This window comes from Stenomitos frigidus ULC18 (assembly GCF_003003795.1).
Taxonomy (GTDB): Bacteria; Cyanobacteriota; Cyanobacteriia; order Leptolyngbyales; family Leptolyngbyaceae; genus Stenomitos; species Stenomitos frigidus_A.
In genome coordinates this window covers 1-57,671 of record NZ_PVWK01000099.1, presented here as the reverse complement: position 1 = coordinate 57,671, position 57,671 = coordinate 1, and the positions used below count along the sequence as shown (strand labels likewise).

General features: G+C 50.5%; 49 protein-coding genes and 1 pseudogene. 20 read left to right on the top strand and 30 right to left on the bottom strand.

The window, feature by feature from the left end:
- Positions 1–299: 299 nt before the first annotated feature.
- The 3 genes from C7B82_RS18460 to C7B82_RS18450 all read left to right on the top strand — a co-directional run bounded on the left by C7B82_RS18460 (position 300) and on the right by C7B82_RS18450 (position 4,388).
- The gene (locus C7B82_RS18460; RefSeq protein WP_106257808.1) at positions 300–1,340 is read left to right on the top strand and encodes an aspartate-semialdehyde dehydrogenase; all 1,041 of its coding nucleotides are present in this window, start codon (positions 300–302) and stop codon (positions 1,338–1,340) included.
- Between the two features lie 112 nt (positions 1,341–1,452).
- On the top strand, positions 1,453–2,337 hold the full coding sequence (gene dapA / locus C7B82_RS18455; protein ID WP_106257744.1) for a 4-hydroxy-tetrahydrodipicolinate synthase: 885 nt from the start codon (positions 1,453–1,455) through the stop codon (positions 2,335–2,337).
- 287 nt (positions 2,338–2,624) lie between these two features.
- A complete protein-coding gene (locus C7B82_RS18450) occupies positions 2,625–4,388 on the top strand; it encodes a ribonuclease J (protein WP_106257807.1) in 1,764 nt (587 codons plus the stop codon).
- A 66-nt stretch (positions 4,389–4,454) separates the two neighbouring features.
- Here the strand turns inward: C7B82_RS18450 and C7B82_RS18445 are convergent, their stop codons facing one another.
- Complete coding sequence (locus C7B82_RS18445; RefSeq protein WP_106257743.1) at positions 4,455–4,685, bottom strand: hypothetical protein; 231 nt, start codon at positions 4,683–4,685, stop codon at positions 4,455–4,457.
- A 225-nt stretch (positions 4,686–4,910) separates the two neighbouring features.
- Positions 4,911–5,597, bottom strand: coding sequence for a 5'/3'-nucleotidase SurE (gene surE / locus C7B82_RS18440; protein WP_106257742.1), 687 nt, complete (start codon positions 5,595–5,597; stop codon positions 4,911–4,913).
- A 119-nt stretch (positions 5,598–5,716) separates the two neighbouring features.
- Here surE and era point away from each other — a divergent pair, with 119 nt between their 5' ends.
- Positions 5,717–6,802 (top strand): GTPase Era, encoded by a 1,086-nt coding sequence (era, locus tag C7B82_RS18435; RefSeq protein ID WP_106257741.1) that lies wholly within the window; start codon positions 5,717–5,719, stop codon positions 6,800–6,802.
- A gap of 83 nt (positions 6,803–6,885) precedes the next feature.
- Here the strand turns inward: era and C7B82_RS18430 are convergent, their stop codons facing one another.
- Positions 6,886–8,010, bottom strand: coding sequence for a THUMP domain-containing class I SAM-dependent RNA methyltransferase (locus C7B82_RS18430; RefSeq protein ID WP_106257740.1), 1,125 nt, complete (start codon positions 8,008–8,010; stop codon positions 6,886–6,888).
- A gap of 494 nt (positions 8,011–8,504) precedes the next feature.
- Entirely contained in the window at positions 8,505–9,620 is a 1,116-nt protein-coding gene (gene aroB / locus C7B82_RS18425; RefSeq protein WP_106257739.1) for a 3-dehydroquinate synthase, read from the bottom strand.
- 274 nt (positions 9,621–9,894) lie between these two features.
- On the opposite strand from aroB, the gene petL reads away from it, so the two are divergent.
- A complete protein-coding gene (gene petL, locus C7B82_RS35350; protein ID WP_106257738.1) occupies positions 9,895–9,987 on the top strand; it encodes a cytochrome b6-f complex subunit PetL in 93 nt (30 codons plus the stop codon).
- A 111-nt stretch (positions 9,988–10,098) separates the two neighbouring features.
- Here the strand turns inward: petL and C7B82_RS18415 are convergent, their stop codons facing one another.
- Positions 10,099–11,694 carry a B12-binding domain-containing radical SAM protein gene (locus C7B82_RS18415; RefSeq protein WP_106257737.1) on the bottom strand — a complete coding sequence of 532 codons (1,596 nt, stop codon included), beginning with the start codon at positions 11,692–11,694 and terminating at the stop codon, positions 10,099–10,101.
- Positions 11,695–11,934: 240 nt separating this feature from the next.
- Here C7B82_RS18415 and C7B82_RS18410 point away from each other — a divergent pair, with 240 nt between their 5' ends.
- The 3 genes and pseudogenes from C7B82_RS18410 (at position 11,935) to C7B82_RS18400 (ending at position 14,177) form a co-directional block, all read left to right on the top strand.
- A complete protein-coding gene (locus C7B82_RS18410) occupies positions 11,935–12,285 on the top strand; it encodes a histidine triad nucleotide-binding protein (RefSeq protein ID WP_106257736.1) in 351 nt (116 codons plus the stop codon).
- A gap of 218 nt (positions 12,286–12,503) precedes the next feature.
- Positions 12,504–13,085 (top strand): annotated as a pseudogene (recR, locus tag C7B82_RS18405) (recombination mediator RecR); the annotation flags it as partial.
- Between the two features lie 159 nt (positions 13,086–13,244).
- On the top strand, positions 13,245–14,177 hold the full coding sequence (locus C7B82_RS18400) for a lysylphosphatidylglycerol synthase domain-containing protein (protein ID WP_106257734.1): 933 nt from the start codon (positions 13,245–13,247) through the stop codon (positions 14,175–14,177).
- A gap of 75 nt (positions 14,178–14,252) precedes the next feature.
- Here the strand turns inward: C7B82_RS18400 and C7B82_RS18395 are convergent, their stop codons facing one another.
- The 3 genes from C7B82_RS18395 to recQ form a co-directional block, all read right to left on the bottom strand.
- The gene (locus C7B82_RS18395; RefSeq protein ID WP_146141190.1) at positions 14,253–14,597 is read right to left on the bottom strand and encodes a hypothetical protein; all 345 of its coding nucleotides are present in this window, start codon (positions 14,595–14,597) and stop codon (positions 14,253–14,255) included.
- 368 nt (positions 14,598–14,965) lie between these two features.
- Positions 14,966–16,369, bottom strand: coding sequence for a hypothetical protein (locus tag C7B82_RS18390; protein ID WP_245939981.1), 1,404 nt, complete (start codon positions 16,367–16,369; stop codon positions 14,966–14,968).
- Positions 16,370–17,060: 691 nt separating this feature from the next.
- Positions 17,061–19,313 carry a DNA helicase RecQ gene (recQ, locus tag C7B82_RS18385; protein WP_106257731.1) on the bottom strand — a complete coding sequence of 751 codons (2,253 nt, stop codon included), beginning with the start codon at positions 19,311–19,313 and terminating at the stop codon, positions 17,061–17,063.
- Between the two features lie 218 nt (positions 19,314–19,531).
- On the opposite strand from recQ, the gene C7B82_RS18380 reads away from it, so the two are divergent.
- The 3 genes from C7B82_RS18380 (at position 19,532) to C7B82_RS18370 (ending at position 22,075) form a co-directional block, all read left to right on the top strand.
- The gene (locus C7B82_RS18380; protein WP_106257730.1) at positions 19,532–19,816 is read left to right on the top strand and encodes a type II toxin-antitoxin system RelE/ParE family toxin; all 285 of its coding nucleotides are present in this window, start codon (positions 19,532–19,534) and stop codon (positions 19,814–19,816) included.
- Positions 19,817–19,828: 12 nt separating this feature from the next.
- A complete protein-coding gene (locus C7B82_RS18375; protein ID WP_106257729.1) occupies positions 19,829–20,143 on the top strand; it encodes a HigA family addiction module antitoxin in 315 nt (104 codons plus the stop codon).
- A gap of 303 nt (positions 20,144–20,446) precedes the next feature.
- Positions 20,447–22,075 (top strand): DUF3352 domain-containing protein, encoded by a 1,629-nt coding sequence (locus tag C7B82_RS18370; protein ID WP_106257728.1) that lies wholly within the window; start codon positions 20,447–20,449, stop codon positions 22,073–22,075.
- Positions 22,076–22,133: 58 nt separating this feature from the next.
- Here C7B82_RS18370 and C7B82_RS18365 read toward each other — a convergent pair whose 3' ends face one another.
- The 9 genes from C7B82_RS18365 to C7B82_RS18330 all read right to left on the bottom strand — a co-directional run bounded on the left by C7B82_RS18365 (position 22,134) and on the right by C7B82_RS18330 (position 26,577).
- On the bottom strand, positions 22,134–22,562 hold the full coding sequence (locus C7B82_RS18365) for an HNH endonuclease (RefSeq protein ID WP_106257727.1): 429 nt from the start codon (positions 22,560–22,562) through the stop codon (positions 22,134–22,136).
- Positions 22,559–22,948 carry a hypothetical protein gene (locus C7B82_RS18360; RefSeq protein WP_106257726.1) on the bottom strand — a complete coding sequence of 130 codons (390 nt, stop codon included), beginning with the start codon at positions 22,946–22,948 and terminating at the stop codon, positions 22,559–22,561. The genes C7B82_RS18365 and C7B82_RS18360 overlap by 4 nt, the downstream gene beginning before the upstream one ends.
- A 155-nt stretch (positions 22,949–23,103) precedes the next feature.
- Positions 23,104–23,736, bottom strand: a complete 633-nt coding sequence (locus C7B82_RS18355; RefSeq protein ID WP_106257725.1) for an SH3 domain-containing protein — start codon at positions 23,734–23,736, stop codon at positions 23,104–23,106.
- 247 nt (positions 23,737–23,983) lie between these two features.
- Complete coding sequence (locus C7B82_RS18350) at positions 23,984–24,253, bottom strand: DUF5615 family PIN-like protein (RefSeq protein ID WP_245939980.1); 270 nt, start codon at positions 24,251–24,253, stop codon at positions 23,984–23,986.
- The gene (locus C7B82_RS18345) at positions 24,250–24,624 is read right to left on the bottom strand and encodes a DUF433 domain-containing protein (RefSeq protein WP_106257724.1); all 375 of its coding nucleotides are present in this window, start codon (positions 24,622–24,624) and stop codon (positions 24,250–24,252) included. Before C7B82_RS18345 ends, C7B82_RS18350 begins: the two co-directional genes overlap by 4 nt.
- Before the next feature lie 52 nt (positions 24,625–24,676).
- Entirely contained in the window at positions 24,677–25,411 is a 735-nt protein-coding gene (locus tag C7B82_RS18340; RefSeq protein WP_181357555.1) for a hypothetical protein, read from the bottom strand.
- Between the two features lie 413 nt (positions 25,412–25,824).
- Positions 25,825–26,031 (bottom strand): hypothetical protein, encoded by a 207-nt coding sequence (locus tag C7B82_RS31540; RefSeq protein WP_146141188.1) that lies wholly within the window; start codon positions 26,029–26,031, stop codon positions 25,825–25,827.
- Positions 26,018–26,350: a DUF5615 family PIN-like protein gene (locus tag C7B82_RS18335; RefSeq protein WP_106257722.1), complete on the bottom strand. Its 333-nt coding sequence runs from the start codon at positions 26,348–26,350 to the stop codon at positions 26,018–26,020. Before C7B82_RS18335 ends, C7B82_RS31540 begins: the two co-directional genes overlap by 14 nt.
- Positions 26,347–26,577, bottom strand: a complete 231-nt coding sequence (locus C7B82_RS18330) for a DUF433 domain-containing protein (RefSeq protein ID WP_106257721.1) — start codon at positions 26,575–26,577, stop codon at positions 26,347–26,349. Before C7B82_RS18330 ends, C7B82_RS18335 begins: the two co-directional genes overlap by 4 nt.
- Positions 26,578–26,640: 63 nt before the next feature.
- On the opposite strand from C7B82_RS18330, the gene C7B82_RS35210 reads away from it, so the two are divergent.
- Positions 26,641–26,880, top strand: a complete 240-nt coding sequence (locus tag C7B82_RS35210; RefSeq protein WP_339375259.1) for a hypothetical protein — start codon at positions 26,641–26,643, stop codon at positions 26,878–26,880.
- On the opposite strand, the gene C7B82_RS18325 is transcribed toward C7B82_RS35210, so the two are convergent.
- The 7 genes from C7B82_RS18325 to C7B82_RS18295 all read right to left on the bottom strand — a co-directional run bounded on the left by C7B82_RS18325 (position 26,834) and on the right by C7B82_RS18295 (position 38,221).
- Complete coding sequence (locus tag C7B82_RS18325) at positions 26,834–27,109, bottom strand: hypothetical protein (RefSeq protein WP_339375258.1); 276 nt, start codon at positions 27,107–27,109, stop codon at positions 26,834–26,836. The two genes, C7B82_RS35210 and C7B82_RS18325, sit on opposite strands and share 47 nt — an antisense overlap.
- A complete protein-coding gene (locus C7B82_RS18320) occupies positions 27,106–27,405 on the bottom strand; it encodes a hypothetical protein (RefSeq protein WP_106257720.1) in 300 nt (99 codons plus the stop codon). The genes C7B82_RS18325 and C7B82_RS18320 overlap by 4 nt, the downstream gene beginning before the upstream one ends.
- 147 nt (positions 27,406–27,552) lie before the next feature.
- Positions 27,553–30,123 carry a glycosyltransferase family 2 protein gene (locus C7B82_RS18315; protein WP_106257719.1) on the bottom strand — a complete coding sequence of 857 codons (2,571 nt, stop codon included), beginning with the start codon at positions 30,121–30,123 and terminating at the stop codon, positions 27,553–27,555.
- Entirely contained in the window at positions 30,120–32,621 is a 2,502-nt protein-coding gene (locus tag C7B82_RS18310; RefSeq protein WP_219904572.1) for a cellulose biosynthesis cyclic di-GMP-binding regulatory protein BcsB, read from the bottom strand. The genes C7B82_RS18315 and C7B82_RS18310 overlap by 4 nt, the downstream gene beginning before the upstream one ends.
- Complete coding sequence (locus C7B82_RS18305) at positions 32,618–33,919, bottom strand: family 8 glycosyl hydrolase (RefSeq protein ID WP_106257718.1); 1,302 nt, start codon at positions 33,917–33,919, stop codon at positions 32,618–32,620. The genes C7B82_RS18310 and C7B82_RS18305 overlap by 4 nt, the downstream gene beginning before the upstream one ends.
- Positions 33,920–34,019: 100 nt before the next feature.
- Positions 34,020–36,341, bottom strand: a complete 2,322-nt coding sequence (locus tag C7B82_RS18300; protein ID WP_106257717.1) for a tetratricopeptide repeat protein — start codon at positions 36,339–36,341, stop codon at positions 34,020–34,022.
- Positions 36,342–36,499: 158 nt separating this feature from the next.
- Positions 36,500–38,221, bottom strand: coding sequence for a carbohydrate porin (locus C7B82_RS18295; RefSeq protein WP_219904571.1), 1,722 nt, complete (start codon positions 38,219–38,221; stop codon positions 36,500–36,502).
- Between the two features lie 497 nt (positions 38,222–38,718).
- Between C7B82_RS18295 and C7B82_RS18290 the strand changes: the two genes are divergently transcribed.
- The gene (locus C7B82_RS18290) at positions 38,719–39,474 is read left to right on the top strand and encodes a hypothetical protein (RefSeq protein WP_146141187.1); all 756 of its coding nucleotides are present in this window, start codon (positions 38,719–38,721) and stop codon (positions 39,472–39,474) included.
- Positions 39,475–39,921: 447 nt separating this feature from the next.
- Here C7B82_RS18290 and C7B82_RS18285 read toward each other — a convergent pair whose 3' ends face one another.
- Both C7B82_RS18285 and C7B82_RS18280 read right to left on the bottom strand, forming a co-directional pair.
- Positions 39,922–40,761 (bottom strand): hypothetical protein, encoded by an 840-nt coding sequence (locus C7B82_RS18285; protein WP_106257715.1) that lies wholly within the window; start codon positions 40,759–40,761, stop codon positions 39,922–39,924.
- A 779-nt stretch (positions 40,762–41,540) separates the two neighbouring features.
- A complete protein-coding gene (locus C7B82_RS18280) occupies positions 41,541–41,711 on the bottom strand; it encodes a DNA-binding protein (RefSeq protein ID WP_106257714.1) in 171 nt (56 codons plus the stop codon).
- Positions 41,712–41,967: 256 nt separating this feature from the next.
- On the opposite strand from C7B82_RS18280, the gene C7B82_RS18275 reads away from it, so the two are divergent.
- The 5 genes from C7B82_RS18275 to C7B82_RS18255 all read left to right on the top strand — a co-directional run bounded on the left by C7B82_RS18275 (position 41,968) and on the right by C7B82_RS18255 (position 51,280).
- Positions 41,968–45,309 carry a DEAD/DEAH box helicase gene (locus tag C7B82_RS18275; RefSeq protein ID WP_106257713.1) on the top strand — a complete coding sequence of 1,114 codons (3,342 nt, stop codon included), beginning with the start codon at positions 41,968–41,970 and terminating at the stop codon, positions 45,307–45,309.
- 90 nt (positions 45,310–45,399) lie between these two features.
- Positions 45,400–46,023: a Uma2 family endonuclease gene (locus C7B82_RS18270; RefSeq protein ID WP_106257712.1), complete on the top strand. Its 624-nt coding sequence runs from the start codon at positions 45,400–45,402 to the stop codon at positions 46,021–46,023.
- Between the two features lie 43 nt (positions 46,024–46,066).
- The gene (locus C7B82_RS18265; RefSeq protein ID WP_106257804.1) at positions 46,067–46,900 is read left to right on the top strand and encodes an SWIM zinc finger family protein; all 834 of its coding nucleotides are present in this window, start codon (positions 46,067–46,069) and stop codon (positions 46,898–46,900) included.
- 228 nt (positions 46,901–47,128) lie between these two features.
- The gene (locus C7B82_RS35205; protein WP_281259008.1) at positions 47,129–49,351 is read left to right on the top strand and encodes a GspE/PulE family protein; all 2,223 of its coding nucleotides are present in this window, start codon (positions 47,129–47,131) and stop codon (positions 49,349–49,351) included.
- A gap of 342 nt (positions 49,352–49,693) precedes the next feature.
- Positions 49,694–51,280, top strand: coding sequence for a nucleoside hydrolase (locus tag C7B82_RS18255; protein ID WP_106257711.1), 1,587 nt, complete (start codon positions 49,694–49,696; stop codon positions 51,278–51,280).
- Positions 51,281–51,384: 104 nt separating this feature from the next.
- Here C7B82_RS18255 and pgsA read toward each other — a convergent pair whose 3' ends face one another.
- From pgsA to C7B82_RS18235, 4 genes are all read right to left on the bottom strand, one after another.
- Entirely contained in the window at positions 51,385–51,942 is a 558-nt protein-coding gene (gene pgsA / locus C7B82_RS18250; RefSeq protein ID WP_106257710.1) for a CDP-diacylglycerol--glycerol-3-phosphate 3-phosphatidyltransferase, read from the bottom strand.
- Between the two features lie 269 nt (positions 51,943–52,211).
- Positions 52,212–52,928, bottom strand: coding sequence for a sugar transferase (locus C7B82_RS18245; RefSeq protein WP_245939979.1), 717 nt, complete (start codon positions 52,926–52,928; stop codon positions 52,212–52,214).
- A 208-nt stretch (positions 52,929–53,136) separates the two neighbouring features.
- Positions 53,137–54,381, bottom strand: coding sequence for a hypothetical protein (locus C7B82_RS18240; protein ID WP_106257709.1), 1,245 nt, complete (start codon positions 54,379–54,381; stop codon positions 53,137–53,139).
- A gap of 180 nt (positions 54,382–54,561) precedes the next feature.
- Positions 54,562–55,023, bottom strand: a complete 462-nt coding sequence (locus C7B82_RS18235) for a hypothetical protein (RefSeq protein ID WP_106257708.1) — start codon at positions 55,021–55,023, stop codon at positions 54,562–54,564.
- 413 nt (positions 55,024–55,436) lie between these two features.
- Between C7B82_RS18235 and C7B82_RS18230 the strand changes: the two genes are divergently transcribed.
- Together C7B82_RS18230 and nadA are read left to right on the top strand one after the other, a co-directional pair.
- On the top strand, positions 55,437–56,468 hold the full coding sequence (locus C7B82_RS18230; RefSeq protein WP_106257707.1) for an aromatic ring-hydroxylating dioxygenase subunit alpha: 1,032 nt from the start codon (positions 55,437–55,439) through the stop codon (positions 56,466–56,468).
- Between the two features lie 145 nt (positions 56,469–56,613).
- Complete coding sequence (nadA, locus tag C7B82_RS18225; RefSeq protein ID WP_106257706.1) at positions 56,614–57,576, top strand: quinolinate synthase NadA; 963 nt, start codon at positions 56,614–56,616, stop codon at positions 57,574–57,576.
- Positions 57,577–57,671: the final 95 nt, after the last annotated feature.

Here is a 57,671-nt window from a genome sequence, read left to right as displayed (position 1 = left end):
TGAAGGGTGGCTCATTTGTTTCAGTGAATCTTTAAAATCGGTCTATGGAATCGTGCTGTCACCTGGCTCCATGAAAAATCTTGCTGGGTTTACGAAAGATTTCGCTAAAATTTGGGAATCGCTATCAGTCGTATGCTGATTTTTAGGGTTTGGTCATCTTACCGACCGACTAGATGTGCGGGTTAAAAATCTGAGCTATAGAAAAGTCAGACTATTTTTATTGCTAGAGATTAATTATTTCAATCTAAAACGCTTTAAGTTGAATGTTTATTAAATGTTTATTAACGGAGGAAATTAAATTGGTTCATCCCTATCGGGTCGCTATTTTAGGAGCGACGGGTGCAGTCGGGACAGAATTGTTGGAGTTGCTTGAACAGCGGGATTTTCCACTGGTAAGCCTAAAGCTTTTGGCGTCGGCGCGATCGGCAGGGCAGACGCTCTCGTTTAAAGGCGACCACTTGCCGGTCGAAGCCGTTGATGAGAAAAGCTTCAAAAATATCGATCTGGTGCTGGCTTCTGCGGGTGGATCGGTGTCAAAGACCTGGGCTCCTACTGCGATCGCCTCTGGTGCTGTGGTCATTGATAACTCCAGCGCCTTTCGGATGGACCCAACCGTACCGCTGGTGGTGCCAGAAGTGAATCCTCAAGCGGCCGCCGCACATCGAGGACTCATTGCAAACCCTAACTGTACGACGATTTTGATGGCGGTCGCGGTTTATCCACTGCATCAGGTGCAGCCGATTCGACGGATCGTTGCGGCCACCTATCAGTCTGCCAGCGGTGCTGGAGCACGGGCAATGGAAGAGGTTAAAACGCAAGCGCAAGCCATCTTGCAGGGGCAAACACCTGTAGCCGAACTTTTTCCCTATCCGCTGGCATTTAATCTGTTTCCGCACAACTCCGCGCTGAATGAGCAGGGGTATTGTGAAGAGGAGATGAAGATGATCAATGAAACGCGCAAAATCTTCGAGGCGCCCACTTTGCGTGTAACCGCTACCTGTGTTCGGGTTCCCGTACTGCGGGCACACTCTGAAGCGATTAACCTGGAGTTTGATCAACCGTTTGATGTGGCGCAAGCCCGTAGCATCTTAAACAACGCTCCTGGAGTGACCCTGGTGGAAGATTGGCAGGCAAACTACTTTCCCATGCCGATCGACGCTAGTGGGAAGGATGACGTGCTAGTCGGGCGTATCCGACAGGATCTTTCTCATCCAACAGGGCTAGAACTTTGGTTATGCGGTGACCAAATCCGTAAGGGTGCAGCATTGAATGCGGTGCAGATTGCCGAACTCTTAGCGCAACAGAATCTCATCCAGCCGTCGATCGCTCTTGCAAATTAGAGCCGTTAGCGGTTAGCTATTAGCTATTGACTTCTGTCTGTAAAGGCCTATCCGCGTTAGCCTTTTGACTGAACGTTGCGCTTCTCTAATAACAACTAACAACTGAAACAGTGTGGTGAATTTTGGACGTGTTTTAACTGCAATGGTCACGCCATTCAAGGACGATGGCAGCGTCGATTTTGCGATCGCTGAGAAATTGGCGTTCTACTTGGTAGAGCATGGCACTGATACGCTTGTTGTCTGCGGCACAACGGGAGAATCGCCGACTTTGACGTGGGCTGAAGAGTACGAGCTGTTTCAGGTTGTGCAGAAGGCGGTAGCGGGCAAAGCGAAGGTTATAGCAGGCACGGGCTCAAATTCGACACAAGAAGCGATCGCAGCAACCCAAAAAGCAGCTAAACTAGGGTTAGATGGTTCTTTGCAAGTCGTCCCGTACTACAACAAGCCTCCCCAAGAAGGGCTTTATCAGCATTTCAAGGCGATCGCGGAAGCTGCGCCCCATCTGCCGATGATGCTTTACAATGTACCTGGGCGCACGGGGCAGAACATGCAGGCTGAAACAGTCGGTCGCCTTGCAACAATCGAAAATATTGTTGCGATCAAAGAATCAACGGGGAATCTTGATCAAGCTAGTGAGATTCAACGTTTGACACCACCCGAATTTGCACTCTACTCTGGAGATGACTCGATTACTTTGCCACTGTTAGCGCTCGGTGGTAAAGGTGTCGTTAGTGTTGCCAGTCATCTGGTTGGCTTGCAGCTCCAACAGATGATTCAGGCCTTTGAAGCGGGTCAGCATCAAGTGGCTACCAAAACTCATCTTGAGCTTTTGCCATTGTTCAAAGCCTTGTTCGTCACAGCCAATCCTATTCCTGTCAAGGCCGCTCTAAGGCTACAAGGTTGGTCAGTGGGTTCTACCCGTCCACCATTGGCTGATAGCTCGACTGATTTAACGAAAATATTAACGTCAGTGATGACACAGCTATCCCTACTCTAGGCATTAATAGCGCCACAAAAGTTTCTCTACAACTGAATAAGTCTTTACTTGCTCTAACGGTTGCTGTCAAACACGTTTAAGCAATTGGCAAGCGGCAGTTCTTACTGATCAAGGTATTCCATGCACTGAATCACCCTTGAAAGGCCATACCCTGCCTCTGTTGCCCTAACTGCATTAAACATTTTGTCCAACCGCCCTCTCATAGGCCTGAAGCGACGGGTGTATGTCTTTACAACCAAGCTCAACCAACCAGTTTTTTATTCTCTACACGTTCGATAAGGATGCCAATGACTCAAAATAACTCTTCACCCGCGCTGAAAATCATCCCCCTTGGTGGGCTGCATGAAATCGGCAAAAACACCTGCGTCTTTGAAATTAATGACGAAATCATCTTGCTTGATGCAGGTCTTGCATTCCCGACAGACGGCATGCATGGGGTGAATATCGTCCTGCCGGATATGACCTATCTGCGGGAAAATCGCCATAAAATCAAGGGTATGATCGTTACACATGGCCACGAAGACCATATTGGCGGTATTGCGTTTCACCTCAAACAATTCGAAATTCCCATCATTTATGGCCCTCGCTTGGCGATGGCACTCCTCAAAGACAAATTGAGCGAAGCTGGCGTCACCAAGCGAACCGAACTGCGCACTGTGGGGCCGCGTGAAACGGTGCGCCTCGGTAAATCGTTTTTCGTAGAATTTATCCGTAACACCCACTCGATGGCGGATAGCTTTACCGTTGCCATTCGTACCCCAGTGGGTGTGGTTATTCATACGGGCGATTTCAAAGTTGATCATACGCCTGTTGATGGCGAATACTTTGACTTTCAACGCCTGGCAGAATACGGCGAAAAAGGCGTGCAATGCCTGATCAGCGACTCAACCAACTCTGAGCTTCCGGGAAGCACACCCTCCGAGCGAGCGGTGTTTCCTAACCTGGATCGCATTTTTGCTCAGGCAAAAGGTCGCTTGCTGGTGACAACGTTTGCATCATCAGTCCACCGCATCAATATGATTCTGGAACTCGCGAAGAAAAATGGACGTGTGGTATCGGTAGTGGGGCGATCGATGCTCAACCTCATTGCTCATGCTCGTACCCTGGGCTACATCAAGTGTGAAGAAAGCTTGTTTCAGCCACTGCAGGTGCTCCAAAAACTATCGGATGAGCATGTTTTGATTCTCACCACGGGCTCGCAGGGTGAACCCATGTCGGCGATGACTCGCATTGCGAATGGCGAACATCGTCAGGTGAAAGTCCGTGAGGGCGATACCGTTGTCTTTTCGGCGAACCCGATTCCGGGTAACACGATCGCGGTTGTAAACACGATCGACAAGCTGATGATGAAAGGCGCCAAGGTGATTTACGGCAAGGAGCATGGCATTCATGTTTCTGGTCATGGCTGTCAGGAAGACCAAAAGCTGATGCTTGGCTTGACCCGGCCCAAATTTTTCTTGCCTGTTCATGGTGAGCACCGGATGCTGGTGAAGCATTCTCAGACGGCTCAAAGCGTGGGTGTGCCTGCCGAAAATATGGTGATTATTGACAACGGCGATGTGGTCGAGTTGACTGCAACCTCAATGCGTATTGCAGGTAAAGTGCCGTCTGGTATTGAGCTGGTTGACACTTCTCGCTCTGGTGTGGTCAACAGTAAAGTGTTGAAAGAACGCCAGCAGTTGGCAGGAGATGGCATTGTGACGGTAGCAGCGGCGATCGGCTGGACAGGGGCGCTGATAGCGAAGCCTCAAATTCATTTAAGCGGTGTGGTCACCTCGCTGGAGCGATCGAAACTACAAGCTTCGATCGAAACCGCCATTGGTACGATCTTGCGCGATCGCTGGAACGAATTCGCCCGTCCCGTAGGTAAGGATGCACAGCTTGAAATTGACTGGGTAGGGCTGCAGACGCAGATTGAACGCGAAATTCAACGGACGCTGCGACGCGACTTGCAAAGCAATCCAATGCTAGTATTTTTGATGCAAAATCCTGAAGAACCGTCTGTGCGGGAAGTCAGCCGCGAACGACGCACTCCTGCGATCGCATCGTAGTAGGCTAGCCGTCTACTGTCGCAAAAGACATATGAACCAGGACATAACTATGAATGTCCTGGTTTGTCATTCTTGCCTTGACACGAGCATCGACGCCATCACGTGATCGTTCTTGGCTCGATCGCGTGATTCTTGCCGGATGGAGCCCGACATTGCTGCCTGCTGTAGCAACATGAAGGCATTCAAATCGTTAACATCATATTTGGTGCGCAGGAGCTGACGCAGTTGGTTCTCGGCGTCAATGGTTAGGTAACCAGTGATAAGCGCTTGTTGGACGATTTCACGGATCAGAATCATGGTAGAACCCTAAACTTTACCGGACGCAGTGAGCCAAGCTTGAGCCCGATCGGGCGGTTTGACCCTGCATGAGGTTGTTTGGTCGCGGACGAGTCTCAAACGATGCTTTGCTAGCAAAGGGTGGCTTTGTTAACGTAAGGTTACTAGATAAAGCCTTTCTAAAAAGTTCCTGTTCAACAGGTAACAAAAGGGTATCCCAGTCCACCACCATTGTTTGCCTGAACGCTAAAGCCTGATCTGCGTGATGGCGATGCGTCCAGAGAAGCACATGTCGACATCACTGTCGATATCTCGTCGTCTCCCAGCATACTCCCCTGCATAATAGAAGTAATCACCATCAACTCGGTAATTTCCGGGTAATGGCTGCGTACATGGCTGACAAAAAACGATATCTGGTGTGGGTGCGTCCGTATCCAGATGAGGTAGGTTGACGTTCCAATAGGTTCCAGGTTCCCAAACACGATCAAAAAGAGTGAGTAAAACGCGAGTCGTTAGCTCGGTAGCGATCGCCCAATCGATCGCATGTCCACTCCGTCGATATTGGGAAAGAGCAACACCGGGAATCCGGTAAAGCGCGGCTTCACGCACGGCGGCTACGGTTCCGGAGACATAAACATCCGACCCTAAGTTGCCACCAGCATTGATGCCAGAGAGCACCCAGGCGGTCTTAGGTGCCAGGTGGTTCAGAGCAATGCGTACACAGTCTGCTGGCGTACCACCGATCGCATATTCGATGGTCGATCGCTGCTGTACATGAATCGGTTTCGTTGTTGTTACCTGATGGCCACAGCCAGAATGAGGCGCTTGAGGGGCCACAATGATCGCTTTGCGGTCAAACTGACTCACGGCTTGCAGCAGCGATTGGATTCCAGGTGCATCGATGCCATCATCATTAGTCAAAATTAAAGTCATGGGGTAAGTAAGAAACGGTTTGAGTGTTGGGCGTTGCGGATGGGCGTTAGTGCGTACACTAAAATGACTGACGGATGGACGATCGCGCTTCTAGTAACAAGGTACAGGTTAGGGACTGCATGAGTGAGCTTAACGACTACGATCAAACGGGACTGTCTGGACTCATTCCTGCCTCGCCACCTGGGTTTCGATCGGGCTTCGTGGGTATTATTGGTCGCCCGAATGTCGGCAAATCGACCCTGATGAATTATCTGGTCGGGCAAAAAATTGCCATTACTTCACCCATCGCGCAGACCACACGCAACCGTCTGCGGGGCATTCTGACCACCCCAACGGCTCAACTTATTTTTGTCGATACTCCCGGCATTCACAAGCCGCACCATCAACTTGGCAAAGTGCTGGTCAAAAATGCCCAAGTTGCCATTCAATCGGTAGACGTTTTGCTGTTTGTCGTCGATGGGTCTGTAGAAGCGGGCGGCGGCGATCGCTTTATTGCCAACTGGCTAACCAAATGCCAAATGCCAATCATCCTGGGCATTAACAAGGCCGATCAGCAGCCAGGGCAGGAGGGTGTGCAAGAGCAGGAGAGCGAGGGAGTAGGGGAAGCAGAGGGAGATCTAGAAGCAGACGATCAAGGCTTACAAGCCGATCCAGCAGAATTTACTCAAACCGCTTCCCCTCCCTCCTTACCCCTCTCTCCTCATCCCTTCGATCGCAGCTACCAGGAACTCGCAGCCAGCCAACAGTGGGAAATTGCTAAGTTTTCGGCGCTCACTGGAGAAGGGGTAGAGGCATTACAGCAACAGCTCATTCAGCATCTAGAACCGGGGCCTTACTACTATCCGCCTGATTTGGTCACGGATCAGCCAGAGCGCTTCATTATGGGCGAGTTGATTCGAGAGCAGGTGTTATTGCTGACGCGGGAAGAAGTGCCTCATTCAACGGCGATCGGCATCGATCGCGTGGAGGAAGAACCGACCATTACTCGCATTCTGGCAACGATTTATATCGAGCGTCCGTCCCAAAAAGGGATTTTGATTGGTCGGCGGGGCGAGATGCTCAAGGCGATCGGCTCTGCGGCGCGGCAGCAAATTCAAAAATTAGTTGCGGGTAAAGTTTATTTGGAACTGTTTGTCAAAGTGCAACCCAAATGGCGGCAATCGAGCGCTCGACTTGCTGAGCTAGGCTATCGCGTGGAACAGTAGATTCGGCACATCGCAGGATGAATCTATTGAGGGTGTGCTTTTTCTGAAGGGCGAGTGCAATTGGTGGCAAAGAGCCATTTGATTCAGTACAGTTCATACTTCATCAACTGACAGGGCAACGTGCCATTGTAAACCGCAAACCGCTGGGATGATTTCAGCCCGATTGACTGCGAGAGTTCCTTATTGCCACTCAGCACAAACGCCGTCCAGCCTTTGAAGCGTTGTTTCAGCACATCGCCTAACTGTTTGTAGAAAGCACCCAAATCACTATCGCGTCCCAACCGTTCGCCGTAGGGTGGATTGCAAAATAAGACACCGTTATCGGCAGGGGCAGCAACGTCTTCAAGGTCAATTGCAGCGAAATAAACGTGGTTGAGGACACCGCAGTTAGTGGCATTGACGATCGCTTGATCAATTACCGCTTCATCGCGATCGCTACCCCAAATTGGTGCAGGAAGACTATCTCGTTGGCTGGCTTCCGCCTCCTGAATCAGTTGCTCCAGAAGCGACAGGTCAGCGTCTAACCAGGTTTCAAACCCGAAATGCTCTCGAAACAGCCCTGGTGCAATGTTGAGCGCCTTCAGGCTGGCTTCCAACGGTAACGTACCAGAGCCACACAGCGGATCGTAAAACATTTGCTCTGGCTGCCAGCCCGACAGTTGAATGAGCGCCGCTGCCAGTGATTCTTTCAGCGGTGCAGAACCAACGGCCGGACGATACCCCCGACGGTGCAAACTCTTGCCAGAACTATCAAGGCTGACAGTACAGACATCGCGATCGATATGGATGCTGATCTGTAGGTCCGGCGATTGCAGCTCTACATCGGAGCGATCGCCCACCGTTTCTTGCTGCTGCTCGACGATCGCTGTTTTGACCTGGAGTGCAGTGAAATGGGTATGGTTAAGCTGTTCACTTTTCCCCGTCGCGTTCACTGCCAGCGTCAGATCGGGGGTAAGGTAAATCGACCAATCAATCGTCTGAATGCCGTGATAGAGCTCCTCCGCATCCTTACAAGGAAACTCATGTAGCTTCATTAAGATGCGGAACGGCAAACGTGCCCAGAGGTTGACGCGATAAAGTAGAGTGCGATCGCCCGCAAAGGCAACCCCACAAAACCCTGGTTCTACAGCATGGGCTCCCAATTGCTCTAGCTCTTTAGCTGCAAGCGGTTCCAGCCCCCGTGCCACTGTTGCAAAATACTGATTCATGCGTGAGGCTCATAACTGATAAGGCATCGCGAAGCCGCTTTCCTTTGATCAATTATATCGGCCTGGAGAAAACCTTCTGTGACTGGTTAAACGATGCTTGACTGGTTGAAGCCGCAGAGGCACGCTAACTCAGCGCCCAATACAGGTTAACTGCTGTCGAACGACACTGTGTAAGACCAATTTCGTATGACTCTGCATCGAACTGTAGGTTGAGTTGAGTCTGACGAAACCCAACCTAATGCTGGCGTAAAGCCTTTGGCATAGTTGCGCTAGGAGTTTCACGTTGTTCAACCCAACCGACAATGCATGGTTTTATGCCTCTTCAAAAAGAATTGGTATTACGATGCTGATTTGAAAATCAAAATCAGTTTCTGAGTGCGTTGATCTTTCTTCACCGGAAGTCAGTCAACACGGTAAAGATTGGCGTCTGAACGCAGTGAGAGTAAGATCAATTCGCTACTTTTCAACAGTACTGACTTCAAAAGTGACTGCCTTTAAACAGCCTGCATGTGCTCTAAAACCTGTTGGATGACCGTTGTGCTTACTTGGTTGGTGACGATCGCTGCTCCAATTTGAGTTGGCAGCACAAACCGTACCTGTCCGGCTTCGACTTTCTTGTCTACTTGTAGGGATGTCAAAATTGCATCCAGATCAATTCCGCTGGGCAAACGGGTTGGCAAGTGAGCGTTGTGTAAAAGCTTGAGCTGGCGTTGGGCATCCGTGCCCTGCCAGAGCTGGAGGGCTACCGCGATTTGTGCTGCAGCAACCATGCCGATCGCCACTGCTTCGCCATGATTTACAACTTGATAACCCGTTAAGCTTTCGACCGCATGCCCGATCGTGTGCCCATAGTTGAGAATTGCCCGTAGTCCGGCTTCTTTTTCATCCTTGCTGACCACATGCGCTTTCGCCTGACAGGAATGGGTCAACATCGCCTGCAATAGTTCCGCACTTAGATTGGAAAGCTGGTCAAGTTGGGGCGCGGCTTCGAGCTGAGTGAAGAGATCTGCATCCCAGATGACGCCGTATTTAATGACTTCTGCGATCGCTGCTCGAAATTCCCTTACAGGCAAGGTTTGCAATACCTGTGGGTCAATCAGCACCAGGCGCGGTTGATGAAAGGCTCCAATCAGATTCTTACCGTTGGGATGGTTAACCCCTGTTTTGCCACCGATCGCGGCATCGACCATTGCTAGCAGCGAGGTTGGTACCTGCACAACATTCACACCGCGCAGCCAGGTCGCCGCCGCAAAACCCGTCATGTCGCCAATGATGCCACCACCAAGAGCCACAAAGGTTGACGAGCGCTCCAACCGATTGGTCAACGCTGCATCATAAATCTGACTCAGCGTTTCCAGGGTTTTGTGCCGCTCGCCATCAGAGAGGAGGCACGTCGCGACCGCAAAGCCTGCTTGTTCTAGCGATGCGATCGCCCGCTCGCCGTAGTGCTGAAACACGGTTGGATTCGACACCAGCAAAACCTTCTTACCCAACTTTAATGGGTACGCTTCTGTGCCCTGCATCCAGGTGCCAAGCTGATCTAAGCTGCCGGGGGCGATCGCGATGTTGTAGGAATGCTGGGGTAAGTTGACGGGAATAACAGACTGCATGGGAGGGAGGAGGGGAGAGGGAATAAGGAAGATGAGAGGGAGGGGAAGCGGAGGAAGCGGTGAGAGTTTTAAGCTTTGAGTTGACTGGCTCTACTCCCCCACTCTGTGCTGTTCCGTTGCCCACTGACTGCTGATGGCTGATGGCTGATGGCTGATGGCTGACCGCTGACCCCTGACCGCTCTATTCTGCCTTCTTCTAAGTTTATTTGTCTCTAGTCACCTTATGCGGCTCATTATTTTGTATAGTTTTGCTAGATCCGTGGAGAGATAACAAATGGCATTGCTGCTTTTTCCTTTACTGTTAGGTGCGGTTTTTGTTTTGGCGATCGGTCTGTTCTTTACGCTGCGAGCAGTCAAGCTGATCTAGGTTTTAGGTGGTTGGTTGCTAGAAAAAGTGGGGTATCTGGCGAACGGCGCTAGATGCATCTGCAACAGTTGAGCTGAATCAGCTAATCAGTAGCAACCAACAACAGCCTTTCTACCTGGCGATCGCGCTCACCACATTTTCAGCCTCAGCCTGCTGGTGGGCAATTTCATGCGCCAAAGAGTCTGCTAGCTGTGCTTCTACCTGGCTGCGCACCAGTTGGCGGTAATGGAGAAAATGCTCTAGTAAACCGCAGTTGCTCATATAAGGCACGAACACCTCCGGATTGCGCCGTAGGATCGAAAAAAGCTGCTGCCAGAATTGCTTACGGGTAGGGCGTTTGATGCCTTGTCGCCAACAAATGGTCAGCACGGCTCGTAGTTCAACCCATTCCAGCATTTGAAAGGGTCGTTTGTGGGGTGCTGGCTCCATGTTCATGAAATGGCGATAAACCCGTGCGAGGTAGCGGCTGGGTTCATACAGTTCCCAAAAGCAGCTGACGTATTCTCTGGCTAACGCTTCGATCGGGCGTGTGGGAATAAAGTTCATCAGCCCCATTTGCTGTCCGCTCAAGTCCTGACTAGACTCCAGCAGCCGACCTTCTTTTTCTAGGCGATGCCACAATGCTGTGTTCGGTAGCGCATGGAGCATCCCAAACATCGCTTTCGGAATGGCAGTGGCTTCGACAAACTCGATGATGCGATCGCCGGCCCCAGGTTTTTCACCATCAAAGCCCAAAATAAAGCCTGCCATAACTGACAGCCCCATCCGGTTAATGGTTTGCACCGATTCGACCAGCGAATTGCGCGTATTCTGAAACTTCTGGGTCATCGCGAGGCTTTCGGTGTCTGGTGTTTCAATCCCCAGGAACACACTTGTAAAATTAGCCCGCACCATCAGCTCCAGCAGTTCTTCATCTTGAGCAAGATCAACAGAAGCTTCGGTGCTCAACCGGAACGGATAGTTATGTGCCGCCATCCAGGGCACCAGTTCGCGCAGCAGCAGCTTGACGTTGCGTTTGTTGCCAATGAAGTTGTCATCGACCATGAAGACTGCTCGTCGCCAGCCCAAGTCATACAAAGCCTGTAGCTCTGCCAGTAGCTGAGTGGGTGTTTTCGTGCGAGGCTTCCGCCCGTAGAGCACAATAATGTCGCAAAACTCGCACTGGAACGGGCAACCCCGTGAAAACTGTACCGACATTTCGATGTAGGCATCGAGATCCAGCAGGTCAAACCGTGGCACAGGGGTACCGGAAACGTCCGGTTTTTCACCTTCAGGCGCACGCAAAATGCCCGATCGTTCGCCTCTGTTGAGCGCGTCTACTAGCATCGGTAGGGTGATTTCCCCTTCATCCAAAACTAAAAAGTCGGCGCCTGCCTTATGTGCGGCATCGGGTACGGAGGTGACGTAAGGCCCACCAACCGCAACCAGTTTGCCCCGTTGCTTGGCTTCTTGAATAAGGTGGAGCAGGTCAGGCTTTTGGACAATCATGCCCGATAGAATCACCAGCTCAGCCCAGGCCCAATCGGCTTCGGTCTGCGATCGCACGTTGCGGTCAATTAAGCGAAATTCCCATGTTTGCGGCAAGATAGCAGCCACAGTAATCATGCCCAGCGGTGGTAATGAGGCTTTGCGATCAATGAGTTCAAGTGCTTTATCAAAAGACCAAAATGATTCTGGGAAAAGGGGGTATAGAAGTAAAACTTTCATTAATGTAGCTGTGCCTTACACCGAAAAGCGGTGACTGATGTGAAGTCACTCAAGCTTACCCTGTCTTACCCAAATTCGTCGATCGCATTGATACCTGGTAGCTAACGGTTTCTCGCTTCTAGCAAGCTGTCTTCGCCTTAGCCCTCCAACGCTCTGGTTGCAACTGCAGTAACTCAACGGTCAATAACAGCTCTTAACCCCTTAAAATTTCAACTAGCACCCCATCTGGCACCCGACAGCATGAGCGAAACAACCGAGACGATTTTTAGCAAGATAATCCGTAGAGAGATTCCCGCCGAGATTGTTTATGAAGACAATTTGGCACTCGCCTTTAAAGACGTTCATCCGCAAGCTCCAGTGCATATCCTGGTAATTCCTAAACAGCCGATCGCAAAACTATCCGACGCCGAATCCAATGACCACGCTCTGATGGGTCATCTCTTGCTCACTGCCAAACGTGTTGCCGACCAGGCAGGCTTAACCAAAGGCTATCGCCTTGTGATTAACACGGGTGTTGATGGTGGTCAAACCGTTGATCATCTCCACCTTCATATTCTGGGTGGGCGATCGCTGACATGGCCGCCGGGGTGAGGGAGGAGGAGGAGGAAAGGATAAAGGATGAAGGATAAAAGTTTTGAGTAGCACTTCGTGCCGCTGCACTAGAGAGTTTTGAGTTTGAATTTCTTCCCGACTCCCGACTCCCTTCCGCCGTCTGCTTCCCCTGCCTCCCCCTCTCCCCTCACTCCTCTCCCTCCCGTCCGCGCTAAAATTGATCTAGATTCGGAGGAACTCCAACGGTTTACACACGCCCCCTTGCCCGCTTAATTGAGCAACTGCAGCATCTTCCTGGTGTGGGTCCTAAAACAGCACAGCGGCTAGCACTTCATATCCTCAAGCGATCTGAGGATGAGGTGAAAGCGCTGGCGAATGCGTTGATGGAAGCTAAGCAACAGGTTGGGTATTGCTCTGTTTGCTTTCACTTGTCAGCAGAACCTGTCTGCGAAATTTGTCGTACCCCTAGTCGCGATAGCCAAACCATCTGCGTAGTCGCTGATTCTAGAGATGTCATCGCGCTGGAAAAAACCCGCGAATATCGAGGCAAGTATCACGTTCTGGGTGGGCTGATTTCTCCAATGGACGGCATTGGCCCAGAGCAACTGCATATCCAACCACTGATACGTCGGGTGAAGCAGCAAAATATTGCCGAAGTCATTATGGCAATTAGCCCAAGTGTTGAAGGTGAGACAACCACCCTTTACGTCGGGCATTTGTTGAAGCATTTTACAAAAGTGACGCGCATTGCCTTTGGGCTACCGATGGGTGGTGATCTGGAATATGCCGATGAAGTTACGCTGGCGAGAGCTTTGGAAGGTCGGCGCGAGTTGGATTAGGGAAGAAGCGGTCAGTCATCAGTGGCCAGCGGTCAGCGATGGATTGAGTGCTAGCGGTACTGTGTTGTGTATCAATAGATTTAGTCAATGGCAACACGTTTAGTCAGTGGCCACTGACGGCTGACGGCTGACTATTCAACTGCAACCCGCTGGGAATCGATGAAGCAGATCCGAGCACGCTTAAAACCCTTTCTACGCTGGGCTATTCTCGGTGGGACCCTGTTCTTTTTAGGCACCGTCCTCAAGCAGCACTGGCAGAAGGTTGTTTCTATTCGTCTGGGCAACACGGGGGTAGCCTGTCTGGCGATCGCGCTTGGAGTCACTCTACTCGCCCACATTTGCGCGGGTGGTGTGTGGAGTCGCCTGTTGCAAGACTTGAAACAGCCTGTGAACGGTATTGGGCTGGTACAAGCTTATTTGAAAACGACGATCGCCAAATATCTTCCTGGTAATGTCTGGCATTACTATGGGCGCGTGACGGCAGCTACTAAGGCCGGGGCAACGCTCGAAACCGCAACCATCAGTGTCTTACTGGAACCACTTTTGATGGCAGCGGCGGCGTTGCTAGTGACGTTGTTGTGCAGTCAACCGATCGCGGCACGCTATGGGCTAGCTATCATCTCACTGCAATGGCTGAGCCTGATCCTTGTCCTAGCTTCGGTGCACCCTCGCATTATTAATCGGCTGGTTGGTTATGTTAGCAAACTCAAGCAGAAAGCGACCAGAACTGCCATTGATTCGCTTCCGCCTCGGTTAGAACATTATCCGCTTTTGCCGCTGGTTGGAGAGGTTGGCTTTTTGCTTCTACGCAGCCTGGGTTTTCTGCTAACCTTCCTGGCAATCAGCCCCATCGCACCTGGACAACTGCCATTACTGCTAAGTGCCTTTAGTTTGGCCTGGCTACTGGGTTTAGTGGTTCCGGGTGCACCGGGCGGCATTGGCGTATTTGAGGCAACGGCGATCGCTCTACTCGGTGAGACGTTCTCTCCAGGCTTAATTCTCAGCGTGGTGGCACTCTATCGGCTGATCAGTATTCTCGCTGAAGCGGCTGGTGGTGGATTGGCATGGCTTGATGAGCAGCGTTTTGCTTAATTTCAAGTCCTTTCACATGGCAAAAGAGGCTGCTGTCAGCCCCTTCTGAATGCCTAAACTAACATCACAGGTACATTACCGATTTTCGTAGTGACCCTCGACCCATTTGCGACCAATCCCCAAGAAGCCACTTTCCCAATGACCGGGAATCCAGACTCGGCGCTGTTGGTCACGACGATTGTTGTTCCAACGATCATTGTCACGACGGTCATTCGCACGTTGGTAGTCTATGTTGCGGTTGCGCCAACCGTCACGATGATCATCATGATCACGGCGATCATCGTTATCGTAGCGATCGGCAATAGTCCAGGGACTAACGGTAGCTGCTCGCAGTGCTGCTTGGGCAGAGGCTACCTGAGGTAAGAGCGATACAGCAATGATCGGAAGTAGGCCGATCGCTGCCGCCATCATTCGTTTCATGATCAAGACTCCTAATGCTTAACAGTTCGACTGAAGACGAATTGCCTTCAGTGTAATGCACATCACTGTGGTCAAAGCGGTGAATGAGAACCCAGCACTGATCGAGTGTTTAACCACTTAGCTGGGTTCAAGTTGAGACTGCTAGCTCCGTCTATAAGTTTCCACTGTGATCCAAATCAACGAGAAATGCCTTTACACAGAGAGAGGGCATTAAAACAGAGAAGGGATAGGCGTTCCTGCTTTAAGGAAGAAATTTCGTAGAGGCTTTTCGCGGTTCTTGCAACCGCAGGCTATAGCGCCGTTACAGTAGCGATCGAAAGGCACCAAGCATCCCCAAATTCAGCAATACCGAGTCCTCAAAGCGGTTGCTACTCCAGCAACGCTTCTCCGGTGCCATTCGTCTCAGAGTCGATGACGTCTGCTTCTGGGTTAAGCAATAACGGAAGCAAGTCTGTCTTGATTTCGCGTTTGAGCTGAGAAAAGATGCGGTATTTGTCTGGGTCAAAAATATTTGGTGAAAGCTGTACTTCATCAACTTTCATCTTAATGAGATTGTATTGAACGTTTTCGGCATGAATCGCGAACGTTACGGTAAAGACTTCCAAAAAATTCACGACCCAGGCGCATTCATCTTCAGGATAGTTTTGGTAATACCGAATGAGTTCGGCAATCCGCGCTTCTAAATGAGTGCGTGAATGCTTGCAAATCAGAATGATTTTGAGGAGTGCGACGACTAGAGTAATAGGATTTCCTTGCGAAAGCAGCAGCACAAAAAGCTGGGAGGGCTCTGTTTGATTCTCGGTGGTCAAGTAATCAATGACCCGATTGCACGTGCGTAACGTCAGAGCACTCGTGACAATCTCATCATCATGACTTTCGTAAAGGGTATCTAATTTCTCTGTTAATTTTGCACGTAAGGTCTCAACAAACTCCTGATTCTCCACAGAAAAAATTAAATACTGCTGTATGCTTTGCTTAAATTTGCTGTAGGGAAGATTTTGCGTTTGGTTAACAAAAATATTTGCCAAATTAGCATAGCTGAAGGGACCTCGCTTAGCCACGATCGCCTTAATGAGTCGCAGCACTTCCTCCCCTAAAGCCGTTGGGTTTTTGGGAATCCGCTTACTAGGGGCATTGCTCTGCGATCGTGCAATATACATTGCCAGGTCAAACTTAAAGCGATCTTTCAGCTGCTTTGATAGAGCTCTGGCTGCCTCCCGCTGCTCGATCGGATTTTTTAGATCGATGTATTGAGGCACGAGTAAATAGGATGTATACCGCGATACCCAGGGCCCTCGTTCTTTTTCTTCGTAGCGCGAGACAAAGAGCTTTAGTTCTTCGTAATCACTACTTTTGACAAACTCATCCAGCCAGTGACGCAGTCGCTTTAATGTGGGGGAGGCTGTGTTCCGGTTGATGGAGGGATCGGTAAAGACGACGACCAGATCCTGAATCGGCTTATAGTTGCGGGTTGCATCCCAGTTGTTCACTAAGATGTAACAGCAGCGTTTGAGCGTATTTCTGAATTCTTCTTCATTGTTTGAAAAAACAATGTCATAAATTGCCTGCATCGCATCAGCGCTGATCGATTCAACGTGATAGATGAACAAGCGTTTGAACTCAAGCAAAACCTCTTCAGGAGGCCATTTCTTGACAATTTCCAGGAGGAAATTGTAGACCGTCTCCTGAGCCTGCTGAATGTTCCGATTCAGCCTGTTTAATCTAATCGGTGTTTCATTTTGGTGAGCATCGTCTAGAGCATCCCTGATCATCATATGTACTCAGGATTAATCAATAGATTCGACAAATGAAGAAGGTAAAGCTTTGCTTTGACGTCTGGGCTCTCAAGCTGTTTGTGCTCAAAGCCTGCTGGACGAGAGAGCTAAGCGTCTCATGATAATGGAGTGTTTGTCCACAGTACCGGGTGACGAGATACAACTTGAGCCTGTGATCATGGCCGGGCTAGAAGATGATCGTTGTCACAAACGGCTTGCCTTTTTATGCATAGTAAGGGTACCTGCCCAGTATAAAGACTTGCCTTAAAAGGCGATTCTAAAGTGACCGCACCCTGGCTATTAAATTTTGGCGAAAGGCAATTTGCTTATCAAAAGCTTTAAGGTTTATCTTTAAAGCGTTGCATGGTTGGGGATTAATCATGTGCACAGCTATCAGCGATCGATTAACCCTTTCAGGTTAGGGATAGGTTTACGCTACCTCCCGTGTAATGGTGGATTTAGAGACCTTGCTCAACCTTGAAAGAAGCTGTGACAAACTACACCCGTCCTTAGAAATACAGACTCTGGCTGAAATCTAAGATTTGATTATACTCAGTGCTGACGGTGAGAGCCAGCGAACAGCTAGATTGTCCGAAGCCCACGCCTTATAGCTTGGTCGCTGGATTCGGACATTCGATCCAGTCATCTCTCGCTAGCGCTTGTGTGTCATGGTTCATGTTAGAAAGGCTCATGCAGTTTCGCGTCGCCAGCGCGATCGCACCAGTCGAATCTCGTCATATCCGTACATTTCGCCGAGATGTTCGCGAATGCTGCCCAGCGCATCGGGGCCTACTGTGTTGATGGCGTGCATGATTTTATCCTGGCGATCAAGCGGTACCAAATCATCCAGATCAATGGGATAACCTAACTCTAGTAGCTCAGCCAGATGACTCATAATGGTGCCGAGGCGAAAGTTACGCCGTTCGGCAATGTCGGCAGGTTCCAGTCCTTCTTGATAGAGCGCCAGGGTTTGCAGTTGGGTTTCTGAGGCACGGGTTGGTGGGGCGGTCGAAGGTGTTGCCTGGGGAACTGTACCCGTTTCAGTTTGCAGAGGCAATCCACGCTCGGTTCGGAACGCTCGAATTTCGGTAATGAATGGTTCGCTGTATTGCGCTAGCTTGCGGCTCCCCACGCCCGAAATTTTGGCGAATTGGGCAAGGGTTTGGGGCTGCGCGGTTGCCATCGATCGCAGACTGGAGTTGGGGAACACCACGTACGGCGGCACCGATTGCTCGTCTGCCAGATGTTTGCGAAGTTTCTGGAGGCGATCGTAGAGTGCTTCAACCTCAGCAGCATCGACCTTAGAGGGTGCAAGGACATCGCCTGGTTTGACCGGATCAATGGCAACCATCACACTCCGCTGCTTACGCAATATGTCCCAACTTAGATCGTTGAGTTGCAGCATCGAATAGCCATCAGAGGTTTCATCCAGCAGTCGTTGATGGATGAGCGATCGACCCAGCAGTCGCCACTGTTCCGCACTGCGGTCTTTGCCAATGCCATAGGTAGAGAGTTTATCGTGCCCGTTTTTCAGCACGCGATCGTTTTTAGAACCACGCAGCACGTCGATCGTATGGTTAAGGCCAAACCGCTGATCGCGTTGGGCAAATCGAGCGACACAGGACAGAAACTTTTGGGCTTCTAGCGTCCAGTCTTCGATCGGTTTGGGGTGACAGCAGTTGTCACACGTGCCGCAGTTGCCAGGAAAGTCTTCGCCGAAGTAGCCAAGCTGAATCGTGCGACGGCATTCCGTTGCCTCGGCATAGTTAATCACTCGTCGAAGCTGTTGGGTAGCAATGCGCTGTTCTTCTTCCAGCGGTTCGCCCGACGCCGGGTCGACCTTCTGAGCGATGAGAAACTCAACGGTCTTAATATCTCCCGCACCGTAGAAAAGAGTACAGCGAGACGGTTCACCATCGCGTCCGGCTCTGCCCGATTCTTGATAGTAGCCTTCGATGTTGCGGGGCAGGTCGTAGTGGATGACGAAGCGCACATCGGGTTTGTTGATGCCCATCCCAAAGGCAACCGTGGCAACCATTACCCGTGCATCATCTCGAATAAATTTATCCTGATTCTCTCGCCGCACGGCATCGCTCAAGCCTGCATGATAGGGCAGTGCGGAAATGCCGTCCTGTTGCAATCGGGCCGTAACTTCATCCACGCGCTTGCGGCTCAAGCAATAGATAATGCCTGCGCCTTGGGTCTGCTGCACCTGCTGAAACAGTTCGACATACGCCTGTTTTTGGCTACCTTTGGGTCGCACTTCGTAATACAGGTTGGGGCGGTTGAAGCTGGCAACGTGAACGTGTGGGTCTTGTAGCTCTAGCTGGCCGAGAATGTCATGGCGGACGCGTTCTGTAGCTGTGGCAGTCAGCGCCAGGATGGGAATGACACGATCGTCGTTTTGATACCGTTGCCGCAAACGCTGAAGCTGACGATATTCGGGGCGAAAGTCATGTCCCCATTCGGAGACGCAGTGGGCTTCATCGATCGCAAACGCCGAGATGCCGACTCGCGCTTTCACCTGATCCATAAAGCCCAAAAACGATTCGCTGAGCAGCCGTTCGGGAGCGACGTAGACCAGCTTGATTTTGCGATCGAGAATGGCAGCCTGGCGCGATTGTGATTCACCGAAACCGATGCTGCTATTGAGCAATGTGGCAGGAATACCGTTGTTTTGTAGCGCCTGCACCTGGTCTTGCATCAGCGCAATCAGCGGCGACACAACGATCATCACGCCTTCTTTTAGCAATGCGGGTAGCTGGAAGCAGAGAGACTTGCCGCCCCCCGTCGGCATGATGACGAGAAGGTCGCGATCGTGCAGGGTGTATTCAATGATCTGGCGCTGCCCCGGACGAAAGCTGTCGTAGCCGAAGTAATGTTTGAGCGCCTGCTCTAAGGACGCAAATTGAGTCGTGGAGTAGGGAATGCTGACTGTCATGAAGGGTTACTGGATGCACTTGAAACCAGGGTTCCCACGCAGTTTAAACCACTAACTGGGGCTTTGTGGACAAATGAGCGGTGATTTGTGTAAGTTGGTGAGCTGCTCGTCAACGAACCCTCGTTTAGCGGCTTCACTGTGAACCGTGACTTTTCGTAGTAGCCTTTCTTGATATGCTACTGCTTGGCGGTAGTAATGTTGTGCAGTAGTATTGAATTGTGATTGTTCATTTTAGGTCTGATGAGACAAAGCTGATTTTCGATGGGTTTAAATCTCGACATTACCCGCCTGATATTCAAAGGATTGCTTTACGCAAACTGCTCATCTTGGACGCTGCGACATCGCTGAATGATTTGCGCGTGCCACCTGGAAATCGGTTAGAAAAATTAGTGGGTGATCGCCAGGGGCAGCATAGTATCCGTATCAATCACCAGTGGCGAATTTGGTTTGTCTGGACGAATGAAAACAATGCCGTTCAGGTTGAGATTGTAGACTACCACTGAGAAAAAACTGTCATGAGTAACGATCGGTTACCTAACATCCATCCTGGCGAGATTCTACGTCTAGAATTTCTGGAACCACTCGATATTACGCCTTATCGACTAAGCAAGGACATTGGTGTAGCCCAAACGCGTGTGAGCGAGATTTTGGCTGCAAAGCGCAGTGTGACGGCAGATACCGCTCTACGGTTAGCTCGTTACTTCGGTAATAGCGCTCAGTTCTGGCTGAACTTACAAACACAGTATGACTTACGTCAAGCGCAAGCAGAAAATGCAGAAACGTATAGTCGTATTCCTCAAGCTCTCTCACCTTCAATGCCCTCTCCGTAATCGATCGTCTCAAAGTGTTTCTACTCATCAGTAGGACTGACGTAGTTTGCCAAAACCTCGGAGGTTTCAGCATTGAGGTTGGTCATGCGGTTCAATGCGTGGTTAAAACCGCTAAAGGGTTGCGTCAGTCCTGATCAGTAGACTGCATCGTCGGAGTGTTACTTGGTAGAACGTTCCGCTGACGTACTGATGGTTGAAGACGCGATCGGGGCATCTTTTGTAGGGTGGCAATCCCTGAAATCCGCTTGCATAGGGACATTTATCAAAGCGGGGGACTGATTGTAAAAATATGAGGAATGAAGCATGGTTGGGAAAAAGTTACTCGTGCCTGCACTGGCGATCACCGCAGTGGCAGGGGGGGCGATCGCGTACGTCCACTTCAACGGGGCGTCCGGCGATGAGCTGAGTCCGCAAGCGCTGGCGAAAGTGGTACCCGACGACGCCTACATGACCGCCTTTATTTCGATGGAGCCGCAAAACTGGGCGAAGCTGCAAAAATTTGGCACTCCCGAAGCACAGGCTGTGGTGGGCAAAGGTTTCACAGACTTCCAACAAAAGTTGTTGACTGACAGCAAAATCAACTACGACGCCGATGTAAAACCCTGGGTTGGTAACGTCATGCTGGCGGTACTGCCAACCGATGCGGCAAAACCAGTCAAAGAATCGAATGTTTTGTTAGTGGTTGGCATTAAAGATAAGACAAAAGCGTTGAGTTTTGCCCAGAAGCTCCAGAGTGAGAGTAAAACAAAAGCGATCGAAAGCGACTATAAAGGCATCAAAATTACAGATTATCCGGGTGCAAAAAGCTCCAGCTACACGGCTGTCGTGAAAAATTATTTAGTGCTTGCACCTGAGAAAAAAGCCGTCGAGCAAGCGATCGATACCGTCAAAGGAGAACCATCGTTAGCATCAAAGGCAGAGTTTGGTGCGCTTTTGTCTAAGGGTGTTGAGATGCCCAATACGATCGCGCGTATCTACGTCCCGGACTATGCAGGCACCGTGCAGCAGCTCATCGCGAGCCAGTCGAAAGCGGCTCCCTTACCTGCCGCCAGTCTGGATCAACTCAAAAAAGTGAAATCGATCGTCGCAGGGATTGGCATTGACGATGCTGGCATACGCATGAAAACCATCGCTAACCTCGACCCACAGGCAAAAACCCTGGAGTATAAACCCGTTGCAGGCTCCGTTGTAGCGCAATTTCCCACAGAGACTTTTGCGATGCTGAATGGTGCTGGCATCAGCCGCTACTGGGCAGAAACAGTGGAGCAATCCAAGTCCAACCCGCCAATGGAGCAAGCGATCGCCCAGATGCGGCAATCAATGCAAGCTGCCAATTTGGATCTCGACAAAGACATTTTTGGCTGGATGGACGGTGATTTTTCCTTAAGCTTCATTACCTTGAATGAGGGGATGTTGGCTCAGTTTGGCTTCGGTGGCGTGATGGTCTTTGATACCAGCGATCGTAAAACGGCTGAAGCCACGTTGAGCAAAATTGATGGTTTGGTGAAGGGCAATGGGTTTGTGCAGGTTGCCGATCGCGACGTGCAAGGTAAGAAAATCACAGAATGGCAATCGCCTCAAGGTGTGCTGGTAGGCCACGGTTGGCTCGATCAGGATTCGGTTTTCGTGGCGATCGGGGAACCGTTGGTCAACGTGATGGCAACCAAACCCGCGAAAGCGCTCGATAGCAGTGACGCTTACAAAACCGTGATGGGTGGCTTACCCAAGCAAAACGTGGGTTCCTTCTATCTGGATATGGATCAAACCATGTCGCTGGTAAATCGCACGATGCTCGTAGCTCAAAAGAGCTCCATCCCGCCAGAAACGGCTGCGGTACTGAACTCAATTCGGGGCATTGGCCTGGCATCTACCCAGGCGGACAAAACAACGGTTCAGGTTGAGATGTTGCTGGCACTTAAGCCTGCCAAGTAGTCAGTACGGCTTCTGTAAAAACGGTATAACGTAGGGTGGGCCATGCCCACTCTACAAATTAGTATTTGAAATTCGGTGGATGCCAACCAGCAGCTTTCCAAGCTTGCCTGACTGTAACGGCATAGGGATTGTTTAATTGGAGCGCCAGAACAGTAGCACGCCCACAAGCAGTTAAACCGACGATACAAGCACTGTCCTCTGACCAAACAAAATGCCGTACCCACTTCTGTTGCCGTGGATTAAATAGTTTGGTATTGCGATTGGTCACCGGATCTCTTGCGTGGGTTTGGGTGCCTTTGTAAGCATTGCATAGACGGCAGGCAAGCCACAGGTTTTCTTCGTTGTCAGAGCCACCTGCTGCTTTAGGGGTTATGTGGTCGATCTCTAGAATCCCTAAAACATACTTTTGCAGGCTAAGGCAGTAGCCGCACTGATGGTTCGCCTGCTGCTGCACTCGTGTTCGGACGGCTTCAGAAAGTTGGCTCACTGGCTCAGGGGAGCGAGGAGTCCACGCTTGACAGCTTCACTCAGGGCAGTGGCTTTTCGCAGTAGCCCTTCTTGATAAATCTGCATGAGCGTTTGTAGCTCTGAATGCTCATTTTCAGCAAGAGTGCCTGCCTGCTGCCGATCGAGCAACTCACTCAGTCGGGCATCTTGCTCCGGCTCCATTTGTAATTCTGCCAGCGTTAAAACCTGTTTGTCAGAGAGCGCCGAAAGAGGCTCAAGTTCACTAAGATCAGCCCTGACCGGTGGCATTGAAAGTTGAATAGTATCGGCTAAAACTCCCGCCACATCCCGATTCGCTAACCGTGCAAACCGCTCAGCGCGCTGATAAACCTCATCGGGCAACGTGATCGTGATTTCGGTACTCATGTCTACTTTGAATCCTGGGTTTGATGCTGCCAGTATTGAAAGTCTACTTCAGATCTTCGGCGATCGCTGTTCTTCCGCGATCGCCAAAAAACTGAGTGAAATAATAAGATATTGATTTTTCTATCGTTAACTTAATTGTAAGGGAGCGATCGCATCTAACGCCCCGTCACTGCCTTACATAACGTTAGGTTGCCGGGTGTCTCTGGGCGATCATTGGAAACCCAAACTTTTCGTGGCGCTTGGATTGCCACCCAATTGCGGTTGTCTTCTTGAATGATCGTCGCTGGAAAACTGTCAGGTTTGACCGTTGCCCCATTGCTGACCGCGCCAATAATGGTCGCCTTCAAACTCGGCTCGACACGAATGCGGAGATCGTCTCCTGTAGGAACCCGTACTCGGAGACAGGTGACGTTTTCCAGTTTTGTGCTAACAGCTGTATTGACGATCGTGTTGATCAACGCGCCATTCTTCCAGCAGCCAAACTCAGCCGTGCCCGTGCCGATTTGGTCGATCGAGTTGCTGAGCCGAAACCAGTAAGGTGTTTCTTCTACAGGAACACCGATCGCTTCGGCACAGGAGTGTTCAAAATCCAGGAATCCGCCTAACTCCATGTTGGAAAACCCTGCACTAAACCCTGCCGTAGGAATTTCAGCTTTGGGTCGCCATAGGCTCCAACCGGGTTCCGGTGGATTGCGGGAGCCATTGGGATTCGGTTCTGCTGCTTGGGTTGGTATGGTTAGAGAAAGGGCGATCGTGCTTAATAACAGCACTTGAAAACCACGTTGCATCAGTTACTTTCCATTTGCTAGGTCTGATTGCGATCGCTGGAAGGAGCGCGATCGTTAAAACCTTGAGTGAAATAAAGATCTTGGTCTTTTGTTAGCGGCTTAACCCAATTGATTTAGCTACGTCATGGGATAAAAAGACGACCAACACCCATCCAGGTTTCAATATCTAACAAGATTTCGAGGATACGGTCAGCACAACGGTTTCGATAGACTCGATCGGATAAAAATCGATTAGCGTCTCCAATTGTCATGACAGGGAAGGAATCCAGAGTATTGTCTTCTCGAAGAACTTGTTCAGGGAGTCTTCACCTTTCATACTACGGTTGGCAGTCAGCAAAATCATCTGATTTGCCTGAGCAAGTTGCCAAACGATTCGATCTCTACTGTCGATCGCTAGATTCATCTCCTTGAAGGTGACAAAACGAATCGAGAGAAGCTCTAACCAACCTTGACTCGCAATACTGCCCAATAAAATCTCTGCATGTCCCCCCAAGTTGTGATCAATCAAGAAGTTCATGCTTCTAGCTTATGCCTAGCTTTCTGCTCTTGAAGTTTTGCCCAGAGAGCCTCTCGACCCGGTCTGGGTGGCATTGCTGCAACACGAGCAAAATGCTCACGCTTACGTTCCTCCCAGTACTGCCGATTTTCCTCAGATTGCTTCAGAACAAGCTGATATTCTGCTTCGACTTCAGAACGATTTGCCTCAATGTAGGATAAAGCAGCATTGATCTGCTCCTCTGTCAGGTTAAACAAGGAGCGGATGAATTTCGGAGGGTACTGAGCTGTCACATAGTCCATCACATCGTAAAGCGTGATGCGGGTGCCTGCGATCGTCAGTCCGCGCTCTGTCCGGATAATTTCTGCTTGCCCAGCACTGGATGCATCCACCTTAAAACTCCTTGAGTCACGGCTTCATCCATATCGTAGCTCAACGGCTTACTCAACGATTTCCTCGCAGTTTATGATAAGAAAAAGTACCTTGAACTCCGCCCACGTAGGCAATAAGAAAAAACCACGATAGTATCCCTGGAATTCTTCTAAGTTCAATTACTTCCCAAGCTTGGCTTGAGGCAAGGTAAATTAGTATGACTACAGCAGAAACTCTGCTTTTTTTGTAGATGCCAAATGATAGAACAAAAATTAGGCAAACATTTAAAAGTACTGATATTAAAAGTTTTGATATGTCTATTAACTCAGTGAGTCTAATAAAAAAATCGTAGCCTGTTAAAGCCAAAAGTATAAATACTAAATTTATAGTGCCGTGAACTATTCCTCCTTGCCACGCAAATTTAATCTGATCCTCTGCTTTCTTTCCCTTGCTAACTGGGGTATTTTGCTCCTTTAATTGAATGGCAAGTGGATTGCTTGTGCCTGCATAGTCAGAAACTATTTGCTTAAGCCGAGGCATATCATGCAGAAATAAGGGCAGCCATAATGCGCTTGAAAATTTAGTAGTCGATAGTAAAAGAAACTTGAATCCAAACGTCCAAAGTCCACCATAGGATCTCGCACCAGTTATGGTTGACCATTCTATAAAATAAAGCTTGCCCCAAAAGCTTGTACATCTCAGTCCTTGGGGATTAATAGAGACCCTGTAGTAAAAGATAAAACCAGTGGTAAAAGCCAAATTTATTAGTGCGACGAAAAACAGTGAGTAAACTCCAAGTTTCCACATGCTGGGGACAAAAAAGGAAATGAGTAAACTTAATGGAGTAAGACCTATAAAAAGCAAAAATGACACTAAGAGAGAATATCTGAAGTAGGTAGTTGGCAATCTCATTTTTTATCCCTTATCCTCAAAATACTTTCTTCACCGATGACCTCACTCCCATTTGGGTCTAAGGCAATGACAGATAACCTCTCGGCCGCGCCACCACCAAGGACAAGGCGGTGTAACTAATATTTAGACAGAAACTTTCAGCCTAAGATCCCGGATTGGCTGATTAGGCAGATAAGATTCAGTCTAAGATCCTAAACTGGGCATTTAGGCGGACAGAGATCTGTCTAAACCCCTCAAGAGGAGATTTAGGTGGATGTTGCCAGTATAACTACCCTTTTTCGAGAGAATGGTTAACCATACAGAATCTTTCAGGGCGAAGAAAACTTAGCTTTAGTGGGTTTGTGGAGAGACAACGATCGCTTTGCCGTACCACCGCGATCGACTAACTCAATGTTTCGACCAGTTCTTTGATTTTGCCAACTTGCCGATCGCGCCAACATTCTGCAAATCTGACCGCGATCGCGCGGTTGTGGCTGGAGAGACGGGTGAGCGATCAGTGCATCAGGATAACGCAAGCAGCGATAAGCTCTCATCTTCATAAAATAACCGAATAGCGTTAAATTCCCGACGTAGCAAATTTTCAACTTGTCGTGTCGAACAGTTTCCAAGACGAAGCCAAATCACTTTCGGTGGCTTTCCCAACACCAGGCTCAAGTCGTGCATATCCGCATCTTTCGAGACAATCATCAAATTGTTGTCTTTTGCATAATCCCAAACGATTGAGTCGATCGTTGCTTTCATGCCTATATCTCGAACATGAAGCGAATTTGGGAAACGATCGCTTAAACGGCTCGGTAACTTAGGTGATAGGTTTTCATCGAAAAGTAGTTTCATGCAGAGAATGGAGCCGTCATAAACCGACGCTCACGATCAGCGGCATACGCAATGCAGGCTTTCAAATCGTCTCGCGTCAGATCGGGAAAGTCGTCGAGAATTTCTGCTTCAGTCATCTCGGAAGCCAGGTACTCAAGCACTTCATACACCGTAATTCGCAAGCCACGGACACAGGGTTTGCCACCACGCTTTCCAGGCTCGATTGTGATGATGTCTCGGTAGTTCATAGGTTCTCACAATCATGAACTGAAATTAAACGTCTGTCTCTAGCTGATTCAAGTAAATCATCTATGCCAACGTTAACTCAACGTTTCGACCAATTCCTTAATTTTGCTGCCCTGCCGATCGCGCGGTTGTGGCTGGATGTATGGGTGAGCGATCGCCCCTCACTGACTACCATGCTCTACTGCAAGGCTGCGATCGTCACGATGCCGCGCTCCCTTGCTTCAATTTGCAGCTTGAATCCATACAGCAAACTCATGCCTAAAAGAGGCTCCGATTCTGATGCTTATACTGTCCATCCCAAATGACGATGGCTCGATACATCTGAAAAATGACTTCACTGCCATCGCCCAAGGTAACAAAATCACTGAATATCCAAGGCAGTTCCAGTGATTCAATCATAGATAATGGCAGGGATAGAAAGCCTGAAAATCCCGTGTCAATCAATGCCTCAATCATTTGCTTCGACGCATTGTCATGACCAACCACGATCGGCAGCATTGCTTCACAGTTCTGATTCACCCAACCTTGCATCATGCTGACGGCTTCAAGCTGCGCGAACCAAAACGATACACTGTGCGATGCCCAATCCGAATCACCCAAGGCTGGGCATCCGGGACACGTTCATAGAGGCGATCGGTAGCGGTGATCGTATCCTCTGCCACTTCAAACGCTCCGGTTTCAATGTCGATCGCTACAATCTTGCCATGATTGCCGTCCTCAACCTGAGATCGCACCTGAGACTCGTAAAGCTCATTGCCACGATGGGCGTATTCTTCTTTCGCATAACGGGGTTGACGTTGGTGGACCCTCTCCTCTGGAGAAACTGTCATGGCTTTGACCTTATTGCAAGGTTACTCTTGCATTTTAGCCTGAGCGATCGAAGCGTTATTCATGCAGAATTTATGAGGACTCAGAAAACTTAGCTTTGGTGGCTTTATGGAGAGATCCTGAGCGCCACGCCGCACTAGCCCGATCGCCTAATTCAACGTCTCGACCAGTTCCTTGATTTTGCCACCCTGTCGATCGCGCAAGTGCTCTGGAAAGCTGACTTCGATCGCGATTTTGCTGCCCGACGCATCGCTAACGGTTTCGATGGTTTGTACCTGAGCCAACAAGCGTTTTGGTAACGCGTCACTGTCGGTCTGACTCAGGAGTAGCCCGACGAGCGCTTTTGTCCGCTCCATTGCCTCCAGGTTTTGAATAGCAGTGCCGTCTAGCTCTAGCTTGAGGCTGCGAACCCCAATTTCGGTCGCGATCGCCGTATAGAACTGTCCTTCCCAATACAGTTGTGCCATGGCTCGGATCTGTTTGCGTATCGATGGCGTAGGGGGTGCAGGTTTTGGTTCCCGGAACGATCGCGACACGCTGGTCATAATGAACTTGAACGATTCCATCGGGTCATCGACGATGCCGCGCGTTTGGGAGTACCATTCCCGGACATCAGAATAGATGACCAGGCTGAGGGCATCCAGTTGGGCGCGGCTGGGTTCCAGAAAGTCGATCGCCATTACCACCTGGGTTTCGTTGATCAGCGTGACCCGGATAATGCGACCATTCACAAACGCACGCGTGCCGTAATCGCCAATTAACTCCAGCTCAATTTCATCGGGTAGGTTCAGCCAGCTATCCAACAGCAGTTGACAGCCCGTTTCACTGACGTTGATGGTTTGCCCCCGCCACTCTTGTCCCTGGCTGTAGATGATGGTGCCCAACTTGCGATCGAGCCGATGTGCCCGTCGTAGCTGGGGTTGCTCGAAAGCAACTAGCAGCGCTGAAATCAGCAGCACCAGATTAAAAAAGCACCAGAACATATTGGTGAGCACCGCTTCCGTATCTTCTGGTCGCAAGATCAGCCATAGCGGGACAGCCAGCACCGACAGCCCAACCAGCACCGTCACGATCACCAGCGCACGAGCAGACTGCCAGTCAAAGCTCCGCTTGGTAACGGATGCGCCCTTATCGGTCACATTAAAGCTACCGAGTTTGGGGTTAATCAACGCCAGCAGCGTTACCAGCCCTGCCTGGAAGGACATCGCAAATTCGTAGATCTCGTTCCAGAAGGAAAAGCGGACATTTTTATACGTGATGTGGTTGGCGTAAGTAGACAGGAAGATGTGCGGCATCGCATACGCCAGCGTTTCCAGACCCAAACCACGAATGGGATTGATACCGAAGAGGAGGAAAAGGGTGGGGGCGATCGCGTACATCAAGCGCGGAAAGCCGTAGAAAAAGTGAGAGGTCGCGCTGAAGTAACACAGCCGTTGAGGAATGCTCAACCGCAGACGGGGATTGAGCAAGGGATTTTCAAGCCGCAGAATTTGCGCCATCCCCCGTGCCCAACGCACCTGCTGTCCCACATAGGCGGAGAATTTTTCCGGTGCCAGCCCTGCCACCATTATCTTGTCGTAGTAGACCGACTCGTAGCCCAACGAATGCAGGCGAAACGATGTGTGACAGTCCTCCGTGACCGTCTCGGTAGCAATGCCGCCAATTTGCAGCACGTAATCTTTGCGGATGACCGCCGCCGAACCACAGAAGAATGCCGCATTCCAAAAGTCATTACCCTTTTGCAGCACCTTGTAGAACAACTCGTTGCCCACTGGCACTTTACCAGCCGTCAGCAAGTTGCGCTCAAACGGGTCGGGATTGTAGAACCAGTGAGGGGTTTGCACCAGTGCCACTTTAGGATTGCGGAAAAAGCCGATCGTATTTTGTAAAAAGTCTCGCGTTGGGATGTGGTCGCAGTCCAGGATCAGGATCAAATCGCCGTACGTCTTGCGCATGGCGGTATTGATGTTGCCTGCTTTCGCATGGTCATTATTGTCCCGCGTCATCAGCGTGCAACCGAGTTCGGCACACATCTGACGCAATGCTTCTCGACGTGCCCGGTACTTCTCTGCTCGACCATCATCCAGGATGTAAACGCGCTTTTTGTTGGCGGGATAGTCGATCGCCAGTGCCCCCAGTGCCGTTTTACGCACAATCTCTACATCCTCGTTGTAGGTCGGGATGTAGACATCGACTGTCGGCAACTGTTGCTCTGGAATCCCTGCCAGACTGGGCGGCTGTCGATCTTTCAGCTTCAGCGTCTGAAAAAAAGCGAGCGCCAGCGTCATGATGGCGTAGAGCTCTGCCCCAAACAGCAAGATACTAAACGTGCCATCGAGCCATCCATCCAGGTTGAGCGTATAGCTGCTGCGGTAATAGACGTAGCGGAACGTGGTGAGCAGGCTGAGCCACACCATAAATAAATGCAGGTATTCGCTAGTGTGGCGATCGCCATACCGTTGCTCAATCTGCACGATCGCCCAGCCCAATAGAATGAGCATCAAGGCTGCGATCGTCTGCTGCCAGGTGGTCAACGGGGTAATGATCAGTGGGATGGATAGCAGCAGTAGCAGTATTGCTAGCCAGAACAACTGGACGTTGGGGGCATAGCGAAAGACGCGATCGAACCCATTGGGGAGCGACTCCGTAAGCCAGATTGTCAGCCGCTCTGCTTTCCCTCGACGACGCTCAGATTGCACTTCAGCCGCTGGATTCGTCATCTTTTCTCTCCCTCAAGGCGTTTAATGTACAGCTGAGCAATGCCATAGAGCAACAGGCATACCGTCACCATGCCCGCTGGCAGCAAGAACCAATTGTCTTGAAGAAAGCGGGATGTCGTTGCGAGCAGATTGGTCTGTGCGAGCCGACGTTGCGGTTCTTGCTGCAACGATTCCAGCTGATAGGCGTCAGAGTCAAACATAGAGGTGGCTTGAGCATTGGCGCTAATCAGCACCGTATCCCCTTTGACTTGAAAGAACCAGGGATCTTGATTCAACACGTCTTTCACTGTGCTTAGACCGCTTGCCTGCTGACCACTGAGTGCCAGTACGGTGCGCTTGTCGTTCCAGGGCGAGATCACTTCTTTAATGACCCCACCTTTATCGGGCAACGTCTGGATGGTTTGCTGGTGCCATAGGCGAGAAAATGCGCCACCTAAGCTGAACCCTTGCTTGGTATCAAAGGCTTCATTAAAAGGAAACTTATCGCGGGTGCCGATGCCTACCAGATGGCGTTGCCTGCGGACGTCGTCGGGCAAGGTTCCTGTCGTGTAAACACCCAGCTTCACCGATTCTGCCTGACTCAGACGTCCCATGCGTTCGCTGAAGGCCAGCATCGTCAGCAGTTCCGTTTCGGAGGGTGAATCTGGTACGACAATCGCCGTACCCGACAAATCCTGTGGTGCAGCAAAGGGATACCCCACCTGGAGCAGCTTCAGATCCGGTAACTGCACGGATTGATCGCGCTTCAGCTTAAACCTCGTCTCGTCGGCATGGACGGTGCCCCAAAGTTGCTGATCGGTGACAACACCGCACTGCGCTTGTTCGCGGGCACTCAGGCGAAACGCGATCGCCAGCTTAGAGGTCGGCGTGATCAAGTTCTCAGGCAGATTCACGTTGACCGATTCTCTGCTGGCACCTGTTTCTGAGGTCAGCCGCTTGCCGCCAACGACAACGCCGTCTAACAGCACTTCGATCGCCGACGTTCTGGGATTCACCTGGGGGCTGTAGCTGTAGACCAGCTCCATCGCACTGCCCCGCGTAAAGTGGTCATCGGGGAGGGCATGAAAGTTGAACTCTACAGAGGGTGCCGACGCACCCCGCACGGTTGTGTCTTTGAGTGGCTCCTGATCCGATCCCTTTAAGGCACTCAGCTTAAATTCATTTGCATCTGGTAGTGCCCGTTCCCATTGCCGTGTGGGTGGAGTGGGGACATCATCCAGATTATCGACCAGAACGGCTTGTCCCGCACCAATGCGGCGGTTTTGGGGCTGCACAAGAAACTGTGCCGCTTTCGCCACGCCATCGGGGCCGTTGCCTGTGACGACCAGAATGGGATTGCCGCCTTTGGGCGTTGCTGCCAGCATTAACACGCCTACATCCGCCGGAAGCGCATTTTTCGAGCCGTCGATGATTTGATTGCCAGAGACAGTGAACGGAAGCTTGAGCGTTTTTAAAAGTGGTTGCTCGGCAGGTGTACCCAGAATGACCAGGCGATCGTTCCACTGCAAATCATCAACCGTCTTCACAAAGCGAGTGCTCAACGGACGAAAATCGGCCAGTCGCCCCATCGCGGTTTGAAACCGTCCGGCTGCGGTGAGCCAGGACTCGCTCACTGTTGTGGGGCGTACATACGCTAACCGATTGGCATCCAGACTCAGGTGATCGAAGAAGGGATAAGGGAAGCGGCTTAGATCCAGCGGTACGGCTTGAGGCTGGTAGTTAAACAGCAGCTTGGAGTCGGGAAGCACTTCTGTCCAAAGCGCTGGGTCGGCTGGGTTAGAGCATTTAGAGTCGGTATTCTGCTGCGCGACGATCACAATGTCGTTCGTATCCTGAATCAGGCTGGTCGGAATATCGACTAGAACCTGACCAATTTGGGACTGCTTGCGATTCAGTGACGTGCTGCCAACGCTGGTGCCATTCACACGCACCGTTAAGTTCGATCGGCTCGCCAGGAGTGCAGGAGAGTGCTGAAAGCGAATGAGTGCCTTTGCTGACTGCAGGTTCCAATTGCGAGGACGAGTAAAGGCCAGTTGGCTTTCAGCATAAACCCCTTGCAGCCGGAGACGGTTACCCACGATCGGGCTCCGGTTAAACTCCAAAACGTACTGGCTGGCTGGCGTTTTCTTCGTTGGGGTGCTGCTGGGCTTTGCCTCTGCTTTGGCGGGCTCAGGTTTTGCTGGTGCTGGGGTCGATGTTACTGGTTCCGGGACTGACGGAGCCGGGACGTCTTCTACAGGAGGCGCGGGACGATAGACAGGGGCGTCGCTCGGTGCTTTAGGCAGCGTGAAGTTCCGAATGACTTGATCTTCCTGCTTTTGGACATTGGTAGACTGAGCGACCACCGGTTCTGCCCATTGTCCATGCAATAGCGGGATGCCAAGGCCAGTCATAAAAACGCTACAACAGAGCAGCAGTAACCAACCCAGGGGCCTTGGGTTGAGACGATGACCGGGCGATCGAGCGAACTGTCGAAGCTGGTGAAAAAAGCGTTTCATGGATGGGTAGGGCTAACGTTGGCAGGGTGCAGGAGCTGAGTTGAAATAGCGGTTGAGGGTATCAATCCAAACCAGACTAAATTTTGGGTGTAGTAAGCAGAGCTGTTATCCCAAATACCGTTGCGATACTGGGGCGCTATTTTCTTCTGATAGATTTCTTCAGCCGTCTTTGGATCAATCAGGCGAAAAGCGGCATAAAGCACGCCATATTGAGAGGACGCTTCATAGGCGACTACAGGCTTGCCTTGCAGATCGATCTGGGCCGGAATGGTTTGCTGCGATCGCCACAGCTCCTGCAACGAAACCAAACGCTGCTGCAAGTAGCTTCTGGCTCTCGGTTCGCCATACCAGGACGCATCCAGGGCAAGTCGCCACCACACGCGATAGGCATCAAAGCCGTAGCGGCTGACAAGCGGCTCTGCTCCTAAAAGCGGTTGAAACTGTGCGGTTTCTGTATCCAGCGCCAGCCAATCACTGGGTAACTGGATGGTCGAAAGCGCTGCCGACCGCTCCAGTAACTGATAGCTGCTACTGACTAAACTCAACCAATCGTGGGCGCGATCGACCTGCGCGAACAGACGGAAGGCCGCGGGTGAAAGATAGGACGGATTGAGCAACAGCTTGTTTGGCTGCTGAAACGCCTCGCGTGGCCCGGGTAGGAGATAAGGCTGCTTCCCAACAGGCACGACTGACAGCGCCCACAACGCTCGTAGTTTCGTTTGAGCCAGGGTGAGGTAAGCCGATCGATTCCAGCGGCGACCTGCCAAAATCAGCGCTGTAATCGCATCAATGTCTGCATCACTGGCAAAGTTGCGATCGAGAATACCCCACTGTTTTTTCGCATTACGTCCCCATTTCCATGCCCACAGCGCCTCTGAAGGCTGATTGCCACGTTTCAGATTCTTTTCTGCCCAGGCAAGCGTCAGAGCAAACGTTTGAGGGTCATCGATCATGACCGATCGCAGCATGGCATACGCCTGTCCCTCTGAGGTTGAGCGAGCGTCTGCTTCCCAATCAATCACTCGCCCATCTGCCTGGATAAAGCGCTGACGGTAGGCTGCCCAGCTTTGCTTGAGCAACGCCATGTCAACAGGTGGTGCGGGAGACGGTGATTGAGCGATCGGGCTTGGAGTGATCAGGTTTGGAGTGACTTGAATCGAGGCGATCGGGCTGGTCGAATTGACAGGAGACGGTACATTCTCAGCTTGCGACTGTGTACCACCACGGCAACCGCTAATCAGTCCAGATAAGAGTATTAGCGTCACAATGACCAATGGCATGGTGAAATTCAGCCGCATGGTAGGTAGATTTTTAAAGTAATGTTCGCTTGCTGCACCGCAAAAACTGCTGGTTTGATGACTGCCTGGATGGCATGGGGTGAGTGTCAGAGGCTGGCTGTCAATAGCGCTCCCAAGCAGGCTGAAAACCTCGTTGTTTGAGAAAGTCTTCCTGAATTTGTTGCATCCGACGCGATAGGTTGGGGTCTGCACTACCCGTTGCGGCTTGTTGCAGTTGAAGCTGCTCAAACTGTTGCATGGCTTCTAAGGAGTTACCTTGTGCAGCGGCTAGCTCTGCCAACGATTTCCGAGCTTCAAGATCATCGGGGCGAAAGGTCAGCACCTGACTATAGAGACTGCTGGCAGAGTCAAAGCGGCGTTGCTGAAAGTGAATGCCACCCAGGGCTGCTAAGGCATCGGCATTCTCTGGTTGCTGCGCCAGAATGGCTTGATAGGCAGCATCCGCCTGAGTCAGGTTGCCTAATGCTTGTGCGAGTTGTCCTTGCAAAAAGTACAGCCCGACGTTGTTACGATCGTCCGATGCCGTCGATCGCACACGAGCCAGCAATCGATTTACCTGCGCCTGCGCCAGATTGGGATCACGCTGTGCCAGTACTTGCACCAACCGTACCTGCACCTGCACATTGCTGGGGTTTGCTTCGATGAGCTTGGTGTAGAGCGCTTCTCGCTGCGGCGCTGCTGGCAACGCACCCACCAGGCTGTAAAGTTCGGGTGGTGTATCGCCTGGAGAATGCGCTTGCAGCCAGGCATTGAGAGCGGCTTCAGCTTCAGTCGCGGAAACTCGCCCGGCCTGATACGCCACACTGGTACGCCCTAACTGCACCTGCAAGTCCTGGGGATTTTTTGCCAAAAGCTGCTCATAAAGGGCAAGGGCATCACCCGGACGACCCTGCGTTAACCGAATGCCCGCTAACCCACGCAAAGCGGCTACCTGTACGTCGAGATCGGCGCTGCTGTTAGTGGTTAGGGCTTGATACCGCTGGGCGGCGGCGTCCAGGTTGCCTTGACGACGATCGATTTCTGCCAGCAACAACTGAGGGGCTTGATCATTTGCGCCCACAGCCGTTGCCTGATAAGCGACCAATGCCGCTTTGGCTCCATTGAGGTCATTCTTCTCAATGAGCAACTGCGCCAGTCGGAAGTTGAGAAACGGTTCGTTGACCTTGGCTTGCAGCAAACTTTGATAAATGGGCAGCAGATCGGGATCAGGATCAATACGAGATAGCGCCTGCGCGATCGCCTGTTGTTCGGCTGGGTTGCTCGGCAGCGGTTGCAATAGCGATCGCTGCTGTTGGTGTAAATCACCTCTGGATAGTAACCCTAGCTGGTTTTCTAGCGTCAGCTTCTGCAAGGACAGCACGCGATCGTTGGGCTGTAGTTTCACCAACTGGTTGTATAGCTGGAGTGCAGACTGGCGCTGCGTCGGAACCCCGCTCAACACATCTGCTGCTTCACGCAGCAAAAGGGGCGATGGGTTGGGAGTGCTAAGCACCACCTGCCGATACAGGTCAGCGGACTGACTCAGCAACGCGGACAGATTTTGCCGCTGCCCAATTTCATTCAGCGCACGCGCTAACGGCAGCCGGGCATCTGATCGACCGCGTAAGGGATCGAGCACTGCCAGCGCTTCGGTCGGTTGTCCATTCGCCAGGTATGCCTGCGAAAGTTCCGATCGCAGTTGGATAGACGTTGTATTAATTTGCGGCGGCAGTTGGGCCTGGAGAATGGCGATGGCTTGGGCCGCATTACCCGTACCTCGTAACGCACGGGTATAGGCGATCGACGCCTTACCTGTAATTGGTTTGCCGGTTGACTGATAGCGATTGAACAGTGCTAACCCTTGAGCGTAGTTACCGCTGTAGGTGTAAACCTGGGCTGCACCAAGCAACACGTCTGGCGTTGGGTTGCGCTGTAACACCAGCTCATAGTCGGTTAGAGCGTCGGCAAATTGCCCTTGATAGCCATACAACAAGGCACGTTGAGCACGAGTATCCAAATCATTTGGGTTAAGGGTGAGCAGTGTGGTCAGTGCTTCAATGCCCGTCTGCTGCCATTCCGCACGAAAACCGCCGAGAATGCCGATCGTCTTGAGCGCCAGTTGATTGTTGGGTTCCTGTGCCAACACTTGCTGGTAAGTTTGCCACGCGTCAGCATCACGTCCAGCGCGACGGTAGGCGATCGCCAGCCCTAGCTTTGCCTCGATTGAGCCGGGATACTGTCGAATTGCACTCCGAAACGTCGCGATCGCATCGTTGACCAATCCCTGCCCTAGTAAGGTAAAGCCCTGCCGCACGGCCGCCGGAACTGCTTCCTGAGCCTGCGCGATCGGCATTCCCAACGGCTGCATTAAAGGAACGCCGATGAGCAATCCCCCCAGACAGACAGCACTGATTAAGTTTTTCGTTCGACTACCCTGAATCATTGGCTTTACCAGTATGGCTAGGACGACATTGAGGGGGAAAGGATGAAGGATGAAGGATAAAAAGTTTTGAGTTTTAAGTTTTGAGTTTTGAGTTGAAACAGACAGAGTGAGGGCAAGTTTTGAGTTCAGCCTTTAGCCTTTAGCCTTTAGCCTTTCCCCTAAAGCCCCTTTCCTTTAGGAGTTACATCAAATTCGGTTTTCACCCGGACGCCTGCAATGATTTCTGAGAAGTCATTACGCTCCTGAATGGAAAAACCAAGCCTCAAATTTGGTAAGAAGCGAAAATCGTAGAAGAGTTCTAGAACGTCAGGATTTTTGTCGCCAATTTGACGCCGTAGTGACTCGTTGGAAAGACCACGACCATACGCCAATCCCAGGCGATCGTCTGGAGCGAAGACATCCAGAAAGTTGAAGCCGAGGCTATAGGTTTCGGCGCTGCGATTAATCGCGTCGTTGTTATAGCGTCCATAGCGGGCGAAGAGACCCATTTTCAGCTTCGGAATGAAGAACTCCCCGTTCAACCCATACGATTCTTCGCGATCGCCCTTCAGGAAGCCTGTCACACCGTTTCCACGGGCAACCTGGAAAATCTCCCGAAAGCCATCGCGTGAACCGGCATCGCGATCGGTGACATAGGTGCCTCGAATCACCGCATTGCCGTAGCGAATGCCAATTTCACCAGCGAATCCATCCAAACTAAAGTCACCTAGATTACGTGACGATGAGAAGACCGCTGCTTTCGCCTCAATGTTGTCCGTCAACGTCCAGTTCACGAGTGCCGCTGGGCGAGACGCAATGCCCGTAGCGCTGAGTGCTGGATTGGTTTGAAATACCGGGTTGAAGAAATGAGTTGCGCCATCTTTCGCAAAACTGTTGCGATCGAAATACGAGGTCAAATCCAATTGCCCAACCACTAAACGAAGATTGGGCAATTCCGGTAGCGACGCCGCAAAATACAGCTCGTTCACGCTAAAGCCCTGAGTCTGCGAATCGGCAAAGGCATTGCCATCCGTCAGGTCAAACGTGGCGCCAAAGAGGAGATGGGGCGTTAACGGATATGAAATCGATAGGCGTGCTCTTGCTGACGATTGATCGCCTTGATAGAGGTACACACCTTGCAGTTTGATCGACGGGTCACTGAGGGCAGTGGTGCGTAAGAGCGTCCGTCGTGCTGGGGGCGTTGTTGCAGACTGCGCTCGAAAGGTTGGGGGTTGAATGCTGGCTGGACTGCTGGTGGTTGGCAAGAGCAGCGGTTCCGTCGGCGTTGTGCCATTCGTTAATGACCCAGGCGGCACTGCGCCATCTAACAGACTGGGTGTTGGCAGCGTTGTGTAGGGTGGCGGTGGCGTCGATTGCGCTATTGTCCGCCCACCCATCCGAGGCAAGGATGGCACTAACAGCGGCGAGCCACCACAGGCTCCACTACAGCGATCGCTCGGCGCAGGGGCAAATAGGCTCAGTCCTAGATCAGAATTGGTGCCAACCGTAATCAAAAAGGAAGGCTTTTGCCGTGCCGCTTTAGTCGCTGGAGCTGCCTGTTTCGCTGCCGTTATGGGAGTGGATGGTGGCAAAAAAGCAGGCGGTCTCACTTTGACTGGGTGCACCCTGGCCGGTGTTGCCCTGGTCGTTCTCGCCTTGCCACCCATTTGTTGAATTAACTCATCTTCGTTGGTATAGCCAGACCGGGACGATTCCATGGATGGCATGGACTGGGGTGGCGCGATCGCCCTTGCTGCGATCGCAGACGCTGGAGGTTGGAGTTCTTCCTGACGGCCGATCCGCGCATCTGCAAGTTTGGCTTGTTCGTCAGCCATGACTTGCTGGGGGGATTGTGCTATGCGATCGTGCAGGTGAACTGGCACTGGTTTGGCTTGTGCCACCCCTACTGCTAGAAATGCAGTTAGAGACAGTGACCCTGTTAAACCAACCTTCCAGGGTGGAAGAAATGTGGATACATTAGACTGCAAAGGCTCAAGAGTCATTCAATTCACACCACAATTAACTAAACGCTAACTTCCACTCTCTCAATTGGGTTGGCCGTCACTTTGGCGACAAGAGCGATCAACTAAACTGTCAACTTAACGAGGCAGCTCTAGATGCAGTCTGAACAGTCTTCTGAAGCAGGAATAGGCGCTAATAACCTAAGTTTGACAGTTGAAAAATGCCTGGCGTATTGCCTAAAAAAATCTAGATTACTCATCGTTCAACTGAGTTAGATGAAGAAGGCGTTAAGTGCCTGCTGAACGGTTCGCTGTTCTTCCGAATCTTTACGTACCCAATTGAATAAGCTCCGGAGGAATGCTTAAAAGATTTGTTCCTTGTAATAAGAGACCTAGCTATAGAGTCTACGGTGACAACTGAAACCCAAGGATATGTAATGTCTAATGTTCTATCGCCACGTGCCCTCTGCCGTAATGCTTCTTTTCAGCCTTACGTGAAAGCCATGAGTGTCTTCTTACTGCTGCTGACTGTGGGCTGTAGTAGGGAGCGATCGCTGCAAGCAGAGTTGAATATGAAGGTTGAAGCGGCTAATCGTCCCGGTGTCTATATCGTTTCAGGTAAGACAAACCTTCCTGATCAAAGTCGCATCATTGTTCAAGGCATCCGTCCGTTGACGTCCTCTGCTCAGCCTGCCAGTCCAGGCGAACCGTCTAACTACGCCATTTTGGATCGTCAAGCAGTCGTGGTCTCGCAGGGGCAATGGCAAGCGACTCTCAAACTCTGGCAAAGTACGACTGACGGTCAATATCAGGAAGTTTGGCAAACGAACCAGGCTCAAATGCGTCGGCTGAAACCTGATGCTGATGTTGTTTTCGTCGCCGCGATCGACTCAGCCAGTCAACCCAAAGCGCTGGCACAACCATTAGACAACCAGGGCAAGCAGTTGCAAGGAGCTAATATCCGCTTTGCAACGGATGGGCAATGGTATCTCCAGACCAAACAAACGCTAACAGTGACTCCACCGATCGTCAAAACGGCTTCATTAGTCTTGAATGTGAATGATCTAAACGAAGGTTTGAGCCTGCGATCGGAGTTGAATAACGTGCCAATTAACGCTACGTCGGCTAATCTCCCAGTGTTGAAGGATAAGCAAACCACAGCACCTCTATCCTTCGCGCAGCACCTTCGTTAAGGATCACAATCACGTTAACGATCAGCAATAGTTATAGCTATAGCCATACTGGTTAGGACGGGGTGCAGGGGTGGAACCCCTGGCTGGGGGCACGCCCCCACTCCCCCTTTGATCCCAATGGCCTAAGCTTTGTGACAACAGCTATAACTCCGGCAAAATAAAACGCATTTGAACACTAAGAAGTGCCACTTTAATAAAGTCGATAATTTTTATTTTTGGTAGGGGTGTACCGCCGTGTGTCCCTAGTTGTATGGCTTATCCAAAGACTACATTCTTCTCTCTAGATAGATGAATCCCCTTGAATGTATGGTTTGAAGACGCTTATTCAATTGGTAAATAGAATCTTCAAGCTATGAGAAGATTGGGAGTCAGGCGGACTGCTGATCTTGCCCTCTGACTCCTACATGCAGTCCAAATTTTAGACAATTTGGCGTTTTCATCAACCGCTTAGGACGCCATCGATTGCATGATCCATTGTGACTTCGCTGCTGGTCGATGATGTAGATGCTCAGTAGCGTTGACAGTATAGGTTGACTGCTGAGGCTTGACGACAGGTTCAGCCTCTAGCGAATAACGGAGAGTCTCCACTTGAGACATGATTTGCTTAAGCTGATCTTGCAGTTCTTGCAAACTAGTATTGGCAGCGGGCAATTTCTTCGCCATCAACTGGCCGTCATCGCTGGGCAACATTGAGCCGTTAGAGCGGGTAAAGCTTAAGAAGGCTTGGGCAGCAGCCAGAGTAGAAACCACTGATTGTGCTGTTGCTTGAGTTTGCTCTGGATCGATCGCAGGCTGAAGGGACTGAGCCTGACTGATGCGAGTCTGATTAACTGGTGCTTTTGCTTGAGTGACACTTACTCTGGGTGGGGTCGCTGTCGCTAGTAGTGCTGCTTCGGGTCGCGTTTCATCTTCAAGAAAAAAGTCTAGCCCAGATGCTTCTAGTCGTTGCTCTGATAGCATTGCAGCCTGGAGTTGCAATTCCTTTGCTTCTAGTTTTCGTTGCAAGCTGGAGAGTTTCGCTTCCACTTGCCCAGATTTGCGGGATGACTGCTGCCATCCAGCGATCGCAACCCCAGCGACGCCTGCTCCGATACTCAGGATGCCGACAACTCCTACGTAGGGTGCTGCAAAATCCTTGATGGTTCCGGAGAAAACAGGCTCCTGGTTCAATTGGATATCGACTGGCCCCGAACCTAAGACGGCTAGAGGCACTGTTAGTGAGGAGAACACTGCACTAGCAAGTACAGCAGCAGGTAATACTGGGTTTTTCAGTGGAGAGACTGACATTCTAGGTACCCTCTAGTAGTTGATGTGACAATAAGCTTTAGAGCTAAGGCGATGGGTAGATCTCTGCACTGCAAACCATTGCATGACCCTAAAGTAGCCTTCTAAAACCAGTAAGGCTACTGCTTGAGCGTGGGCTTCTTCATCACTTGAAGAAATTGATTCATGAATAAAGTTAATGTAAGTCCTCATACCTTTACGTAAGTGCAAATAGGCTTCAGTGTGTCATTCTAGCCAGTGTTTTAGAGAGGCTACGTAATGCAAAAGAAATCAGATATGGCCGTCCTATTTTTTGTGCACATAAACTAATTGTTCAACATTTAGCCTTTAGCTCGGTCTACAGACACACTGTAATCAACAATTCCAAATTCGGCTCTAAGAAGCCCTTTCAGCGACTTGCGCCAGCAGCTTATTGAGAATTGACGCAGTAAGCTCAACTAAAAATGTAGATTTCCGGCATTATTTTGAACAAGGGTACTATTTCAAAAGCAGAGGTGATTATTTTCTGGTCACGGATTTTTTGGATTTGGAATTGCTGCACTGTAATGGTTGGCTTGACATGCTTAAGAGATGAAGCAAAGTAGCAAATTAGACTTGCTAAAAACACAATCTATCCGTCGTGATTGCCAAATACTGATCCGTTAAGATACTAACCTTTAACGTTATTACGTAGCTGATTCCAACGGCGGGCTGAATCGCTTTTTCTAACAACTGGTTACTAATCACCGACTAGGATGTCGCTTGCGCGTCCAAGTGGTTTGCTAGGAGGACAACATTAGTGTTTAACGCTCTGAATTTGACGCTCTGACTCTTGCGAACTTACTTTTTGGAGCACTGAGCCACTCTTCAAGATGGTCACGCAACAATGCTTCTGGAGATAGACCTTGTTCATGCGCCAGCGCTCGTAGCTTTTGCAATTGGTCTTCTGAAATCTCGATCGTGATCGAAGGCATAGTGATTCACTCCTGAAGATTGTCAAGACGACGCCTTGATCATAACGAGCGATCGCAGAGCGAGGTGAGGGGTGATCGCTCTACCGGCTGAGCAGGAGCTCTACCGGCTGCGCAGAAACCGGGATTCTGATGACTTAGAGACATTTAGATAACCGTATTGATTGAGAAACCCGGTTTCTTGCGGTTGGGCGATCGCGCTTCTCAAAACTTCTGATACGCTGAAAAGCAAACGTAACCGTGTCAGTGAGTTCTGGCCATGCAAATTCTTCACGGCACCTGGATTCCTCAAACGGAAGAGGCTTTTATCCAGAATGGAGCCTTCTACCTGTGGGTTGAAACGACAGAACGAAAGCAATCTCGGAAGCCCACTCAGCGACATCCGCGACACATTGCTGCGGCTGATTTAGCTGAGTGGCTCACTAAAGAATTAGGCATTCAACCACCGACTTACCGCAAACTTCAGGACTTGATTTCGCCACAATTTTTCTTGTTGCCTACCGTTGATAATCAACCGTTGCCCTCGTTGGAGCTCTCTCGCTATTTAGAAGCAGAATTACCAGAAACCTTTGAGTTGCAGTACTGGCAGATCGATTGCTATCAAACGGTGGCATCAGCCAAAACGGGCGGCTTTGTTAATAACGTTGTTACTCTGATCAACGAGTTACACTTTCTGGCGCTGCATAACCTGGCAGACATTCAACTGGGGTCTGATCTGCTGTTCTGGTTTCACTACACGCAGGCGCTTAAACGCATCATCTTCAAAGATCAGTACATTCCCGCGCTGATCTACCGGGAGTTAGAGGCTCCGAAAGCATCCAGGACTAAGCGCACGACGAAAGCAGTTGATGAGGCGATCGCTTCCCCATCGGCAACTGCTGGCAAACGAACTAAAGCCACTACCACCACCACTACTCGACGGACAGCGAGATCGGCGGCAAAGTCAAAAACACAAACGGCTGCGACTCAAACCATTGATGTCTCGGTGGCAACACCCACAGGCAACTTTGAAATCTATCCTGGCTGGGAGTTCATTGGTGAAGAGTACGACGCCACCATTCAGCAGTATGTGGACTACATGCCGTTGGTCTGTGTGGCTGGTGTGGCAGAACCGCGTGAGACGCCAGAGTTCTACGATCGCGCGACTCTTCTGCGTCACTTTTCTGAATGTTTGTTGACCGATCTGCTGACTCATACGCCCACCACGCAAGCGTTCGAAAAGACCATTTTTGATTCCCTTCTCTATAGTTGTTTGCATCCTGGCAAGCCCTGGACGACAGCAACGAGCCTGGAAGAGTACAAGCAATGGCAGGCGTGGCGCGATCGCATTGTGCGAACCCAGTCCGATCAACCGTTCTACCTGTGCTTCAAGCTGCAAGATCCAGCGAACCCAGACGACCCCTGGGAACTTCAGTTTCAAGTTGCGCCCAAGAGCGATCCATCCCTGCGCGTGTCGCTGCAAGACTACTGGCGGATGCGATCGCCACAGCAAAAGCAAGTCCAGAAGCAAATGGGGCAGGAGTTTGAACAACATTTGCTGATGAATTTGGGCTATGCGGCTCGCATCTATCCGGCGCTGTGGCAAGGCTTGGAAACCGATCAACCCGTTGGCATCACGCTGGATCTGGAATCGGCCTTTACGTTTCTGAAAGAGTCTGCCTGGGTGCTGGAGAATGCTGGCTACAAGGTGATCGTGCCTGCCTGGTGGACACCGCAGGGACGGCAACGGGCCAAAGTCCGGCTCAAAGCCAAAGGTAAATCGCTGACAGGTGGCGAAGACAAGGCGAAGCAATACTTCTCGTTTGAGAGTTTGGTGGAGTACCAGTACGAACTGGCGATTGGCGGCGAGCCTGTCAACGAGCAGGAATGGAACCAACTGGTCAGCGCCAAAACGCCTCTCGTCCAGTTCCGGGGACAGTGGTTGGAACTGGATCAGGCCAAAATGCGACAAATGCTGGAGTTCTGGAAAACACAGCAGCAAGAGAACCCAGAACTGAGCCTGCTGGACTTCCTCAAGCTCACTGCCAGCGACGATGAGAACCTGGAGTTGCAGGTCGATCGCTCTAGCAATCTAGCCGAGATGCTGGAGAAGCTGGGTGACAAGAGCCAACTGCAACCTGTCGATAATCCCCAGCACCTGCAGGGCAATCTGCGAGACTATCAAAAACGCGGTGTGTCCTGGTTGCACTATCTGGAACAGCTGGGTTTAAACGGCTGCCTTGCTGATGATATGGGCTTGGGTAAAACGATTCAGGTCATCGCTCGACTGCTTCAGGAGCGGGAGTTGATGCAACAAGCTGGACAGACTCATCTGCCACCGACCTTACTGATCGCGCCAACTTCAGTGGTCGGCAACTGGCATCACGAAATCCAAAAATTCGCACCACAGCTAAAGGCGATCGTCCATCACGGTACGGAACGGGCCAAAGAGAGCAAAGCCTTCAAGCAAGCCTGCCGCGAAAATGATTTGTTGATCACATCCTTCGCCTTAGCAAGACTGGATGCCAAGCTGTTGGATGAAATCAAATGGCATCGCATTGTGCTGGATGAAGCGCAAAACATCAAAAATCCCAAAGCTGCCCTAACGAAAGCCATTCTGAAATTGAATGCGCCGCATCGGTTAGCGTTGACAGGAACACCGATCGAAAACCGTTTATTGGATCTCTGGTCGATCTTTAATTTTCTCAATCCGGGTTATCTGGGCAATCAAACTCAATTTCGCCGTAACTTTGAATTGCCGATTCAAAAAAACAATGATCCACGCCAATCCGCTACACTGAAAAAACTGGTGGAACCATTTATTTTGCGGCGCGTTAAAACCGATCAATCCATCATCAAAGACTTACCAGATAAAGTAGAGCAAAAGCTCTTTTGCAATCTCACCAAAGAACAGGCTTCTCTCTACGAAGCGGTGGTCAAAGATGTCGAAGCAAAGATTAACGAATTAGAAGGCATTCAACGCAAAGGTCTGATCCTGGCAACGCTGACCAAACTCAAACAGGTTTGTAACCATCCCATGCAGTTTCTTCAGGATGGCAGCAACTTTACACCAGAGCGATCGCACAAGCTCACCCGCCTCAGTGAAATGGTCGAAGAAGCGATGGAAGAAGGTGAAAGTATGCTGATCTTCACTCAATTTAATGAACTGGGTCAGGCTCTAGAAAAATATCTGCGGCAAGCCTGTCACTACAACACCTACTATCTGTCTGGCAGCACATCTCGTAAGAAACGAGAGCAGATGATCACCGAGTTTCAAGACCCCGAAACAGAACCGTCGATTTTTGTGTTGTCACTGAAGGCGGGTGGTGTGGGCATTACGCTCACTAAAGCGAATCATGTGTTTCATTTCGATCGCTGGTGGAATCCAGCAGTCGAAGATCAAGCTACCGATCGCGCGTTTCGGATTGGTCAAAAGCGGAATGTGTTCGTCCACAAATTTGTGGCAATGGGGACACTAGAAGAACGCATCGACGCAATGATTGAAGATAAGAAAAAGCTGGCAGGCTCGATCGTGGGTGCCGATGAATCCTGGTTAACAGAGCTAGATAGCAACGCGTTTAAGAAGCTGATTGCCCTAAATAAAAGTGCGATTCTGGAATGAAATGGAAGCCCTGTTTAGTTTCCACTCTAGTCAATTGTTTGGTAAGTCCTCAGTAATTCGCTACAGTAAAAAGACGACGCGGCAGAAGCAATGAATCTTAATTTGATTGACAAACTTAAAGAACATCCCGACTTAATTTCGGATGCAACTGATCAGCAGTACACCATTGCCGATGTGAGCTGGCAGGCATACGAAGCGTTCTTGGCTGATCTCGGCGATGACTTTCCCGGTTTTCGGGTTCACTACCTTGAGGGTACACTTGAAATCACTATGCCGGGACGCAAACACGAAGTTAGCAAGGACAATATTTCGGGATTACTAAGAATTTATTTTGAAGAAACCCGAACGCGTTTTTATGGCTTGGGATCAACCACGTTTAGACGAGAGGCGAAGCGTCGAGGAGCCGAGCCAGATGTTTCCTTTTGTGTGGAGACCGATAAAGAGTTTCCTGATATCGCCGTTGAGGTCGTGCAGACTGACGGCGGTATTAATAAACTGGACATTTATCAGGGTCTAGATGTCCCCGAAGTTTGGTTTTGGCAAAGAGGTGGTTTTGTAATTTATCACCTGCGATCAAACGGGTATGAACAGAGCGATCACAGCGAGTTTCTACCCAATTTAGACTTAGCATTGCTGGCAACTCATGTGCAATCCCCTGAACCGTTAGATGCCATCATTGCCTTCCGATCTGCAATTAGAGAAGCATTGCAATAATGTCATCTAGGCTCTATTGAAAAATTCTTTGATGAGTAACTTTATGAGTAAGTTCAGTCGTACCTGGTGGGGCAAAAAGTTCATTGAAGCGTTGGAACAATTTTCCGATGAGGGTCGGTTAAGTCGCGGGCGTTCTTATGCGAACAACGGCAAAGTCACTAGCTTTAAGATTAAGGACGGTGTTGTTTCTGCGACCGTGCGAGGTTCCGTGAATCCTTATTTTGGCGTTTATAAAGAGCCGCTTTATATCACCACGATCGAGTTTCATCCCATTAGTGCCGCAAAATGGGCAGCCGCGATCGCCTTGATCGCCTCCAGAGCCAGTCTCATCTCTCGCTTACTGCTCAACGAAATTCCCGACAACATCGAAGACTCCTTCAAAACGCTGGGGTTGAACTTTCTTCCGGGTGGGAAAAAAGACTTTTCTACTACATGCTCCTGCCCGGATTGGGGCAATCCCTGTAAACACGTTGCAGGTGTTTATTACCTGGTGGCGGCGGCACTCGATCGCGATCCGTTTTTGCTGTTTGAGTTGCGGGGTTTGTCGCGAGAGGACTTACACAAAGAACTCGCTAAATCGCCGTTAGGGCAGGCACTTGCCGCTGAGCTGCAACTGGCGCAACGTCCCCCTCACGTCACAGCGTCTTATCACACGCGACCTGTCACTTTGCCGCCTGAAGCGATCGACCATTTGCGCGACTTCTGGCATGGTGCCAAACGCCTCCCGCAGACGATCGATCCGCTGCCTCAAACCCTGGTAGCTGGCATTCCCATCAAGAAGCAAGGTGATTTCCCTGCCTTTTGGAGGCGCGAAAACTCGTTCTTTGAAGCAATGGAGACTCTCTATGACCAGGTTAGAACCAAAAGCCCGCTTTAATTCTTTCTACAAAAATACTCTGCTGAATCCGTGTTCACGCGCTTACTTAGATTTAATGTTGTTCTGGTAGTCTGAAAAGTCAGATCCCTTAGTTGCTCAATGTCAAGCAACCGGATTTTGGACTTGTCAGAATGAGTGAGTCGATCGTTTCATCAAGTAACCTGGTTCTGACCTCGATTGAGAAATCCGGTTTCTGTGTCAGTTTTCATTGAGCCTTTTCATGGTCTAATGCTGAGATTCCTTCGCTTCATGATTGTCACGGGCACGGTTATACAGACGGTGCTGCTTGCGATCGCGCTTCAAATCTCAGCGCAAGAAACGGGTGACTACAATGCCACCTGCTATCTCCGCATTGAAGGGCGCAGTACTCAAGATCTGTCTCGTCTGTGCGGCAAAAAAACAACCCAGTCGGATCGGCAACCCACTCGAAACAATCCAACAGCACCTTCAGCTCAGCCATTGTCGGCAGTCGATCCGGATTCATCTCCTGATGACGACGATGAAGCAGCGACGACTCCCACGCCGCGATCGTCGATTCCGTCAACGCGATTCCCATCCGCTGCAGCGCCAGCGCGACCGCCTGTAACAGAAACACCCAAGAGCCCTTTGCCAGGTAAGGTTGCTCCCAACCAAACTCCGGATAGCGAGCCTGACCTCCTGCCTGTTCCAACGCTGCCTGCAAACCGACCGCTGCAGCCAACCCAGAAAAGCAAAGTTGCAGCCAAACCCAATCCCCGATCGCGCCCCCAGAAGCAAACCGTTGCTGCACTTAAACCACCGCAGAGAAACCAACCGCAAGCAACCCAACCGCAAGCAACTCTCAAACTGCGACCGCGCGTTCCAGTCACCCAAGCATCACCGCTTCCTCCAGTTACAGACTTCAGTCTTAAAACACCAACAGCGAAGACACCAACAGCGCAGCCGCAGCCTTCCCCAGTCGAAACGCTGTTTCAGCACTTATTGGCACAAAAGTACCTGTACCTTTTTTGGGTGCTTTTTCTTCAGGTACCGCTGCTGAAGGTCGCGATCGACCAGCGATCGCGACCCAAGACCCAAAAACGCAAGTCTCAAACCAAACCTTTGCAGCCAGCAGCCAGCAAGACTCAGTTGCAACCTTCTGGCGGACGGTTGCTTGGCGAATGGGATGCGGCTCACGTTGATGAGAGCGTAGAGGTGCAAACAACTGTGGCGACCGTCCCGCTGACCGGATCAGAGCCCGAAAACATTACCGAAGCGGCAGAATACCATCTGTCGCAAGCTGACAACCAAATTGCTCAAATCAAAGTACTGCTTGCCAGTGCAGTTCGCAATCGTGTCAGCGATATCCACCTCGAACCAACCACAGAAGGCTTACGGGTACGCTACCGCATTGATGGTATTTTGCGCGATGTCACCATGCTGCCACTGGACGTTAGTCGGCGCACGATCGTGGCGCTCAAAGTCATGGCCGATATGGACATTTCCGAGAGCCGTCGCCCTCAAGATGCCCGCATTAGTGAACAGTACACCTCAGCAACAGCAGCCAACCTGGATCTAGATTTACGGGTGAGTACGTTGCCATGTGTCGGGGGTGAAAAAGCCGTGATTCGCCTGCTGCCCCGACAAAATCCATTCTCTCAAATGGATGAATTGGGCTTTACCGAACGGGCACTGGCACTCTACAAAAGTTGGTTACAGCAGCCTCAAGGCATGATTATCTTCACAGGTCCGACGGGCTCTGGGAAGACTAGCACGTTGTATACCAGCTTGCAGACGATCGCCACAGAGCATGTCAATGTTGTCACCGTTGAAGATCCGGTGGAATATATCCTCCCCTGCATCACGCAAACGCAGGTGAATGAGACCGCTGGTATGACCTTTCCAGCAGGGCTACGAGCCATTCTGCGGCAAGATCCAGACATTATCATGGTGGGTGAAATTCGGGATGGTGAAACGGCGGAAACGGCTGTGAGAGCGGCTCTAACAGGACATTTGGTACTCACAACACTGCACACGAATGATGCGATCGGTGCCATTCCACGGCTGAAGGATGTGGGGCCTGATCCCGGTTTGATTAGTGATGCGCTGCTGGGTGTGGTCGCGCAACGCCTGGTACGTCGTGTTTGCCCACATTGCGCGGAACCCTACACCCCAACAGAAACCGACTTACGTACGCTGGGTCTGGATCTGGTAGACGCCAATCCGCAGGCGTGGCGACAGGGAAAAGGCTGCTCCCATTGTTTCCAGTCCGGTTATTTAGGGCGGGAAGCCATTATTGAACTTTTGCATGTGGACGCCACGATCCGTCAGTTGATTTATGAAGGGTCGCTGACTGAGCTAACAAACTATTTAAACGAGAGCGAGTTTGATTCGTTCCGCAAAGCCGCGATCGCCAAAGTTACGACAGGTGTAACCACGATCGCCGAAATTCGCCGTGTTTTACCTGCGAGCAAACTTGCAGTCAGCGTCTAAATTCTTGATTAAGGAATGATTAAGAGCACGCAAAGCGAGGCTTTTCGCTAAACGTCAAACTTGATGCTTCAGCCAGCTTTGAAACGGATTCAATGCTCTAAAATCAAAGGATTTGTTATCACCTGAACTTTATTTTGCGGCTTTTAAGTCTATGATTCTGCTCATACTCGCCTGCTGGTGCATTTCCCTTTCGATTACTACTTAGAAGAAGCGTTGACTTGATTAGGCAAATAGTCGTCTTTTCTAATTGAGTTAGTTGCGAACAGGGCGATCGTGCTGAACAGACGAGCATCATTTAGTGCTCAATCAATCGAGCGCGATCGCAATCCGTGAGGCTTTAAAATGGTTCGTTTCACACTCAAGCATCTTTTTTCGAGTTTACTGCTAACAGGACTTTCAGGGATCGTCTGCTTGCCGCCAGCAGCCCTTGCTAGCGAGCCGATTCGCGTCATTCTTGATCATGACGGCGGCTTTGAGGATTACTATGCCGTGTTAGTGGTAGCGCTTGCATCACAGGGAAAAACGCCTCCAGTGAAGCTGATTGGTGTGACGACAGCACCCAATGGTGAATCCTACTGCAACAATTCCCATGGCTATCCAGAGTTAAAGCAAACGGTTTTAGGAACGTTCAGCGCGGCTGAAGGAACAATTGATGGTATTACGCAGAAAATTCTATCGGTTGCTCAATATAGCAAAGCGAAGATTTATTCTGGATGTGATGTGAGAACAACCACACTTTCAGTGCCAAATGAAACTGACGAGTTTGGAAAACCGCTTGCTGGAACCGGGTATACACCAATTCGAGTTCAGCTTCCGATCGCAGGTAAACCCGCTTTAGAACCTTGTCTCTTTCATAAAGAGTTCGTTTTCTCTGAACGCGATATTGTTTGCTGGAATGAGTTTAACCGACCATTCCGTGATGAAACATTGAAGTATGTGTTGCCCAAAGCTCAAGATGCTCTTAACCAATTTAGTTTGCCAGAGCTAGATCTTATTCGTCCTAAAAAGAAGGCTCCCGACTTTATTGCAGAGTCCATTTGTGACGCCTACCGCAGCAAGAAACCGCTGACAATTCTTTCTGTTGGTCCTGTAACAAATCTGGCAAGAGCTTATATAAAAATTGAGCGCAGCCCTAAAGAGTATGGCTGTCCTCGTAAAATTAAGCTCTCTGACTTAAAGTCGGTCCTTTCAACGCGCTTTATGGGTGGAGCCTGGGACACCAACAAGGCAGATAACTTTGATGCAAACGGCAATTATCGTTTGAATGAACCATTCCCAACCTGGACTGCCGGCAACATCTATTTCCAGGCAGGCGAACACATTTTTGGGATGCACCACCTACCGTTCCCTGGTACAAATTTCCAAGCTATTCAGACTGGCGAACAAAAAAAAGCCTTTAACTCGCTGAACAACGCCGAGTTCAATTTCTGGATTGATGCGCTAGCAATGGCTAAAGCCTTAAATTCAGGCATTCCTGTGTCGATCGTGCCCTTAAACGCAACCGACTCTGCCAGACTACAAGGGTTTGCCGATCGCCTCAAAAACAATCCATCTAAGTGCGCGACAGCACCCGCCCAATTTATCCAAACGCTACAATTTGCTAACAGTCCCGCTCCAGGGGTTTTTGTCTTTGATACCCTGTTCCTTTGGGACACGCTGACTGCAACCAGCCTTTGGAACGATTTCGTCAATTTCGAGAACTTTCATGATCTCGAAATTACAACCCTAACCAACGGTGATCCAACGACTGTGACGGGTCAACTAACGGCTGCAGAACTCTTTCGGCGAGACATTGGCAGCCTCTTTAGACGTGGGCAAGTAAATAATCCAGTTAAGCTAGCGCTGACGACCAAACCAGCCAGTGGCGACCCCGACTTTAAAACTACGATTCAAAACTATGTGTTTGGCTTAGTTTGTACCGCTCAGTAAAAATGATCGGCACTGCTGAATTGGGGGATTCCTTGTGCCTTCTTGTCTCTGCTGTAGGGGCGGTTCGAGAACCGCCCCTACGCTGTTTTCGATGCCGTTGTGCTTTATTTCTTAGCTGCTGGAGCCGTGTCTGATGCTGGCTGCTGTTTTGGAGGCAGCAGATAAATGGCTCCTGAAATCCAGGTCAGTGCTACAGAGACCCAGAAGGCAGCGATCGCAGGCAACTGCCAAGGTTCAGCAAGGGGTGCGACCAAAAGGGCGATCGCCACAATTTGGCTCACCGTTTTTAGCTTGCCCCACAGGTTCGCGCCCTGGATTTCCGTACTGCCCTGAAGGTTTGGGTTGACTCGCCAGCCAGCGATCGTCAGCTCCCGCGCCAAAATCAAAAACACGCCCCAGGCAGGCACCTGACCCAATTCTACCAGCGCTACCAGCGGCGCTAGCACCAGGAGTTTGTCAACCAATGGATCGAGAAATTTGCCCAACTCCGTTACCTGGTTGAGCTTGCGAGCAAGATAGCCGTCTAACCAATCGGTGCCTGCAGCGACTAAAAACACTACTAGCACGACCCAACGCTGGGCTGTCGTTGGGTTGTGTAAACCATAGAGCAGCAGGGGGACTGCTAGCAGGCGAGAGGCCGTAATCCAGGTTGGCAAATTCATTCAAGGCCAAAGTCTAAACTTCCAGTCCACAGTCTAAACCCCAGCGCCCAAAAAAAAGACAGCCTGTTAAAGACTGTCTTATCGTTTTATGTTCTCAGGAGAAATTACTTTTCAGGAGAAACGGCAGTTGAATAACCTAATAGATACCCCAAACGAATATAGATACCCCAAACGAATAACTGTGTTATGAAGGCAGGACATTTGCACAGCGCGGCTATTGCCTGGTTAGTAGCAGAGCCTATCGATCGCTGTCGGCAGTCTTTCGCTTCTTAGCACGCACCCTTCTTATCTAATACGACGAGAATCGTTTTTACAATCAGATACAAATCATAGGTAATCGACCACTTGTGCTGATACTCGACATCCATTTTCACGATGTCCTCAAAGTCGATGACAGTGGAGCGTCCGTTTGCCTGCCACTCGCCTGTAATACCAGGTTTGACGTTGAGGCGTTCCCAGTGGTGCTTTTTGTAACGGATGACTTCATCCACGGTGGGTGGACGCGTTCCAACCAGGCTCATATCACCCTTCAGCACGTTCCAGAATTGAGGTAGCTCATCAAGGCTGGTACGGCGCAGGAAGCGGCCGACGCGCGTAATACGAGGATCATTCTTATTCTTGAAGATGCCGCCTTTCGCTTCGTTGTTAACGAGATGCTTCAGTTTGTCAGCATTCGTCACCATTGACCGAAACTTCCAGATGCGGAAGGTTTTACCTTTCAGCCCGCACCGAAGTTGGCTGTAAAAGATGGGACCGGGGTTGTCGAATCGAACGGCGATCGCAACTGGAATGGCTACCATGCCTGTAATGGAAAGCCCAACCAAGGCACCAACGATGTCGATGAGTCGCTTGACTTTACTGGTAACGGATGGGTGGACAGTACGAACAAGTTCCTGAGGAGGATCGTTGTTAGCCTGACTTGCTTCTTTGGCGCGCTCAGCCAAAGCGAGATAAAGAGCGGTGGGTGTATCAGATGTAGTAGTCACGTTCGTAGTTGGCTTTACTAGGGTTCACTTTGCCTTCCACAAACATACGTAACTCCCTTGGCATTGCACAGCCTATCCCACCACGTTTGCTCAATCTTTATAACTACTGCTAGATACGATAAAGTTACGACTTTTTTCTTTTTGCGATTTGAACACAATTGATACCTGTGCTCAGGATTTTTACGTAGAGGCAACGTCCTTCGAAGCACTAAGGGCGTACTTTGGGGACAAGCAGTGACTTGCCCAGCTCCGTAGCAACTGCTGCTGCTCCATAGCGGTTTAAGTGGCTAGGGTCGGTGAAGTAATCGTTTTGGTGAGGCCAGCGTTGGCTGAAATCATACACACTAAGCGCCTGCGATCGCGCAAAACGCTGTAGATAGGCACGAAATTGCTGTTCATTCACTGTGCGCATTTCGTCTAAATAAGTTTGCGTGAGAGGCAGATTCACAAAGACCAGTGGAATCTGGTGTGTCTTCGCAAACTTCACAACGTTAGCGAACGCCTCGGTTTGCTTCCCATCCAGAGTGAAGTTGCGGTAATCGGCATCATACTGACCCTGGACTTGAGGATACCGTTGAAAATACTGCTTCGGGTTGAATTGTTCTGATGCCGCTTGAAAGCCGACTGCTTCCTGACGTTTAGCCAGCGTTAGAGCCTCTAACCTGGCACCTGACTCAGGTGCAAGCAGCAACTTGAGCGCTTCCCAACACAGGTGTGGCCGTTTCGACGGTGGTTCGAGCGATGGCGCAATGGTGAAAGATTTCGGTTGGTGGATGGATTTATCGGCAACGAGGTTCAGTGAGAAGGCCGCGCAGGATTGTACGATCGGTAAGGACTCTGTAAGCAGCGTCGGACGAATGCCAAACTCCAGCAGTTGGTATCCCTGGGACGCGATCGCGCGGTTATAGGTAATATCGATCCGGCCGCTGTTGAACGCCCTCACACCATCGCCCCACACAATTAAGCGTGGTAGCTGGTCAGGAGTGAGAATCTGGCGCAACAGCAAGTCAACTAATTGCGCGGTGGCTCCATTAATCCCAAAGTTGAAAATCTTTAACTTGGGATGGCCTCGACCGCTGAGGGTTTGCTGGAGGACGATCGGATCAATGCCTTGTAACGCTCGCGAACTACCAACAATGAGGATATCTGGCTGCCCTGCTTGGGCAAGGAAACGGAGGTAACGCTGTAGTTGCTGATCAAATTGCTGGCTGTTAAAGCTAAGAGCGGCAGTAGTCAGCGGACGTGGTGATACTGAGGCCTTGATATGAGGTCGTCTGCCGCTAGGTATGGGTTGGACAGAAGTCATGCTGGCTAAAGACGCTGCTTGAAATAGGCGTTGATTCTCTTTGTTAGACGCAGGGGCGATCGGGGTCTCGGTTGTGCTGGCAGAACAGAGACTGCTTGAAAGCGGCAGGCATAGAAAGAAGAGCAGCAGTTTCTCTAGCCATCCCATACACAATCAATCAGAAAAAGCATCAATAAGGCAAGGTTATCACAGCCAATCGCACTGTCTTCCAACCTCGCGTCCGCTAAAAAATGACCACCCCGTTAAACGAGATGGTCGATCGCTGAACTAAATTTAGCGGCAGCGTCAAGTCATACAACAAGGCTGCTTTCGAGCCCCCACGACAACCTATGGATTAGTGGGCGCTGTTTGTGGGTCAGCATTAGAAGGAGCAGTCGATGGAACGGGGGATGGTGCAGCCGATGGCGCTACCCTAGGAGCAGACTCAGGAATTGTGACATTCACGTTGGGCGGCGCAGGATTAGGCACTGTAACATTCACGTTGGGCGGCGCTGACGGTTGAGCAGGAACCGTTGTTGTTCGATCTCTCTCAATAATCGTCCGCGTTGGAGCAGGCGCTGGACGCTGAGTCATGAAATAAACACCGAAACCTAACGCAGCGAGACCCAGTAGTAAGACACCGAGCATCAAGCCTGTAGCAGCACTATCGTTTTCACGGATGTCGCGGTTTTGCTCACGCATAGCAATATTTTGCTCGCGGATTGCCTGGTTGTCCCGGACAACATCACGACTTGCTCTAACGCGGTTGGGATCAGTAGGATCAGTAGGATTAGGATTAAAGTTTGACATTTTTTGCGGTTGAACTCATTTTGAAAGAGCACTTCTAACGTGAACAAAGGTCATTGAAGGCTTACAGAAAGGAAGTCTCCAGGTTATTCAGCACCCGCTTTTAATTTGCTTTTTTGTTCACTGTTTTTTAGCTATCACAAACTTAGTCTTTACTAAAACAAAGCCACTCTGTCTGTAGAAGTGAGCTTTACGAATCAAAAGAATGATTTTGACTTTAAGCCTTTGCTGAAATGTAGGCAAGGCAAAGATCGCCTCTATACCGTGTTGAGAGCTACAGCGATCGCCATGCGGCTAAGCAAAAATTCTTGAAGCTTCTCCACCAAGGCTCTAAAGAGTACTTTTTAAAAGTGCTGTTTAGTGAGTACTGGCTTCTTAGTCTTTCAATCTGCATCCAATTCGCCATCGCAACATTCATGCTTGTCACACAACAGCCCATCCTGAAGCGCTTTTGGTATCCCGTCATGCCCATATCAGCTTTGGCAGCGGGGCCACAGCCGTTTCAACTCTTAGGTGAAAACCTGGCTTTGTGGTTGGATCATGATGGACGCCCAGCGGCTGTGCGCGATCGCTGCTGTCACCGCTCTGCCAAACTATCGAAAGGCGAGGCGATCGATGGATCGCTTCGCTGCCCGTATCATGGCTGGTCGTTTAATGCCGAGGGCCTCTGTACCCATGTGCCACAACTAGCGAGTGGAAGCGTTTCCAAAACCTACCGTGTCAACGCTTACCGCTGCCAAGAACGCTATGGCTACGTATGGGTCTGTCTGGACGAACCGCTGCTGCCACTCCCAGAAATTCCCGAAGCGATCGATCCACAGTTCCGCCAGATCCCCGAATTCTATGAAGTGTGGCATTGCGCTGGCTTGCGACTGATGGAGAACTCGTTTGACAATGCTCATCCGCACTTCGTCCATGCCAAAACGTTTGGTGTCGAGCAGGAACCCGTACCACCTCAGCCTGACGACTTTGAAGAAACTGACTTCGGACTGCGCATGCGCTATGTGCTGCCAGTCTTTAACAGCGATATCCAGAAGCAAAATTTGCAGATGGAAGCAGTTCGGACTGTACGCATTAGCGAAGGCACCTGGTATATGCCGTTTATCCGTACGCTCAAGATTACCTACCCCAATGGTCTGGTGCATCTGATCTTTACAGCCGCAACGCCAATTGACGATCGCTCTTCACAGATCGTGCAATTTTGCTTGCGGAACGATACTGAAGAGGCAGTCACTGCTGAAAGCGTCGTTGCTTTCGATCGGGCCGTCACGCTTGAAGATCGCCTCATTCTAGAAGGCACAGACTACGATGTCCCGTTGAGCACCAGCGAAGAGCAACACATGATGACCGATAAACCCGGAATTGTGATGCGGCGTAAACTGGCGGCATTGATAAAAGGGGATGGGGGAGTTTTGAGTTGGTGCTGCCCGCTGACCGCTCACCCCTGACTACTAACCACCTTTGTCCATTTTGCGTTTAGATGCAGGTCATATTGAGATACGTTTTGGTGTGAAAAGATAGAAAGTGTTTGCTAGTTTTGGTAGATAAGACTATAATTGAGGGATTGAAATTGTACGCTCACTGGTTGCCACCGTGTTTACAAGTACTCTTCTCGCTCCCAAAACTGAGCTTCCTGGTGATCTATTTGGGGCGATCGCTGATCTAAAGCGAGAACTCAATGCTGTCATTCTGGCGCACTACTATCAAGACGCTGATATTCAAGACATTGCCGACTACTTGGGCGATTCGCTAGGCTTGTCGCAGGAGGCCGCTAAGACCAATGCCGATGTAATTGTCTTTGCTGGCGTTCATTTTATGGCGGAAACAGCCAAGATTCTCAACCCCAATAAGCTTGTGCTGCTGCCAGATTTAGAAGCTGGCTGCTCTCTGGCCGATAGTTGCCCTCCCGATGCTTTTGCCGCTTTCAAAGCAAAACATCCCGATCATTTGGTAATTTCTTACATAAACTGCACGGCTGACATTAAGGCGATGAGCGACATCATTTGCACCAGCGCAAATGCGGTTAAGCTTGTGAATCAGATTCCCGTCGATCGGCCCATCATCTTTGCGCCCGATCGCAACCTGGGTAAATATGTGATGGCACAGACGGGACGAGAAATGGTGCTGTGGCAGGGAAGCTGTATGGTGCACGAAACGTTTTCGGAAAAAAAGATGGTGCAGCTGCAGATCCAGCATCCCGATGCCGAGACGATCGCTCATCCCGAATGCGAACCAGCGGTCTTACGACATGCCCGCTATATCGGTTCTACAACGGCTCTACTCAACTACATCCAGCAGAGTTCGAGCCAGAGCTTCATTGTGGCAACTGAACCCGGCATCATTCACCAAATGGCGAAAGTGGCTCCTCACAAGCAGTTTATTCCTGCGCCGCCGCTGAACAACTGTGCTTGCAACGAGTGTCCTCACATGCGCCTGAACACGTTAGAAAAACTCTATCTGTGCATGAAGCACCAGATACCCGAAATTACGCTACCCGAAGCGACTCAACAGGCCGCACTCAAACCGATTCAACGGATGCTAGCAATGAGTGCTTAAGGTTACGACTGAGAGCTTAGGGACTAGCAAACAAATAAGGTACCGATTAGGTTGGGGCAATTGAAATATCCCATTTAGGTAAGCTTTCAGAACGC

Bases quoted from the DNA above. Each gene is read 5' to 3' on its own strand.
- era (WP_106257741.1), top strand. From the start codon at position 5,717: ATGAGTGAGCTTAACGACTACGATCAAACGGGACTGTCTGGACTCATT.
- C7B82_RS35210 (WP_339375259.1), top strand. From the start codon at position 26,641: ATGCCAACGTTAACTCAACGTTTCGACCAATTCCTTAATTTTGCTGCC.
- C7B82_RS18320 (WP_106257720.1), bottom strand. From the start codon at position 27,405: ATGACAGTTTCTCCAGAGGAGAGGGTCCACCAACGTCAACCCCGTTAT.
- C7B82_RS18395 (WP_146141190.1), bottom strand. From the start codon at position 14,597: ATGAAACGAATGATGGCGGCAGCGATCGGCCTACTTCCGATCATTGCT.
- C7B82_RS18255 (WP_106257711.1), top strand. From the start codon at position 49,694: ATGGTTCGTTTCACACTCAAGCATCTTTTTTCGAGTTTACTGCTAACA.
- C7B82_RS18280 (WP_106257714.1), bottom strand. From the start codon at position 41,711: ATGCCTTCGATCACGATCGAGATTTCAGAAGACCAATTGCAAAAGCTA.
- C7B82_RS18450 (WP_106257807.1), top strand. From the start codon at position 2,625: ATGACTCAAAATAACTCTTCACCCGCGCTGAAAATCATCCCCCTTGGT.
- C7B82_RS18230 (WP_106257707.1), top strand. From the start codon at position 55,437: ATGCTTGTCACACAACAGCCCATCCTGAAGCGCTTTTGGTATCCCGTC.
- C7B82_RS35205 (WP_281259008.1), top strand. From the start codon at position 47,129: ATGCTGAGATTCCTTCGCTTCATGATTGTCACGGGCACGGTTATACAG.
- pgsA (WP_106257710.1), bottom strand. From the start codon at position 51,942: ATGAATTTGCCAACCTGGATTACGGCCTCTCGCCTGCTAGCAGTCCCC.
- C7B82_RS18325 (WP_339375258.1), bottom strand. From the start codon at position 27,109: ATGATGCAAGGTTGGGTGAATCAGAACTGTGAAGCAATGCTGCCGATC.
- C7B82_RS18270 (WP_106257712.1), top strand. From the start codon at position 45,400: ATGAATCTTAATTTGATTGACAAACTTAAAGAACATCCCGACTTAATT.
- petL (WP_106257738.1), top strand. From the start codon at position 9,895: ATGGCATTGCTGCTTTTTCCTTTACTGTTAGGTGCGGTTTTTGTTTTG.
- C7B82_RS18305 (WP_106257718.1), bottom strand. From the start codon at position 33,919: ATGCGGCTGAATTTCACCATGCCATTGGTCATTGTGACGCTAATACTC.
- aroB (WP_106257739.1), bottom strand. From the start codon at position 9,620: ATGCAGTCTGTTATTCCCGTCAACTTACCCCAGCATTCCTACAACATC.
- C7B82_RS18285 (WP_106257715.1), bottom strand. From the start codon at position 40,761: ATGTCAGTCTCTCCACTGAAAAACCCAGTATTACCTGCTGCTGTACTT.
- C7B82_RS18240 (WP_106257709.1), bottom strand. From the start codon at position 54,381: ATGGGATGGCTAGAGAAACTGCTGCTCTTCTTTCTATGCCTGCCGCTT.
- C7B82_RS18355 (WP_106257725.1), bottom strand. From the start codon at position 23,736: ATGCAACGTGGTTTTCAAGTGCTGTTATTAAGCACGATCGCCCTTTCT.
- surE (WP_106257742.1), bottom strand. From the start codon at position 5,597: ATGACTTTAATTTTGACTAATGATGATGGCATCGATGCACCTGGAATC.
- C7B82_RS18235 (WP_106257708.1), bottom strand. From the start codon at position 55,023: ATGTCAAACTTTAATCCTAATCCTACTGATCCTACTGATCCCAACCGC.
- C7B82_RS18360 (WP_106257726.1), bottom strand. From the start codon at position 22,948: ATGAGTACCGAAATCACGATCACGTTGCCCGATGAGGTTTATCAGCGC.
- C7B82_RS18315 (WP_106257719.1), bottom strand. From the start codon at position 30,123: ATGACGAATCCAGCGGCTGAAGTGCAATCTGAGCGTCGTCGAGGGAAA.
- C7B82_RS18330 (WP_106257721.1), bottom strand. From the start codon at position 26,577: ATGAACTACCGAGACATCATCACAATCGAGCCTGGAAAGCGTGGTGGC.
- C7B82_RS18350 (WP_245939980.1), bottom strand. From the start codon at position 24,253: ATGAACTTCTTGATTGATCACAACTTGGGGGGACATGCAGAGATTTTA.
- C7B82_RS18335 (WP_106257722.1), bottom strand. From the start codon at position 26,350: ATGAAACTACTTTTCGATGAAAACCTATCACCTAAGTTACCGAGCCGT.
- C7B82_RS18415 (WP_106257737.1), bottom strand. From the start codon at position 11,694: ATGAAAGTTTTACTTCTATACCCCCTTTTCCCAGAATCATTTTGGTCT.
- C7B82_RS18390 (WP_245939981.1), bottom strand. From the start codon at position 16,369: ATGATCAGGGATGCTCTAGACGATGCTCACCAAAATGAAACACCGATT.
- C7B82_RS18430 (WP_106257740.1), bottom strand. From the start codon at position 8,010: ATGAATCAGTATTTTGCAACAGTGGCACGGGGGCTGGAACCGCTTGCA.
- C7B82_RS18375 (WP_106257729.1), top strand. From the start codon at position 19,829: ATGAGTAACGATCGGTTACCTAACATCCATCCTGGCGAGATTCTACGT.
- C7B82_RS18445 (WP_106257743.1), bottom strand. From the start codon at position 4,685: ATGATTCTGATCCGTGAAATCGTCCAACAAGCGCTTATCACTGGTTAC.
- C7B82_RS18300 (WP_106257717.1), bottom strand. From the start codon at position 36,341: ATGATTCAGGGTAGTCGAACGAAAAACTTAATCAGTGCTGTCTGTCTG.
- C7B82_RS18290 (WP_146141187.1), top strand. From the start codon at position 38,719: ATGTCTAATGTTCTATCGCCACGTGCCCTCTGCCGTAATGCTTCTTTT.
- C7B82_RS18410 (WP_106257736.1), top strand. From the start codon at position 11,935: ATGAGCGAAACAACCGAGACGATTTTTAGCAAGATAATCCGTAGAGAG.
- C7B82_RS18310 (WP_219904572.1), bottom strand. From the start codon at position 32,621: ATGAAACGCTTTTTTCACCAGCTTCGACAGTTCGCTCGATCGCCCGGT.
- C7B82_RS18370 (WP_106257728.1), top strand. From the start codon at position 20,447: ATGGTTGGGAAAAAGTTACTCGTGCCTGCACTGGCGATCACCGCAGTG.
- recQ (WP_106257731.1), bottom strand. From the start codon at position 19,313: ATGACAGTCAGCATTCCCTACTCCACGACTCAATTTGCGTCCTTAGAG.
- C7B82_RS18275 (WP_106257713.1), top strand. From the start codon at position 41,968: ATGCAAATTCTTCACGGCACCTGGATTCCTCAAACGGAAGAGGCTTTT.
- C7B82_RS18340 (WP_181357555.1), bottom strand. From the start codon at position 25,411: ATGTGGAAACTTGGAGTTTACTCACTGTTTTTCGTCGCACTAATAAAT.
- C7B82_RS18400 (WP_106257734.1), top strand. From the start codon at position 13,245: ATGAAGCAGATCCGAGCACGCTTAAAACCCTTTCTACGCTGGGCTATT.
- C7B82_RS18265 (WP_106257804.1), top strand. From the start codon at position 46,067: ATGAGTAAGTTCAGTCGTACCTGGTGGGGCAAAAAGTTCATTGAAGCG.